At 43.9% G+C, this 57,671-nt stretch carries 42 protein-coding genes (1 of these 42 running past the window's edge); 17 read left to right on the top strand and 25 right to left on the bottom strand.

Going from position 1 to position 57,671, the window contains the following annotated elements; genetic code table 11:
* The 11 genes from W7W_RS0118275 to W7W_RS0118220 form a co-directional block, all read left to right on the top strand.
* Positions 1-2,539 carry the 3' portion of a T9SS type B sorting domain-containing protein gene (locus W7W_RS0118275; RefSeq protein WP_010665104.1) on the top strand. It extends 2,252 nt beyond the left edge of the window, so 2,539 of the gene's 4,791 nt are visible here — the last part of the coding sequence; the start codon falls outside the window, past its left edge; it ends in the stop codon at positions 2,537-2,539.
* Positions 2,540-2,719: 180 nt separating this feature from the next.
* A complete protein-coding gene (locus W7W_RS0118265) occupies positions 2,720-3,760 on the top strand; it encodes a PorP/SprF family type IX secretion system membrane protein (protein WP_010665103.1) in 1,041 nt (346 codons plus the stop codon).
* Positions 3,761-3,881: 121 nt separating this feature from the next.
* The gene (locus W7W_RS0118260; protein ID WP_010665102.1) at positions 3,882-4,838 is read left to right on the top strand and encodes a T9SS C-terminal target domain-containing protein; all 957 of its coding nucleotides are present in this window, start codon (positions 3,882-3,884) and stop codon (positions 4,836-4,838) included.
* A gap of 21 nt (positions 4,839-4,859) precedes the next feature.
* On the top strand, positions 4,860-5,852 hold the full coding sequence (locus W7W_RS0118255) for a PorP/SprF family type IX secretion system membrane protein (RefSeq protein WP_234408595.1): 993 nt from the start codon (positions 4,860-4,862) through the stop codon (positions 5,850-5,852).
* Between the two features lie 71 nt (positions 5,853-5,923).
* Positions 5,924-8,053, top strand: coding sequence for a glycogen debranching protein GlgX (gene glgX / locus W7W_RS0118250; protein ID WP_010665100.1), 2,130 nt, complete (start codon positions 5,924-5,926; stop codon positions 8,051-8,053).
* Positions 8,054-8,070: 17 nt separating this feature from the next.
* On the top strand, positions 8,071-9,888 hold the full coding sequence (treZ, locus tag W7W_RS0118245; RefSeq protein ID WP_010665099.1) for a malto-oligosyltrehalose trehalohydrolase: 1,818 nt from the start codon (positions 8,071-8,073) through the stop codon (positions 9,886-9,888).
* A 21-nt stretch (positions 9,889-9,909) separates the two neighbouring features.
* A complete protein-coding gene (treY, locus tag W7W_RS0118240; RefSeq protein ID WP_010665098.1) occupies positions 9,910-14,139 on the top strand; it encodes a malto-oligosyltrehalose synthase in 4,230 nt (1,409 codons plus the stop codon).
* A 71-nt stretch (positions 14,140-14,210) separates the two neighbouring features.
* Entirely contained in the window at positions 14,211-15,728 is a 1,518-nt protein-coding gene (locus W7W_RS0118235) for a sensor histidine kinase (RefSeq protein WP_010665097.1), read from the top strand.
* Between the two features lie 80 nt (positions 15,729-15,808).
* On the top strand, positions 15,809-16,825 hold the full coding sequence (locus W7W_RS0118230; protein ID WP_010665096.1) for a DUF2157 domain-containing protein: 1,017 nt from the start codon (positions 15,809-15,811) through the stop codon (positions 16,823-16,825).
* Positions 16,826-17,187: 362 nt separating this feature from the next.
* Complete coding sequence (locus tag W7W_RS0118225) at positions 17,188-18,588, top strand: aminopeptidase P family protein (protein WP_010665095.1); 1,401 nt, start codon at positions 17,188-17,190, stop codon at positions 18,586-18,588.
* A 123-nt stretch (positions 18,589-18,711) separates the two neighbouring features.
* The gene (locus W7W_RS0118220) at positions 18,712-18,999 is read left to right on the top strand and encodes a GNAT family N-acetyltransferase (RefSeq protein WP_010665094.1); all 288 of its coding nucleotides are present in this window, start codon (positions 18,712-18,714) and stop codon (positions 18,997-18,999) included.
* Between the two features lie 30 nt (positions 19,000-19,029).
* Here W7W_RS0118220 and W7W_RS0118215 read toward each other — a convergent pair whose 3' ends face one another.
* The 15 genes from W7W_RS0118215 to W7W_RS0118145 form a co-directional block, all read right to left on the bottom strand.
* Entirely contained in the window at positions 19,030-20,391 is a 1,362-nt protein-coding gene (locus W7W_RS0118215) for an MATE family efflux transporter (RefSeq protein ID WP_025006864.1), read from the bottom strand.
* 426 nt (positions 20,392-20,817) lie between these two features.
* Positions 20,818-22,029, bottom strand: a complete 1,212-nt coding sequence (locus tag W7W_RS0118210; protein ID WP_010665092.1) for a glycosyltransferase family 4 protein — start codon at positions 22,027-22,029, stop codon at positions 20,818-20,820.
* Positions 22,030-22,031: 2 nt separating this feature from the next.
* Positions 22,032-23,291 (bottom strand): glycosyltransferase, encoded by a 1,260-nt coding sequence (locus W7W_RS0118205; RefSeq protein ID WP_044085034.1) that lies wholly within the window; start codon positions 23,289-23,291, stop codon positions 22,032-22,034.
* A gap of 19 nt (positions 23,292-23,310) precedes the next feature.
* Positions 23,311-24,600 (bottom strand): nucleotide sugar dehydrogenase, encoded by a 1,290-nt coding sequence (locus W7W_RS0118200; RefSeq protein ID WP_010665090.1) that lies wholly within the window; start codon positions 24,598-24,600, stop codon positions 23,311-23,313.
* Positions 24,581-25,636 (bottom strand): Gfo/Idh/MocA family protein, encoded by a 1,056-nt coding sequence (locus W7W_RS0118195; RefSeq protein ID WP_010665089.1) that lies wholly within the window; start codon positions 25,634-25,636, stop codon positions 24,581-24,583. The genes W7W_RS0118200 and W7W_RS0118195 overlap by 20 nt, the downstream gene beginning before the upstream one ends.
* A 4-nt stretch (positions 25,637-25,640) precedes the next feature.
* Entirely contained in the window at positions 25,641-26,222 is a 582-nt protein-coding gene (locus W7W_RS0118190; protein WP_010665088.1) for an acyltransferase, read from the bottom strand.
* 368 nt (positions 26,223-26,590) lie between these two features.
* A complete protein-coding gene (locus W7W_RS0118185) occupies positions 26,591-27,703 on the bottom strand; it encodes a DegT/DnrJ/EryC1/StrS family aminotransferase (protein ID WP_157202507.1) in 1,113 nt (370 codons plus the stop codon).
* A 45-nt stretch (positions 27,704-27,748) separates the two neighbouring features.
* Complete coding sequence (locus W7W_RS0118180) at positions 27,749-29,401, bottom strand: hypothetical protein (RefSeq protein WP_010665086.1); 1,653 nt, start codon at positions 29,399-29,401, stop codon at positions 27,749-27,751.
* Entirely contained in the window at positions 29,395-30,513 is a 1,119-nt protein-coding gene (locus W7W_RS0118175; protein WP_010665085.1) for a glycosyltransferase, read from the bottom strand. Before W7W_RS0118175 ends, W7W_RS0118180 begins: the two co-directional genes overlap by 7 nt.
* Positions 30,479-31,192, bottom strand: coding sequence for a polysaccharide deacetylase WbmS family protein (locus tag W7W_RS0118170; RefSeq protein ID WP_010665084.1), 714 nt, complete (start codon positions 31,190-31,192; stop codon positions 30,479-30,481). Before W7W_RS0118170 ends, W7W_RS0118175 begins: the two co-directional genes overlap by 35 nt.
* A 67-nt stretch (positions 31,193-31,259) precedes the next feature.
* Positions 31,260-33,128, bottom strand: a complete 1,869-nt coding sequence (gene asnB / locus W7W_RS0118165) for an asparagine synthase (glutamine-hydrolyzing) (protein WP_010665083.1) — start codon at positions 33,126-33,128, stop codon at positions 31,260-31,262.
* Positions 33,116-34,222: a DegT/DnrJ/EryC1/StrS family aminotransferase gene (locus tag W7W_RS0118160; protein WP_010665082.1), complete on the bottom strand. Its 1,107-nt coding sequence runs from the start codon at positions 34,220-34,222 to the stop codon at positions 33,116-33,118. The genes asnB and W7W_RS0118160 overlap by 13 nt, the downstream gene beginning before the upstream one ends.
* Positions 34,223-34,236: 14 nt before the next feature.
* On the bottom strand, positions 34,237-35,286 hold the full coding sequence (locus W7W_RS0118155; protein WP_010665081.1) for a DUF354 domain-containing protein: 1,050 nt from the start codon (positions 35,284-35,286) through the stop codon (positions 34,237-34,239).
* Positions 35,283-36,323, bottom strand: coding sequence for a hypothetical protein (locus tag W7W_RS0118150; protein WP_010665080.1), 1,041 nt, complete (start codon positions 36,321-36,323; stop codon positions 35,283-35,285). Before W7W_RS0118150 ends, W7W_RS0118155 begins: the two co-directional genes overlap by 4 nt.
* An 18-nt stretch (positions 36,324-36,341) precedes the next feature.
* Positions 36,342-37,310 (bottom strand): glycosyltransferase family 4 protein, encoded by a 969-nt coding sequence (locus tag W7W_RS0118145; RefSeq protein ID WP_010665079.1) that lies wholly within the window; start codon positions 37,308-37,310, stop codon positions 36,342-36,344.
* 512 nt (positions 37,311-37,822) lie between these two features.
* On the opposite strand from W7W_RS0118145, the gene W7W_RS0118140 reads away from it, so the two are divergent.
* A complete protein-coding gene (locus tag W7W_RS0118140; RefSeq protein WP_010665078.1) occupies positions 37,823-39,367 on the top strand; it encodes an AbgT family transporter in 1,545 nt (514 codons plus the stop codon).
* Between the two features lie 183 nt (positions 39,368-39,550).
* Here W7W_RS0118140 and W7W_RS0118135 read toward each other — a convergent pair whose 3' ends face one another.
* The gene (locus W7W_RS0118135; RefSeq protein ID WP_010665077.1) at positions 39,551-40,099 is read right to left on the bottom strand and encodes a C40 family peptidase; all 549 of its coding nucleotides are present in this window, start codon (positions 40,097-40,099) and stop codon (positions 39,551-39,553) included.
* A gap of 276 nt (positions 40,100-40,375) precedes the next feature.
* Here W7W_RS0118135 and W7W_RS0118130 point away from each other — a divergent pair, with 276 nt between their 5' ends.
* Together W7W_RS0118130 and W7W_RS0118125 are read left to right on the top strand one after the other, a co-directional pair.
* The gene (locus tag W7W_RS0118130) at positions 40,376-41,461 is read left to right on the top strand and encodes a 5-aminoimidazole-4-carboxamide ribonucleotide transformylase (RefSeq protein WP_010665076.1); all 1,086 of its coding nucleotides are present in this window, start codon (positions 40,376-40,378) and stop codon (positions 41,459-41,461) included.
* 115 nt (positions 41,462-41,576) lie between these two features.
* On the top strand, positions 41,577-41,816 hold the full coding sequence (locus W7W_RS0118125) for a hypothetical protein (protein WP_010665075.1): 240 nt from the start codon (positions 41,577-41,579) through the stop codon (positions 41,814-41,816).
* A 5-nt stretch (positions 41,817-41,821) separates the two neighbouring features.
* Here W7W_RS0118125 and W7W_RS0118120 read toward each other — a convergent pair whose 3' ends face one another.
* Positions 41,822-43,039, bottom strand: coding sequence for a BaiN/RdsA family NAD(P)/FAD-dependent oxidoreductase (locus tag W7W_RS0118120; RefSeq protein ID WP_010665074.1), 1,218 nt, complete (start codon positions 43,037-43,039; stop codon positions 41,822-41,824).
* 372 nt (positions 43,040-43,411) lie between these two features.
* On the opposite strand from W7W_RS0118120, the gene W7W_RS0118115 reads away from it, so the two are divergent.
* A complete protein-coding gene (locus W7W_RS0118115) occupies positions 43,412-43,777 on the top strand; it encodes a hypothetical protein (RefSeq protein ID WP_010665073.1) in 366 nt (121 codons plus the stop codon).
* Here the strand turns inward: W7W_RS0118115 and W7W_RS0118110 are convergent.
* The 7 genes from W7W_RS0118110 to metK all read right to left on the bottom strand — a co-directional run bounded on the left by W7W_RS0118110 (position 43,774) and on the right by metK (position 53,087).
* Positions 43,774-44,697 carry a glycosyltransferase gene (locus tag W7W_RS0118110; RefSeq protein ID WP_010665072.1) on the bottom strand — a complete coding sequence of 308 codons (924 nt, stop codon included), beginning with the start codon at positions 44,695-44,697 and terminating at the stop codon, positions 43,774-43,776. The two genes, W7W_RS0118115 and W7W_RS0118110, sit on opposite strands and share 4 nt — an antisense overlap.
* Before the next feature lie 20 nt (positions 44,698-44,717).
* The gene (locus W7W_RS0118105) at positions 44,718-46,079 is read right to left on the bottom strand and encodes an O-antigen ligase family protein (RefSeq protein WP_010665071.1); all 1,362 of its coding nucleotides are present in this window, start codon (positions 46,077-46,079) and stop codon (positions 44,718-44,720) included.
* A complete protein-coding gene (locus tag W7W_RS0118100) occupies positions 46,076-47,530 on the bottom strand; it encodes an oligosaccharide flippase family protein (RefSeq protein ID WP_010665070.1) in 1,455 nt (484 codons plus the stop codon). The genes W7W_RS0118105 and W7W_RS0118100 overlap by 4 nt, the downstream gene beginning before the upstream one ends.
* Before the next feature lie 373 nt (positions 47,531-47,903).
* Positions 47,904-49,013 (bottom strand): sugar transferase, encoded by a 1,110-nt coding sequence (locus W7W_RS0118095; protein WP_010665069.1) that lies wholly within the window; start codon positions 49,011-49,013, stop codon positions 47,904-47,906.
* 10 nt (positions 49,014-49,023) lie between these two features.
* Positions 49,024-50,019: an NAD-dependent epimerase/dehydratase family protein gene (locus W7W_RS0118090; RefSeq protein ID WP_010665068.1), complete on the bottom strand. Its 996-nt coding sequence runs from the start codon at positions 50,017-50,019 to the stop codon at positions 49,024-49,026.
* Between the two features lie 163 nt (positions 50,020-50,182).
* On the bottom strand, positions 50,183-51,460 hold the full coding sequence (locus W7W_RS0118085) for an ATP-binding protein (RefSeq protein WP_010665067.1): 1,278 nt from the start codon (positions 51,458-51,460) through the stop codon (positions 50,183-50,185).
* 376 nt (positions 51,461-51,836) lie between these two features.
* On the bottom strand, positions 51,837-53,087 hold the full coding sequence (gene metK / locus W7W_RS0118080; protein WP_010665066.1) for a methionine adenosyltransferase: 1,251 nt from the start codon (positions 53,085-53,087) through the stop codon (positions 51,837-51,839).
* A 484-nt stretch (positions 53,088-53,571) separates the two neighbouring features.
* On the opposite strand from metK, the gene W7W_RS0118075 reads away from it, so the two are divergent.
* Together W7W_RS0118075 and W7W_RS0118070 are read left to right on the top strand one after the other, a co-directional pair.
* Complete coding sequence (locus tag W7W_RS0118075) at positions 53,572-55,875, top strand: GH92 family glycosyl hydrolase (RefSeq protein WP_010665065.1); 2,304 nt, start codon at positions 53,572-53,574, stop codon at positions 55,873-55,875.
* Between the two features lie 14 nt (positions 55,876-55,889).
* Positions 55,890-56,990, top strand: a complete 1,101-nt coding sequence (locus tag W7W_RS0118070; protein ID WP_010665064.1) for a glycoside hydrolase family 10 protein — start codon at positions 55,890-55,892, stop codon at positions 56,988-56,990.
* A 493-nt stretch (positions 56,991-57,483) separates the two neighbouring features.
* Here the strand turns inward: W7W_RS0118070 and W7W_RS23945 are convergent.
* Positions 57,484-57,671: hypothetical protein (locus W7W_RS23945; protein ID WP_010665063.1), on the bottom strand; the 188-nt coding region annotated here is incomplete at its 5' end.

Here is a 57,671-nt window from a genome sequence, read left to right as displayed (position 1 = left end):
TACCGACTACATCTGGCAGGGAGCTGGTCGCGAAAACACCCTTTCTCAAACCCATGAACTCATAATGAATCAGACCGACTCAGTCTATATTCGGGTTGAAGATGCCAATGGATGTGTCAATAGAGACAGTGCCTTTTTTGAAGTTTACAACGAACAGGTATTCTCTTTTGGCGCAGACACCAGTGTTTGTATCGGCAACTCCATAGACATTGAGATTCATGACAATTTCACCAATTATCAGTGGGAATTTGAAGGAACTCCCCTGACAACGAGCCCGGATCACATATATTCTATAGGCACTGCTGATAACTCTCATGATGGGACTTACACCATCACTGCCATCGACGAAAACGGATGTAACGTGTCGGGATCCTTTAATCTGGATGTGCAGGATGTTCCCCCCATCGGTATCGATACAGAAGCCAACCTTTGTGAAGGAGAAGGAAACATGATAAAAATCGGGGTTGAAAATCCGCTTTATACTTCTTTCGAATGGGTGGAAGTCGGTGATCCCTCAGGAACAGTACTGAGCTCCGAAAACTACCTGCTTGTCTCCGATGCCGGAACATATCAGCTAACTGCCACACAGGACAATGGGTGCTCCAATTCCGCCACAACAGTAGTAAGTACATGGACAAAACCCACCTTTGACATCCCTGATGAAACCTTCTGTCCAAATGAAGATGTTCACTTGGCATTGGATGAATCAGCACATGGCTGGTTTTCGCCACAAACCGATCCGGCAGATCAAGCCCCACGAGATTACAAATGGTACACGCGTAACGAAAATGACGAGTTGGTTGAATATTCCACCGAAACAGATTTGGGAGATGCCCAACCGGGAAATCCTGAGGCAGGAGTCTATTTCCTGGAAGTACATGATGCCGTTTGTAAATTCATCGACGAAGTGGAAATCTCCTACCATGAACTGACAGACGTAGAGCTGAAGAATGACGAATTCTGCGACAATGAATCCTTTACGTTGCAAAAGCCTGCATCATTAAGTGTTGACACTTATTTTTGGAGTCAGAATGGGACCACCAATGAAGGAGATCCAGATTCAGACTGGGCTGTAACAGATGAAGGAGATTACACCCTTAATATTACGGACCACAATGGCTGCACCAACAAGGGAACAATGACCCTCAGCCACCTGCCGGCGCCTAAATTCGTGCTGGGAGCCGACGACGACAAATGTTTGTATGACACCCTGATGGTAATGACCGAACCCTCTTTCACCCGCTACGAGTGGAATGGAAATTCAGACGATGGTCAAACCAATGTCTTTAAAACCGAGGCAGCAGGTCTTAATCTAACATTCTCACTTCAGATATGGGATGAAAACGGATGTACTGCTACCGAAACTGCCAATATTGATGTATTTGAATTGCCGATTGTTGATCTGGGCCCAAACAGGCAAGAATGTCCCGGCCATGAGATTACTCTTTCGGTTGCTCCATTTAAAGAAATCTACTGGAACTCTTACCAACAGAATGTTACTTCCATCACTGTTGGCAATGGGAAACACAAAGTTAAAGTAGTGGACGACAACGGTTGTATTTCGGAAGATTCCATGACCTTTACCTGGCGAAAGTTGCCCAATGTGAACCTGGGCCCAGATGAGTTTATCTGCCCGGTGGATTACCCTGTGCAGATAGAAGCAGAGGAAGGATTTAATGACTATACCTGGCACAACGGCGAAAAAGGGCGGTTTATTACGGCTGACCTGGTAGATACCCTTAATACAGTGTATGTGATTGATGAATTCGGATGTATTGGCTGGGATACAAAAGTAGTGGATTTATTAGGCTATCCGGGATATACCCTGGGTAATGACACCACTGCCTGCGATTCTGATGAACTGATAATAGACGCAGGTGCCGAACGTATTTCTGAATACTCCGGAGAACAGACCATCACGCCATTCATTGATTACAACTGGAACACCGGCAATCAGGAGCAGACACAGGAAATTACCGAACCCGGCGATTACTGGGTAGAAATATTTGACGGTTGCTTCTATTTGCGTGACACCATTCATGTGGATTATTACCCGTCTCCCGAAATCACCAGACTCGATACATTGTATTATGCCCAGGTGAGTGTATTTGCTGACAACGGCACAAGTCCTTATCAGTTTGCCATTGACAACGAAAACCGCCTGCAGGATGAAAACACCTTTAAAAACATTCAGAATGGTGAGCATACCGTATATGTGGAGGACAAAAACGGATGTACCGCGTTGAAGGTATTCAGTCTCAACTCCACTTACGACATCGATGTCCCCAACTTTTTCACACCCAACAACGATGGATTCAATGACAACTGGATTATTGATGGTATTGAACGGTTGCCGGATTCGGAAATTTTCATCTACGACAGATATGGAAAACTATTACGGAAATTTAAAGCTTCCGAATCCATTTCCTGGGACGGTGAATACCAAAATAAACCATTGCCATCTGATGATTACTGGTATGTAATACACCTGCAACCGGTTGACAAACTAATCAAAGGAAACGTAACCATCAAAAGATAAAAACAGACAAAAGGGCTGTCCAAAAAGTATAAAACACAAAAATAGGGTCATGTTGAGCGTAGTCGAAACATCTGTTTATCAAACGAAAAGATTCTTCGACAAGCTCAGAATGACATTAAATTTGGACTTTTGGGACAGCCTCTCAGTAAAAAACCCTCACTACCCCAAAAAACCATATTAATGAGAAAACTAGTTTTATCCCTCTGCCTCCTGATCATAAGCCTTAACGCCCTGGGACAGAATTATTTTATAACCAATCAGTACGCATACGATTTATTTCTGGTAAATCCTGCAGATGCCGGAAACAACAGTGAGTGTATTACCTTTAACGGATTTTACCAGAAGCAGTGGTTTGGGGTTGACCTGGCGCCCACCACTCAGTTATTTGCTTTTCAGGCACCTCTGATGAACAATCTTGGCTCCGGAACCTATGTCTTCAACGACAGAAACGGGAATTATAATCGGATGGGGCTTCAGCAATCTTTTTCTGTGGAAATCAAGCTTCGTGAAAACAGAAATGGTTTCACCTCACTTCACTTTGGTCTCTCTGCCATCATCAACCACACCTCGCTGGACTATGGTAATTTCACCGACGGGGCAGCACTGGACCCTGTAATTTCGGGAACCGGAGAAAGCGGAACCGGTTTTAACGCCAACACCGGAATGATGCTTGAAGTAAACAACTATCATATTGGCGTTGCCATCTCGGAACTTTTCGCTCAAAACAACCCCATGTATCAATCGGAATGGGAACCTCAGACAGGCCCCGTCATACACGCACATGCAGGGACCTCATGGAAAGTCCCGGATCGTGACGTTTACATCGAACCCCTTTTGTATTACAGAAGAGACGCAAACGCCCATACCCGTTTTGACGCAAACCTCAAGCTTTATATGCCCACCCCCGATCCAAATTTCGCCCTTTGGGGAATTTTGGCTTACCGCAGGTCAATGGATGGACAGTTAGGACGGGATTTAGGATTTGGAACCACCATAGGTATCGATTACCGGAGCTTTTCTTTTGGTGTGGAACATCAATTGGGACTTACCTCTGCTCAAAAACAATTCGGAAGTGCCTTGCTGCTGGTGGCAGGATACCGGATTTGTTCGGATAAGAGTAAGCGGGCAATGCCTTGTACTCAAAAAGACGCCATCATAAAAGCAGCACAAAGAGATAAAAACAGGGGACTGAAAGGCATCAAAGATGCTACTGCCAAATAAGGTGTTCGAAACAACATATTCAACCGAACCTGAGACAAACTTACATTTTTCAAGGAAAAAATGTAAGTTTGTTGGCTTTTATGCGTTATACACTATTACAAGCGTTGCGAAAAATTAGCTCATGAAACGTTCAGCTAAATACACCATATTAATTCTCCTTTTCACTCTTGGCCATAGTGCCCTTGCCCGTTTTAGTGAGTCTTCATCAGAAGACCAAAACCGGGAAAGCCAGGGTGTTTCCGTCGTTGCCAACAACGATGTCATCTCCATGAATGAAAACTCTACATCGGTTGCCAATGTTACAAACAATGATTACGGTCTGCAAAACGGAATCAGTCAGCTTACCATTTCTTCTCAACCCAGAAACGGAGTTGCCAGGGTCTTAGATGATAACACCATCTCCTATACTCCCAATGAAAGTTTTCATGGAACCGACCGGCTGATTTACCGTGTCTGCAATACGGAGGGAAGTTGTGATGAAGCAGAAGTAAATATTGTAGTAGCTGATGTGGATTACACGCCAAAACTATTTAACGACACAGTCATTTACTACACCGACAGCAGTTCGGTATTTAAAGTATTGATTAATGACCAGGATCTTTACGACAAGCCTCTGAATATGACAATCGTTCAGGATCTGAACAAAGGTTTTTCTGAAATTACCGATCAAATGAGTATAAAACTAACATTCACCAGCTATTTTTATACAACAGACTCTTTAATTTACCAGATTTGTGACAATGACGGGGATTGTGATCAGGCCACACTTTTTGTGAAGCCTCCCCGCGAAACCAATCAGCCTTATGTAATCCCAGAAGCCTTTTCTCCAAATGGAGACGGTTTCAATGATACATTCTGGATTCCGCAATACGATTATTACCAAAATCTCTCTTTCATTGTCTTCACTCGCAACGGGATTAAAGTATTTGAAGATTCCAATTACCAAAACAACTGGAACGGATTTGCCAATATTGGAGAATTAAAAGGGAAACTGGTCCCCAAAGGAATCTATTTTTATGTACTGACGGTAACAGGAAGTTCAGAGACAACAAAAGGAAGTGTTTATATCAGCTATTAAATTTAAGCAAAAGCATAGTGAATGATGAGAAAAGTGCGCAGTTTTGTTATACTCTTATTTTTTATCTGGCAAGGCCTCTCTACAGGACTCTTGTCACAGCAGAGTGCACTCTTAACTCAATACATGGACAACCCTCTCCTGCTCAATCCCGCATTTGCCGGCAACCGCAATTCTCTGGCTGTAGATGTATTGTCGCGTCAGCAATGGATTGGCATTGAAGGAGCGCCTGCAACCTATTATGCCGGCATCCACCTCCCATTCAACCATTCTTCTGCCAGTGCCGGAGCAACCATTCTCAGTGAACATACCGGCCCCCTGATGTACAATAAACTTACGCTTGATTACAGTTACCTTTTAAGAACCTCACGCCGCTCATTCCTCTCTTTGGGGCTACGTGCAGGAGTTGATCATTTCAACCTCAACTACAGCCAACTACCCGTGATTGATTTCAATGACCCTGAATTTTCAGCGAATATAGAAAACCAGATTCGCCCATCTTTCGGAGCCGGACTGGTATATATCAGACCCTCCTTTTACCTGTCCGCCTCGCTGCCGCATTTTTCCTTCGCCTCCGTTCCGTGGGCTTCCGAAGAAGCTTCCGAATTTGAAACCCATTACAATCTGCTTTTTAGCGGAGGTTACCACATCGCGGTAACGCGGGATCTCAGTCTTAAACTTGCCGGAATGCATTATATGGTTCCCGATGAAATATCTTCCACTGATGTCAGTTTAATAATCAGTCATGAAGAGGGTCTTCGCGGAGGAATCACCCACCGGCTGCAACAATCATTCGGAATAATACTGGGTATGCAGATCACCGACGAGATAGGGGTAGCCTATTCCTACGAACTCCCGGTCTCAATGGATCCCATCGTGAAAAGAGGTGTACATGAGTTGTCACTCTCTTTCGACTTCACCAAACACATAATCCCAAACAGAAACAGACGCTTCCTTCACCGCAAGAAAAAAGAGAAAGAACAGGACGAGGAGATGAACTCCATCCGTTACTTCTGATTTTAACCTGATTTGCTATTGATAAAACCCGTTTTTTAATGTAATATGCCAGATAAAACATCAGGTATATTATGTCAGAAAAACAAACAGCATGGCCGGGTAAACCATATCCTTTAGGAGCCATATATGACGGAAAAGGTGTAAACTTTGCTCTCTTCTCCGACAACGCACACGGAGTAGAATTGTGCCTGTTTGATAAGCATGGAAAAGAGACCCGCATAAAAGTCAATGAACGCACCCACAACCACTGGCACATTTATCTGCCCGATATAAAACCGGGTCAACGATACGGCTACCGCGTTCACGGCCCCTACGAACCTGAAAAAGGAGTCCGCTTTAACGCATCCAAACTACTTTTAGATCCTTATGCCAAAGCCATTGACGGCACCATAGACTGGAACGAAGCGCTTTACGGATATCAATTCGGGGCTGAAGACGAGGACCTCTCCTTCAATGATGCCGACAGCGCCCCGTTCGTCCCAAAATGTGTGGTAATTGAAGACACCTTCGACTGGAACGGAGACCAACGACTGGACATTCCCCAGCATGAGACCATTATTTATGAGATGCACGTCAAAGGCTTCTCCAAAATGGCCCCTGACATCCCGGATACCTTTAAAGGGACCTATGCCGGCCTGGCCCATCCCAAGAGCATCGAATACCTTAAAAAACTGGGGGTCAATACCGTTGAACTCATGCCGGTTCATCAGTTTGTTTCCGATCACAGGTTACAGAAGATGGGCCTGAACAATTACTGGGGATACAACACCATCGGTTTTTTTGCTCCCGATGTCCGGTACGCTTCTTCCGGAACTGACGGAGGTCAGGTGACAGAGTTCAAACAAATGGTCAAAAACCTCCACAAGGCAGGCATTGAAGTAATCCTCGATGTAGTTTACAACCATACCGCCGAGGGCAATCACATGGGTCCTACCCTCTGCTTTCGCGGAATAGACAACCTGGCCTACTACCGTCTTTCGGAAGAAGATCCCCGTTTTTGTGTGGATTACACCGGAACAGGAAACACTCTGAATACCGTTCATCCCACCATCCTGCGACTCATCATGGACAGTCTGCGTTATTGGGTTAACGAGATGCATGTGGACGGCTTCCGCTTTGATCTCGCTCCGGTATTGGCACGTGAATTCGACGATGTCGATAAATGGGGCTCTTTCTTTGATGTGCTGCATCAGGATCCGGTGCTGTCGCAAGTGAAGCTGATTGCCGAACCATGGGATCTGGGCGAAGACGGATTTCAGGTAGGCAATTTCCCCGCCGGATGGATGGAGTGGAATGCCAAATACCGCGACTGTATGCGCGAATTTTGGAAAGGAGATGATGAAATGCTGCCCGAGTTTGCCAACCGCATTACCGGCAGCTCTGATCTCTATTTCGACAACTGGCGTACCCCCACGGCAAGCATTAACTTCATTACAGCTCATGACGGATTCACGCTGCTCGACCTGGTCTCTTACAATCAGAAACACAATGAAGCCAACGGAGAAGACAATAACGACGGAGAGGACCACAACAGGTCTTGGAATCACGGAGTGGAAGGGCCTACCAATGATGAAGGAATAAACCAACTAAGAAAGCAGCAGGTACGCAATTTCCTGGCCACACTTTTCCTTTCGCAGGGAGTTCCGATGCTTGTTTCCGGTGATGAACTGGGGCGTACGCAACAGGGAAACAACAACGCCTATTGTCAGGACAATGAATTGTCATGGATTAACTGGCCCCAAAAGGATGCTCAACTGATTGAATTCACCGCAAAACTCATTCATTTCCGAAAAAAACACCCGGCATTCTGCCGTCGAAAATGGTTTAAGTATCAACCCATCAAAGGTAAAGACGTCACCGATATCGAATGGTTTACCATCGAAGGTGAAGAGATGAGTGAAGAACATTGGGACTCTTCCTTTGCCAAATCACTGGGGGTCTTTCTCTCCGGGCACGGCATCAGGTCCGTATCCCCAAAAGGAGAACCTGAAGTAGATGACAGCTTTTACATCATGTTCAACTCTTACCATGAATCTCTGCCATTCAGGCTTCCTGATGAAAAATGGGGAAAAAAGTGGAAAAGAATCATGGACACCTTCGATTCTTCATTGGATGAAAACGGAATTGGGGATTCTGTTCCGGCAGCACAGGAAATTGAAATTCAGGGAAGATCAATTGTTTTATTAAAAGCAGAAAAATAATTCAAACCGATTCGTCTATGACGATTAATCAGTTCAGCCAACGTCCGGGCATCAGCCTAAACCGGGACGGAAAAACAGCTTCAGCCCTGGTGTGGGCTCCCTTTGCAGAGACAGTTCTCATCGAAAAAAACTCAACCACAAAGATTGCGCTGTCTCAAAGCACGGGAGGGTATTGGGAAGGACATGAACTCGCGCTGGCTGCTGGTGATCGTTACCAAATCATTTTAGAAAACGAAACCTTCCCAGATCCTGCCTCCCTATCACAACCCGACGGGGTTCATTCCCCGTCAGAAGTCATTGACCTTTACCGATACCAATGGACCGACCAAAACTGGTCAGGCATAATGCCGGAACAACTCATTATCTATGAGTTACATGTCGGAACGTTCAGCAAAAAAGGTACTTTCGAAGGAATTCTCCCACACCTTGACCGGCTCAAAACCCTGGGAGTAAACGCTATTGAACTGATGCCTGTTGCACAATTTTCGGGCACCCGAAACTGGGGATATGATGGAGTTTTCCCCTTTGCGGTACAAAACTCTTACGGTGGAGCCGGAACGCTGCAACACCTGGTAGATGAATGTCACAAACGGGGGATTGCCGTAATTCTGGATGTGGTTTACAACCATTTGGGACCGGAAGGAAACCATCTGCAAAAATTCGGACCTTACTTCACCACAAAGTATAAAACACCCTGGGGCGAAGCACTCAACTTCGATGATGCATACAGTGATGGGGTTCGTCACTTTTTCCTGGAAAATGCACAGATGTGGCTGCGCGATTTTCACATCGACGGACTCCGGATGGATGCGGTGCATGCCATCAAAGATTTAGGCGCACACCATTTTTTGGCCGAGTTAAAACAAAACTTACAAAACCTGAATATTGCAGACGACCGGAATCATTTTCTCATTGCCGAATGCGATCTCAACGATGTGCGCTACATCAATCCTTTCAAAAAAGGCGGATACAATCTTGATGCCCAGTGGTGCGATGAGTTCCACCATGCGCTGCACGCCCTCACAACCGGTGAAGAAAACGGATACTACAGCGACTTTGGCGGCACAGGAACTTTGGAAAAGAGTTACAACCATGCCTTTGTTTATGATGGCATTTACTCTCCGCACCGGAAAAAAATTTTTGGCAGCAGTACCAAAGGACAGCCGGGGTACAGATTTGTAGTCTTTGCCCAAAACCATGATCAGACCGGAAACCGTATGATGGGAGAAAGACTCACTCAACTGGTAAGTTTTGAAATGCAGAAACTTATTGCAGCAGCTTACATGCTGTCTCCCTTTACCCCCATGTTATTTATGGGTGAGGAATACGGCGAGCACCACCCGTTTCTGTATTTTGTGAGTCATTCCGACCCGGAACTGATTCTAAATGTTCAGAAGGGGCGGAAAAAAGAATTTAAAGATTTCATGACAGAAAAAGAGCCTCCTGATCCACAATCAGAAGAGACTTTCAAAAAATCAATACTCACACCTCCGGAAAAATGGAACGTCGCACAACAAAAACTTTATGATTGGTACCGCTTTTTAATTCATTTCCGAAAAGAGCAGCCCGTTTGGCAGGGTGATGCCCGAAAACATTTCAAAGCCGAAACCATCAGCAGCAAACTCATAAAGCTAACTTATCGAAATGCGGCAACCACCATGGTCTGTTTCGGGAACTTTAGCAAGGAGGCGGCATCAGTCCGACAGTCCGGAAAAATCATTGAAAGTTCGGCATCGGAAAAATATGGCGGATTTGCCAAATCCTCAGCATTGCAAGCTGACTCCGGTCGTGTAAATCTGCCACCCGAATCATTCACCATCTTTGAAATCTCCTGACAATTAATCAAGTTAACAGCTATGTACAATCCCATTTCCACATACAGACTTCAGTTCAACAAAAACTTCACCTTTGAAGATGCGCGGTTACAGACAGAATATTTTCATCTGCTGGGAGTCGGAACCATTTATGCAAGTCCTGTATTTGAAGCTACTCCGGGAAGCTCACATGGATATGACGTTACCAATCCTCATAAAATAAATCCGGAAATCGGCACGGAAGAACAACTCAGGAAGCTATCCGGAAACCTGGAGAACAAAAGAATCGGGTGGCTTCAAGACATTGTCCCCAATCACATGGCCTTTAACCGACACAACCACTGGTTGGCAGATGTTTTGGAAAAAGGGAAAGACTCTGAATTCGCCTCTGTATTTGACATTGACAGGCAACATGCCGACTACCGGGGTAAGCTGATGGTGCCATTCCTTGGAGATAACACCGATCAGGTTATTAAGAACAAAGAACTTAAACTGATATTTATCAAGGGTAATTTCGCACTGGATTATCACGGAAACTCATGGCCACTAAGATTTGAGTCATTCCTTTGGATCATGGAGCAAGCGCCGGAAACACCTCCGACGAAACTTTCGTTACTTTTAAATCAATACCAGGCCGAAGAGAAATCCCCCGATTACCTTTTCCTTAACGGAGAATGGGAACGAATCAAAGAACAACTTGCCGACCTGAACCGTCAAAGCCAGGAAGTCTCCGGTTTTTTTGATAAACTGACCTCCTATATTTCGGAGACCCCCGATTTAATCAGCATTTTACACAACAATCAGCATTACCGGCTGGTATGCTGGAAGGAAACTGAGCATACCATCAATTACCGCCGCTTTTTTACAGTCAATGACCTCATTTGCCTCCGCATGGAAGAAGAAGAGGTTTTCAAACGCTATCACAGGGATATCTACAGACTCGTGTCCAACCACACCTTCAAGGGACTAAGGATTGATCACATTGACGGCATCCGACATCCCTCCGATTACCTTTCGCATATTCGTAAACTGACAGGTTCGGGAAGCTTCATCACGGTGGAGAAGATCCTGGAATCTCAGGAAGGGTTACCCTCTCACTGGCCGGTGCAGGGCACAACCGGTTACGATTTTCTGGGGCTGGTCAATCAACTTTTCACCCGTCGAAAAGGCATGGAAACATTGCGGGATCTTTATTATAAAATTTCGAAGAATGAAAAGCCGCTGCGGAACATGATTTATGAATCCAAACAATTGATTCTGACGAAACGAATGAAGGGAGAACTGGACAATCTTATTTCACTGTTTTACAGACTGCGTATATCTGAAGGGGACTTCTCACAAGAGAGTCTAAAAAATGCCATCGCCGGACTCCTTCTGTTCTTTCCGGTTTACCGATTGTATCCCGAAAAACTTCCATTAACCGGACAAGACCGAAAAATCATAAAAAAAGCGCAGACGGACGCTTTGGCAAACGACGACAGCATTGAACCACTAATGCCGCTTTTCGAAGACCTGTTTTTTAGTGACCAACGCACAAAAGGTGACCGGGATGATCGAATCCTTGATTTTTTAAGCCGTATGATGCAACTGGCCGGTCCATTGATGGCCAAGGGAGTTGAAGACACGGCGATGTACCGCTATTCATGCTTCATAACACACAACGAAGTTGGCGATACCCCTCAGAACGAAGGTTTAACTTTTGAGGAGTTCCATAGTGCCATGACCATTCGACAGAAAAAATGGCCCCTGACAATGAACACAACCTCCACTCACGACACAAAGCGCGGGGAAGATGTAAGAGCCCGATTAAACATCATCAGTGAATTCCCCGAGGAGTGGGAAGAAAACATTCTGCATTGGAGAAAGATTAACCAGAGTTTCAAAAAAGAAGTTAATAACCGAACAGCCCCTTCTGCGGAAGAGGAGTACTTTATTTATCAGACCCTGACAGGGATTTTCCCCTTTGACGAACACATTGATAAAACATTTCTGCAACGCCTAACCCAATATATTCAGAAAGCCCTTCGTGAAGCCAAAGTCAATTCGGCATGGAACGCCCCAAATCAAGAATGGGAAGAAGCAGTCGCACTTTTTATACAACGCATCCTCAGTCCTGAACATGATTTTCTTTCATCGTTTCTGCCTTTTTTCAGAAAAACAGCTCATTACGGGATATTCAACAGTTTGTCGCAGCTCACACTGAAATGTACCTGTCCTGGGATTCCGGACATATACCGTGGTACCGAAATGTGGGATCTGACACTGGTGGATCCGGACAACCGAAAGCCTGTCAACTTCAATGACCTTCACCGGACACTCAAAAACCTGAAAGAGCATTATTCCCTGAGTCCGGCAAAGCTCTTCCCATCCTTGCTTCACAACCGCCAAAACGGAAACATAAAACTCTGGCTCACACACAGGCTGCTGCGTTACCGAAAAGAAAACCAGAGTCTTTTCGCCTCAGGAGAATACATCCCCCTGAAAGTCAAGGGGATTCACAAAAATAAAATTCTTGCATTTGCCCGCCATCACAAAGAAAAATGGCACCTGACCATACTTCCATTTTACTTCTCCTCTTTAAGCGAAAGTACCAGAGACATCTGTCCTGATGAAATAGACTGGAAAAACACACGGGTTTTAATGCCTGAAAAATCCCCAACCGACTGGGTGAATGTATTCACCGGACGCCCCTATACAACAAGTTCGGAAGTCTCTGTGTCGGAAATCTTTGAAATGGCCCCGGTAGGAATTCTTCATGCCGATGCAGGTCGAAAGTCCCGTTCTGCAGGGGTATTGATGCACATAACCTCATTGCCAGGCAAATTTGCTTCCGGAGATTTTGGCCCGGAAGCATTCCGTTTTGTAGATTTCCTGAAAGAATCCGGACACTCCTGCTGGCAGGTTTTGCCCTTCACCCAGATTACTGAAGCAAATGAATGGTCTCCTTACGCTTCTCCATCGGCTTTTGCAGGAAATATATTGATGATAAGTCCGCAAAAACTTGCCGAAGAATCGCTCATCAGCAAAAAAGAATTAAAAGAAACGGAGTGTTCTCTTTCAGACAAAGCAAACTTTAAAAAAGCACTTTCCATCCGCGAGGAACTGACCCGATCAGCCTACGAAAACTTCATAACTCACTGCAGCGGACCTCAGCGCAAGGAATTTGAAACCTTTTGTAACAGAGAAAACAGCTGGCTTGAAGACCATGTTCTCTTCACAGTACTGAAGAAACAGTTTGACAACACACCCTGGAACGCCTGGCCCAGGGAGTTCAGAGACAGAGACAAATCAACCCTGGAGAAATTTCACAATCAAAATGACAGAAAGCTGGAGTTGGAAAAATTTCGTCAGTATCTTTTTAGTATGCAGTGGCAGGAACTCAGAAAGTACGCCAACCATCACGGTATTCGCATCATCGGAGATGTACCCATATATGTTAGTTTCGACAATGCTGATGTGTGGTCGAATCCCCATCTTTTTAAGTTGAGAGCCGACAAAACAATGAGCGCAATAGCAGGAGTGCCGCCTGATTACTTCAGCGAGACGGGACAACTTTGGAATATGCCCGTTTACAACTGGAAAACCCATGAAAAAGAACAGTTTGATTGGTGGATGCAGCGCATCAGAAAAAACCTGGAACTTTTTGACCTGGTGAGACTGGATCATTTCAGAGGGTTTGTTTCCTATTGGGAAGTCCCTGCCGGAGAAGAAACTGCCGAAAACGGTTCCTGGATAAAAGGGCCCGGAAAAAATTTCTTTAAAGAGGTACAAAAACACTTCCCATCCATGCCTTTTATTGCTGAGGATCTGGGGGAAATTGATGAAGAGGTTTACCGCCTGCGTGATGACTTCAAACTTCCCGGAATGCAGGTCCTACAATTCTCATTTGGTGAGGATACTGCCGATTCGGTACACACCCCTCACAACCACCAGGTAAATAGCCTTACTTATACCGGGACACACGACAACAACACTGCCAGAGGCTGGTTTCGGGAGGATGTAAGCAAGCCCGTAAAAAAACGCCTGAAACTTTACACAGGAAATAAAGTAAAATCATCCAATGTCCACAAAGTCCTTACGCGCCTGGCCTGGGCCTCACAATCCCGCCTGGCAATCATCCCGGCTCAGGATCTCCTTGGCAAAGGAACTGATGCACAAATGAACCGTCCGTCGGTACCCAAAGGAAACTGGACCTGGCGCCTGAAATCCATAGATGAATTGAAAGAAATTGCCGGAGAGATCAGGGAGTTGCTTACGCTATTTGCCAGATAAAGTGAAGCTTTTTGAAGCATCATCCTGTCACTAAAGTGGGAAATTATTTTTTTATTTAGCAACTTCATTGCATGAATAATCCTAAAAAAACAAACCTAATACAGCAACACAAACTTGACCGGTTTTGCATTGACCATGCAGGAATCGGCATTTATCAGATATCCGATACTGATGGACATATAATATCGGTAAATCAACAAGCATGCAATGACTTGGGCTATTCCAAAGAAGAGCTGGAAAGCATGACTATTTTCGAGCTTGATCCGAATTTCTCAGAACCTTACAACGGAAAATGGCATTCACACAGAGATAATATCCGTAAAGCAGGAACCGGAACAATTGAAACTCTCCATAAAAGGAAAGACGGAAGTCTGATGCCGGTAGAAGTAACCATTACTTATATGCAATTTGACGGCAGAACAATCTCGTTTTCTTTTGCCCGGGATATTACCAAAAGAAAAGAAGCAGAACAAACACTACGTGAGAAAGAAGAAGCCCACAGAAAGGAACTTCAGGAAAGTCGGAATTACTTCTCCAACTTACTAAACAACCTCCCGGGAATGGCTTTTCGTTGCCGAAACTTCAACACCTGGCCAATGGAATTTGTCAGTGACGGAACTAAAAAAATTACCGGATATGACAAATCAGATTTTATTGATGGAAATATTCGGTATGGTGATCTTATTTACCCCGGAGATCGGGAAAAAGTTTGGAATACAATTCAGGAAGCTATAAAAAAAAGAAAGCCTTACCTCCTGGAATACAGAATGATCACTAAAAACAGAACTGAGAAGTGGGTCTGGGAGCAGGGAAGTATTGCCGATAACAGCCCCTTCTCAGAGGCAATTTTGGAAGGCTTCATTACCGATATCACAGAACAAAAAAAACTGGAACAAAAACTGAAGGAAAACGACCGCCTGAAAACCGCATTTCTGCAAAACATATCACATGAGATTCGCACCCCATTGAACGCCATCCTGGGTTTTTCCGAATTAATAAAACATCCGGGACTGAAAGACACAGAAAGAGCAGAATACATTGGTATTATCCAGTCAGGCGGAGAAAAATTACTCTCAATTCTTAACAATGTATTAGAGTTGTCCCGCATAGAAACCGGATCGGTAACAATAGATTCATCAGCTGTGCCTGTTAATACATTATTAAAAAACCTTCACGCACTATTCTCGAAACAAGCCAAAGAAAAGCAACTTGAACTTTTATTAAAAATCCCGGAAAAAGAAACAACCATTACCTCAGACTACACAAAACTCGATCAGATACTTACCAATCTCATCAACAATGCAATTAAATACACCGAGAAGGGAATTATTAAATTTGGTTTTGAAAAAAGGGAAAAAGACCTTCTGTTTTTTGTAAAAGATACCGGACCCGGGATTTCCAAAGAGCAACAGGACAGAGTATTTGAACGCTTTTATCGTTCCGACGACCCCAAGCTTTTCAAACATGAAGGAGCAGGCCTGGGCCTCTCCATTTGTATGGGATTCATCAAAATACTTAAAGGTAAAATCTGGCTGGAATCCGATCCGGGAGAAGGCACAAGTTTCTACTTTACACTGCCTCATTTATGATTATTTGATTACATTTAAGGTTCAACTTTGAGCACACTCCCGGAATTCCAAATCCGGAGCATTCTCATATAAAGAATACCATGAAGCTGAACCGCAAACAGAAAGAGACCACGCTAAAGCTGATTGACTGGTGGGAAGAGGAGCATCTCCTCACTGAAGAAAAAAGCAATCAGCTGAAAGAAAGTTTGGAAATAAAAACCATCAACTGGAAAAAGGTTGCCGAGTACCTGATGATTCTGGCCATCATTAGTGTGGTAACCGCTTTTCTTACCTTGGTAGCTGATGAGTGGATTCTGGAATTGTTTGAGCGCCTGTTCAGTCTGTCAGACCTGGCCATTCTTATTTTACTACTAATTTTATCGGCAGGATTTGTATTTGGTGCCCGAAAAATGCCGTCGCACCGCAAGAAACAACACATTTCTATGCAGGCACTGCTGGTGTTGGGAAGCATTGCCTTTGGCGGAGCACTCAACTATTTCGGAAAAATATCCGGACTGTCCGGTTTTGGAGAGACATTTCTGATTGTCATCTTTGCCGTTCATGCCTTTCTCCTGTCATGGTTTTTCAAAGTCATACTGTTTTCCGGGATAGGCTGGGCAGCCTTGATGCTTTGGCTGGGCATTGAAAGCTCGCCCGATAAAAACAGCGAAACCGGATGGCTGGGAATGAACCTTGCGTTACGATATCTGTTTTTCTCATTGATACCCCTGTTTACCGGAATGTGGCTAAAAAGAACCCGAAAACAGGTTGAATTTGCCAGGCTTACCGAGCGTACAGGATGGCTCTTTCTTTGGCTGGCCTTATGGGGAGTTGCCTTGTTTGGAAACCACAACACCCTCGACTCATGGGAAGAAGCATCATCTCTGTCGTTACTTCCCTGGGGACTACTGATGGGAGCACTTGGAGTGACCGTTTGGTTTGCCGGGAAAAAGCTCAGCAACAAAGAGTGGATGTGGATGGGAGGTTTAGCCTTAATAGCAGATGCTTACACCCAGGTCTTCCTGTTCTTATGGGAACCTCTGCATCCGGCTCTCTTTTTTGCCTTGCTGGGAGGCTCATTCTGGTTGTTGGGCCGAAGAGCAGAAATAATTAAGTAGTGTCTGTCCATAAAGTACCATTTACTGCGTTACGCTTGTCCGAAAATTACTCATTTACGAAAAGTAAACTCCGTATTTTCGGACTTCGCAAGCCTTGTAACTGGCACTTTCTGAACAGACACAACTCAAGCCAGAAAATTTCCTGACTTTATAGACGGGCACTAAGCAGTCATTGCCTTAGCTACCTTAAACACAAAACCATTAACACCCTTGCACTCGATTAATTGTTTTAATGCACACCATGATTAAAAATAACATTTTTGCAATTCACACCCAACTATAACGTTAAACCTAATAAATTCCTTTAAAAGGAAAAACCCTGTTATGGGAGAACTAATTTATTCACAAAAAAATATTACACCATGTTTTCAAAAGAAACGTACATCAACCGACGTGACCAATTAAAAAACAAAATCAACAACGGCATTGTACTCATCACCGGCAACAACGATGCCCCGATGAATTACAAATCGAATACTTATCACTTCAGACAGGACAGCACCTTTCTTTACTTTTTTGGCATTGATTTGCAAGGATTGGCAGGAGTTATCGACATCGACAACAACGAAGAGATTCTGTTTGGAGATGATTATACCATTGATGATATTATCTGGATGGGGCCACAAACATTTCTAAAAGAAAAAGCCGAAAAAGCAGGAATTGGTAAAACACGATCTTTTTCTGACCTTTATGGCTATATCAAAGAGGCTACTGCAAAAAACCGGCCCATTCATTTCACGCCTCCCTATCGTGGAGAAAACATCATGCTTTTGGCCGATCTTCTGAGCATTCACCACCGGGAAGTGGAGAAAAACGCATCGTTGGAACTGACAAAAGCCTGTATCGATCTGCGAAGCATCAAAGAGCCCTGCGAGATTGAAGAAATGGAACGTCACATGTCCACCGCCCGGGAAATGCATACCACCGCGATGCGTATGGTTCACCCCGGAATCACCGAACAGGAAATAACCGGTGCCATTGAAGGGGTATCCATGTCAGGAGGAGGAATGGTATCTTTTCCGGTAATATGCTCCGTCAGGGGAGAAACATTGCACAACCATTACCACGGCAACACCTTAAAAGAAGGAGACCTCCTTCTGACAGATGCCGGAAGTGAATCGCCTCTTCATTATGCCACCGATCATACCCGCACGACTCCCGTATCAGGAAAATTCAGTGAAACTCAGCGCAAAGTTTACCAAATTGTGCTGGATGCCAATAATAAAGCGCGCGAAGCCACCCGCCCGGGTGTTCCATACCGCGATGTTCATCTCCTGGCCTGCAAGGTCATCACCGCAGGGCTTAAAGAACTTGGACTGATGAAAGGAGACATCGACGAAGCAGTAAATGCCGGAGCTCATGCCTTATTTATGCCCCACGGTCTGGGACACATGATCGGTCTGGATGTTCATGACATGGAAGATTACGACGACACACTGGTTGGATACGATGATGATATCGAACGATCCACACAGTTTGGGTTGGCCGCTCTAAGACTGGGACGTCGCCTGCAACCAGGCTTCACCATTACCAACGAGCCGGGGATCTATTTCATTCCGGCACTGATTGACAGCTGGAAAGCCGAAAATAAATTTTCCCAGTTTCTTAATTACGATAAGATTGAAGAATTTAAAGGGTTTGGCGGAATCCGCCTCGAAGATGATATATTGGTCACCGAAGATGGATGCAGGATACTTGGAAAACGCATTCCCATCACCATTGAAGAGGTAGAGGAGATTGCAGGAAAAGGACTGGTAAAATAGTTAGTAGTTTTTAGTCAATAACCAGTAGAGAAGACATCCCAATAATATAATAATCAACGAAAAAAGATAGTTCTTATCACCACTATCAGGAGAAACAATTCTTCTGAATAAGATTACGGAGTTATGGAACAGAAAGTACATCTCAACAAAGAGAAAAAGCGCTTTGAACTTAAAGCCGACGGACACCTGGCAACCCTTTATTTCGATCCCTACGAACCATCGGTATGGTCACTCACCCATACTTTAGTGCCGGATCCGTTGAAAGGGAAAGGTGTTGGATCCGGTCTGGTAAAACAGGTATTGACCTACTGTCAGGAAAATCAGATTCGCATCATACCTGAATGTTCTTTTGTTGTTTCCTACATCCAAAAACACCCTGAGTGGAAAGAAATATTGTTTGAACAGGATTAGGAATAATTGCCAAATACTAAGTGCAAGGAATCAGTGGATGACCCCCTCCTGACGCTTCAACCGCCGCCATTCATAAATCAAAAAGAGGGCACTAAATACCCCGGAGACCGTATCTGCAATAGGGGCAGCAATCCAGACTCCCAAAAGGCCAAATGAACGGGGCAACACAATTAACAGGGGTATCAACACCAAAACCTGGCGAAGCAGGGTTACAAAAATGGCCTTGCCCGCCTTTCCCACTGATTGAAAATAATTTCCAACCACAATCTGATATCCAATGATGGGCAGAGCAATCAGAAAATAACGAAGTCCTCCAACTCCATAACGCATTATCTCAGGACTATCGGCCACAAACAGTGAAATAATGGCCCGCGGGAACGATTGAATAAAAACCCAGGATACCACCGAGATGGCTGTAGCAAAAACAATACTTGTTTTCAATGTCTGGCGTACCCTGCTGAAATTACGAGCGCCGTAATTGTAACCAATGATGGGCTGACCTGCCATATTTAAAGCCACTATACTCATCGTTATCAGCACCACAACACTCATTATAATCCCCATCGCTCCCACCGCCAGATCACTTCCGTACTTTATGAGACTGAGATTAAGCAAAGCCTGGACTACACTATTGGCAATTTGCATGGCAAAAGGAGCTAACCCAACGGTAATAATAGACCCCAAAATGGCAGGATCAATGCCAATGTATTTTTTCTTCAGCTGAACAACGCAACGCTTGCTTTTGAAATGAACCAAAACCCAAAGGGATAAGCAGGCCATTGAAATTATGGTAGCCAGCGCGGCTCCCTGAACCCCCATGTCCAGATATATAATAAAGAAGGCATCCAGCGGTATGTTGATCCCGGCACTGATTAGCATACTGATCATGGCAATGCGCGCATTTCCCTCTGCCCGGATCAGCGAATTCATTGAGAAACCAAACTCATGCAGCACCACCCCCCACAAAATATAGTTGAGATAATCGTTGGCATATTCAACGGTAGCATCCGTCGCCCCAAACAATCGCAACATGGGATCCTTGATTGCAAAGCCGATAACCGTCACCAAAAGAGAAACTATAATTATCAGCAAAACCGTATTTCCAACAACCTTACGGGCACGTTCAAGATTTTTCCGCCCAAGGTTCAGGGACAATCGGACGCTTGCTCCCACCCCAATCAGCATACCAAAGGCCATCATAATTACCATCACGGGAAAAACAGCAGTAACTCCACTTAGCGCCTCCGGCCCCACAAATTGGCCAATAAATATGCGGTCGATGATATTGTACAACGAATTGGCCATCACACCAATGAATGCGGGCCAAAAGTAGCGCCACATCAATGATCCGACAGGGTTATTCTCCAGTTCAAAAAGATTCTTATCGTTCATTCTCTTACCTTGTAATCCCAAAAACAATCTGCAAAGATGCGACTAATTTTTTATGCATTCGTTTAAAACTTTGTAAAATGCCTTAAATTGAAAAAGCCTTGCTTTTGAAATTACTACCTTATACATAAGACAGATAAGGTTTAAACAGGCTGAAAGCCTGAGAGCAATAGCCCAGGGCAACGCCCTGGTTTTAGAGGTATCCCCCTCCCCCTTCTCATTATTGTCACAACGCGATCAATAATGAGAAGGGGGTATGTATTTATTACAATTTCCCTGCGGCGTTGCCCCAGGCTATTGCTTAAAGACCTTCGAACTTTTAAAAATCCAACATTACTTTATCAAAACAACATTATGTAATTTCTTTTATTTGAAAATCTCTTACTGAGAACAAATGCATACGAAGTTCAACAATACCAAATAATTCGATTAAAACCTCATCACCTGATTAAACCAGGCAACAAAACGCTCCAGTGTATGCATCGAAGTGACTTTCTCTCTGGCAGCCCGTCCCAACGTTTTGCAAAATTCCGCATTCTCCATTAACAAACGAATTGCATCGGCAACCTCACCAGAATCAACAGCAACCAGCATCCCTTCTTTCTCCGTGACAAGCATTCGCGTATCACCAACATCGGTAACAACCACTCCGTTTTCACAGGCCATTGCTTCCAAGAGAGACTGGCTGGGATAATTTTCACTATTCTGAAGAGAAACAAATACCGAGGATTGTTGCAAAATTTCCCAGGGATGCGGATGAAGTCCTGAAAACACAACATTCTGTAATCCCCGGTCAACTACAAACTGCTGCAAATTCTGTTGTTCGCTTCCTGTTCCCATCACAAAAAAAGTAACCTCCTGAAAGGTTGACTCAACAGCCAAAATAGCAACCGCCTCAAGGAAAAGTTCAGGATTTTTGAGAGGCTCTAACCTCCCAAGAAATACTACCCAGGGCTTTTTAGGCTCTACAGGATAATAGTTGGAATAATCTACAAAGCTACAAGGCGTAACCAGCTTTTCACCTTTTAATTTTACACCCATAGCTCTCTGGTATTCAGGAACCAAAGACGGGGATAAAAAATCCAGATGAGTAGCATGTTGCAAAATCCAATACTGACTGTCAAAGAATTTCAGGACACTATTGTAAAGCATCAATTTATCCGATGCATTAACGCTGTAAACAAGGTCAATCCCAAACCCCCTGCACCACATCCACGTCCAGATTCCTCCCTGCCATACAGCATATATTTTCTTGATATTCAACCCATTTACTTTTCGTATAAAAAAGAACGAGAAGCGCAACCAAAGAAGAAAAGTCTTCAGAAAGTACTTACAGGAACCTCCAAAACGAATCATTTTACCCGCAATTGACGCTCTTCCACCCCCCGTAAAATCTCTTTTGCTCTTTGCCGGGCCTGCAACACCATCGCCCCCGTCATTAAACAAAACAATACGCTCATGCGGAAGAAGGACAGAACTACTGACCAATAGTCTGTATAAACGGGTATTCATGACCATATAATAGTCCGCTCCATCGGTCATCAGCCGGTTGAAAAGAGTGGCATAGCGCTTTTCGGCGCCTCCGAATCTTCCGGAAAAATTCAGAACACAAAGTGCCTTATTTGCGGTGCGGTTCTTCATTTTCAAAGTGAATCAAGAATTCCGGTCACCCAGGAAGCTCTGTTTTGCCACGATAAGTGTTCTCGGGCAAACCTGGCACAGTGCTTTTTTTTCTCCCGGTTGTTTCGATACAAAAGTATCCGGCCATACAGTTTCTCCACCGGTTCCTCATCTTCCCAAACCTCACCCAAACCATTTTCGTGAACCATCTTTGCCAGAGTATGCACATGCGGCGTTACCAACACAGGAACCCCACCTGCCAGATACTCCGGAAACTTGGTCGGAAAAGCCTCATGATTCAGGGGCAAATCCTCACGCATCAGCAAGGCAATGTCAGCAACCGTCTGATAACGATTCAGATCAGACTGATCCAGATGAAAAATACGAAACGAGTCTTCAGGCAAATGCCACCTTTGAAGTTCCGCCTCAAACAATTCGGACCTGACTGGAAGATTTATCATAAAAAAAGCATCGGGACAGACTTTTCGAAACCCTGCAAAAAATTCGACCATTTGTGGCACCATCTGATAATATTTATCGGTACCACTATACACCAAAACAAATCGGTTCTCCAGTCCTAATTTGTCTTTGGTCCGACGGGACTCCTCTTCATCGAAAGAAAAAAGAGCGGCATCGTAGAAATTATATTTCGCTAAATGCTTTTGGCCGGCAGGCAGATCCCGGCACTCATCGGAAACCGTAAACACCAGATCGCTCTTTTGGAGGCAGAGCCTTCGGATAAGGCGATAAAGCCGAACCCGCCAACTGGAAGCCCCCTGAACAGCCATCTCATTTACGCGATCTCCCCGCATATCGTAAACCAGATGAAAACGAAAAAGCAGTTTGAGCAACACACCATACAACGTTCCCACATCGTTATAACCATAAACCACATCAGGCCGAACTCCCTTCATAACCCGCAACAACCATCTGAGGTTAAGCAACAACTGCAAGAATTGAGGAAACAGACGTCCCCTTCCGGCTTTTCGTTCAAAGAAAAAAGTGCGGCAAATCCAGGACAATCCGGTGCTTTTTATGAAATCGCGGGCATAGACAATCTGTCTGGCATTATTGTTCAAAGAAACCAGTGTTACCTCCATATCCCTTTTGTGCAACTCCGGCACCACAAAACCAAAGGCAGTCCGGAAATTCAGTGTCTGCACCTGAAACCCGGGCTCATCAGACCGTTGAAAAAACGCTACGGGCAACAAATACAATACGCACCGGCGACTGCCGGTGCGATGTTCACTTTTTGATATTGGGATATTGGTTTCTGAAAGCATCTCCGGCTCCATTCATGATTTACAAACTCCAGTAATCCAAGCCCTTGATTTTTTCTTTAAATACACCTTTCACATCAACAAACAGAGCATCGTCAAGAGTGATAGACTTGAAATAGGACTCATCCAGTTTCATATACTCATCATGATTGACTGCCAGAATAACCGCATGATAATTCTCCCTGATTTCATCCACCAGTCCATACCCATACTCTTCCATCAACTCTTCCGATGATGCATGAGGATCGGCCACATCTACATCCACGCTAAAGGAACGGAGTTCATTATAGACATCAGCCACCTTGGAATTACGGATGTCGCTGACATTCTCTTTAAAGGTAGCCCCCATAATCAACACTTTGGAACCATTAATTTTATGACCTTTGGAGATGAGCTTTTTGACAACCTGCTTGGCCACATACGGCCCCATGGCATCATTAATCACACGTCCACCGGTAATAATCTTGGAGTGATACCCCAGTTCGTTAGCTTTGTAGGTCAGGTAGTAGGGGTCAACTCCGATACAGTGCCCGCCAACCAATCCGGGGAAAAACCTCAGGAAATTCCATTTGGTTCCGGCAGCTTCCAGCACCTCATAGGTATTAATATTCAATCTGTTAAAAATCAAAGAGAGCTCATTCATCAAGGCAATATTCACATCACGCTGGGTGTTTTCGATAATTTTTGCCGCCTCTGCAACTTTAATGGAACTGGCCTTATGGATTCCAGCCTTTATTATTGAACCATAAACATCAGAAATTACCTCCAAAGCTTCATGGTCGCTACCCGAAACAATTTTCAGAATTTTTGTCAATGTATGCTCTTTATCACCGGGGTTAATTCTTTCGGGAGAATAGCCCACTTTAAAATCCTGATTGAACTTCAATCCTGATTCTTCTTCCAGGATAGGCACACAATCCTCTTCGGTACAGCCGGGATAAACTGTGGACTCAAAAACCACGAAATCACCCTTTTTCAATGCCTTACCAACAGTGCGGGATGCACTTAACAAAGGATTAAGGTCGGGCAGATTATGTTTATTTATTGGCGTAGGAACGGCCACAACATGAAAGGTAGCCTCGCGTAAATCGGCCGGATTACTGGTAAACTCAATATCGCACCCATTGAAATCGGAAACTTCCAATTCATTACTGGGATCAATACCCTTTTTCATCAATTCCACGCGGGATGGTTTAATATCAAAACCGATAACCTTCATTTTACGGGCAAATTCCAGTGCAATCGGAAGCCCTACGTATCCCAGACCAACCACTGACAGTTTGGTCTCCTTGTTAATTAGTTGCTGAAACATAAGCTTTGAATGATTTGTTTTTTCTATGATGATAAATTCTCTCAATAATATCCACGACTTTCAATCCCTCCAGGGCATTCGTGGTAACAAATGTTTTTTCTCTGAGCGTTTGAATGACATTGTCTATAATAAAATGATGATTGGCAGCTGACCCCTTGTAACCGCCATAATCATTAGCTGGAGCCGAGGGTTGCAATGCCGGCATCTGATAATCCCGCACATTACACTCCACCACTTCATTCATGTACTGTCCGGCCACCTTGATTGTCCCCTTTTCCCCGATAATGGTGATGGTACTTTCAAGGTTCCGATCCCACACAGCCGTGGAAAAATTAATATTCCCCATGCCTCCATTGACAAAGTTAAACATTACCGAACCACTGTCCTCAAAATCGGTGGAGTGCTGATGCGCAAAATCATTAAAATCTGCATGGATATCCGTAACATCCCCAAACAACCAGTAGAGAATGTCAATAAAATGTGAAAACTGAGTGAATAGCGTTCCCCCGTCCAACTCTGCCGTGCCATGCCAACCATTGTTCTTATAGTAGCGATCGTCACGATTCCAGAAACAATTGAGTTGCACAAAGTAAATCTGCCCAAGCAGTTTTTTCTCCATTACCTCCTTCAGCCAGACTGAAGGTGGAGAGTACCGATTCTGCATCACGGTAAACACCTGCCGGGAGACCTGTAATGCTTTATGAATAATGCTCTCGGCTTCCAGACGGGTCAATGCCATTGGCTTTTCCACAACCACATGCTTCCGTTGCTCCAGTGCCTTCACCGCCTGGCTTGCATGCAATCCATTAGGGGTACAAATATTCACCACATGACAATCCTCAAGGGCGTCCAGCATTCGGCTGTAATCATTAAAATAGGGAATATCCCCATCCTCCCAACCGGTCTCATCAGCAGACCGCACATCACATACCGCACAAAGTTCTGCCTCCGGATTTTCCTGAATCATCGCCGCATGCCTCTTGCCAATTCGTCCGAGTCCGACAATTGCAAACCTGATTTTATCTGATGTAACCATAAAATTATATTTTAACCACGTTCCCGTCGCGCAACACATATTGATCACCACTTTCGGGACAAACAGCAATGCGATCTTCGCCAAACTCCAGTGGATGTCCGAATTCACTCATCCAACCCGTATGCCGGGCCGGATTTCCAACCATCAGAGCATAATCAGGAACATCATGAGTCACCACTGCACCAGCCCCAATAAAGGCATAGCGCCCGATGGTATGTCCACAAACAATGGTGGCATTGGCACCAATGGTAGCACCCTTTTTTACCAGCGTTTGTTCGTATTGATTCCGCCTGGGAACGCCACTCCTCGGGTTGGAAACATTGGTGAAGACACACGATGGTCCAAGAAAAACGTCATCTTCGCAAACGACTCCCGTATAAACGGAGACATTATTCTGAACCTTTACGTTGTCACCCAACACAACTCCTGGTGAAACAACCACATTCTGGCCAAGATTACAATTCTGCCCGATCCGGCAATCACTCATAACATGACAAAAATGCCAGATGGTGGTTCCCGGTCCTATTTCGCACCGGTCGTCAATCACTGCTGACGGATGAATCTTTGGTAATGATAATTCCTGCATAAATAACTATTTAGTGTTTGTCTATAAAGTCCAACTTCTGCGTTGTTGCTCAAAATATAAATCCTCAAATACACTAGTATTCTGCGGTTTAGATTTTTCACACGCCTTGAATTTGAACTTTCTATCTCAAACACGTGAAAAACGCTTAGTTTATGGACATATACTATTTAGTGTCTGTCCATAAAGTGCCATTTGCGTCGTTACGCTTGCCACCAAAATACTCATTTACCTGAGTAAACTCCGTTTTTGGCGGCTTCGCAAGCCCCCATAAAAAATCGGGGCAGGCTTTGAAACTGGCATTTTCTGATCCGACAATAGATGCGATAATTTATTCATTTTTTAATTCATCACACATTTTTGGGAAAATCCTATTTCCCAAAAAACATTTTAATTCTTTGAATAATATATTCCTGTTGTGCTTCTGTCATTTCGGTATGCATCGGCAAAGACAAGACCTCGATGCAAGCCAATTCGCTTTCCGGAAGATGCAAATCACCTTTGCTCAGGACTTCAAAAGCCGGTTGCCGGTGCAAAGGAAAAGGATAATAGACCATGGAGGGAATCCCTTCATGGGCAAGAAATTGCTTCAACTCATCTCGCTTCCCATCCAGCACCCTCACGGTAAACTGATTAAATGTATGTGTACTTTGCTCAGTCTGATGAGGAAGATTCAATTCTGAAACATCTTTCAAGCCTTCAAGATAAATCCTGGAAGCACTCCGACGCCTGTCAATAAAATCATCGAGATGCGTCAGTTTCTCTGACAAAACAGCCGCCTGCAAAGTGTCCAGCCGGGAATTCATTCCAATTATTTCATTAAAGTACTTTTTTCGGGCACCATGATTCATTATCATCTTAAGTCGCCCGGCCAATTGTTCATCATTTGTGAAACATGCGCCTCCATCGCCAAAACACCCAAGGTTTTTGGTCGGGAAAAAGGATGTGCACCCTATATGGCCAACCGTACCGGCTTTATATTGATTCCCGCGAACCATACAAGAAGCACCCATACTTTGCGCCCCATCTTCAACCACATAAAGGTTGTGCGAAAGGGCAATTTCCATAATCTCGTCCATTTGAGCCGGCTGCCCAAACAGATGTACAGGAACGACAACACGTGTACGTTCCGTTAATGCATTTCTGATTGCATCAGTATCTATATTATACGTATCCGGATCAATATCAACGAACACAGGCTTTAGGCCCAAGAGAACAATCACTTCCACTGTGGAAACAAACGAAAATGCTGACGTAATAACCTCATCCCCACGGGTAAGATTCAGTGCCATCAATGCGGCCTGAAGAGCGTCCGTGCCGTTGGCACACGGAACAACGTAATCTGTTTCAAGGTATCCGGCCAGTGCATTGCTAAAATTTTTTACTGCAGCACCGTTAATATAATCGCCACGATTCAATACCTGTTGCATAGCCTCATCAATTTCAGGCTTCAGACGTAAGTACTGCCCTGTGAGATCAACCATTGATATGTCTGTTCGCTCTTTCCCCATTTTATGTTTACAAAAATCTTAAAACCCGTAATTTATCCCGAATTTACCGCTCAAACCATTCTCATTCAAAAACGCTGGCAAATATTTTTCCCTATCAACACCACTTATCTTCCGATGACTAACTGAGAAATATAAATAGCCATCATTGATAATCTGCCAGCTACCTGTCAATTCAGTTTTTCGGAATTTCCATCTCACCTCATCCATGAAAGGAAGCCCCCAGCGGGGTTCATCCATATTAATTTCTGGATAATCCGCCTCTGTGCCTGCTTTAAGTATTTCCTGATAATCTTTCCCCTTCCGGGCCAACAAGTGAGACAACTCCAACCGAACACCGCGAACAGGACGGTACTTTAAACTCAGAAAGATCTCGTCGCTGTTATCCTGAAGATAATGTCCCATATTGTAACGATTACTTTCCCAAGTTGTTGTAGGAATTTTATGCTGATAAACCATGGGATGATTGCGGGTATATTCAAATGTAAAAGCGGCACCATCAATAAGATTGGAAACACGGCCACCGGCTTTCAGACTTATATAATTGGATTGCTGTGATTTATCAAACATACGGTTAATGGAAATCTCATCAACAAAAAGTGTGGAATAAAGATGAACATTACGAATCTGACGACTGCTAACCCCAAAAAACATCTGAGCATTTTGCCCCACCTCATTAGATGCTCCGTTGTATGTGTGATCCACTGATTTATAAAACATCACTGGAATCAGGAAGGCAGGATTCACATTTGTATCGGCATATACAATGCTGTTTCCGGCAGAAACATACAATCCTTTCAAAGGACGGACCGTTATTAAATTGGCTGCGACGTACTTATTGGCAAGAATCTCCCTGGTACCATCATAATAACTGAAGGACGCTACACTGTCCACCACCTCCGAAACCAGCCAGCCATGCATATAATCGAGCCGGAACCAAGGCACAGGACTGACAGAAAGAGAAATAAATGCATGCGAAGGAGTGTTTCCGGAAAAAATATTAGTCCCGTTGTATCCATATCCCCATTGATAGGAGTTTTTATGCAAACCTACGACACCCCAGTCCCACGACCAGGTGATACCTCCTCTGGCCTCACTGTAATCGCCGCTGTCATCATCCTCTTTATAGACAGCCCCCCTTCGTGACATCAGATAATCCGGTCCTCCCAAAATTTCAGACTCGTGATTATCACGTAAAGAGGCATAAAACCCGAAATGCTCACCAATGGTTCCGTACAACTCTCCGCCATTGAAACGATGATAAGCCATTTCCCCTCCCGAAAACTGAACCTCTAGTCCCACAATGGGATTCACTGTCAACTGAAAGAGGGAATCGGTATAATAAAAAATATCAAATCGCTTATTTTCCGGAGTTTCCCGGGTTTGTTCCTTTTGGTAATCCCGCATGTAAAAGGCAATTTCATTTTTTATCCTTGAAGGCAATTCGTCATAAGCCGATGCCTCCACCAGCCGGTCAGATATAAACTTTCGTCCGTAAGGCCTGGCAATTGTATTGATGTCAATAACTCCCATATCGGCCAATTCGTCCAGCAGCTCATAAACCCCAAAGTTATCAACAGACACCGGCACCCCCTGCGCAGTGAGGGAACCAGGGAGAAATACTCCCCAGAGAAAAAGAACAGGAATAAAAATTAATTTTTTCTTTGTCAGCATGAAATCTTATTTTCAAAAACATTCAACATCCTGTTGCCCACCACGTCCAACATGGCATTTTCCCGAAACCAACGGATGCCATCTTCCGCTATCTGCTGCATTCTCTCAGGGTTGGCAAGTAATTCCGCAATAGTTTTTTCCAGATTTTCCGGATTGCAACTAACCAGTGGGATATCCGGGTAACACTTGCGGGCCCACTCTTCCATCCGGCAAATAACCACGCAGCCCCTGGATAACCCTTCGATAGCCAGCAACCCGAAAGTGTGCGTAAACTGGTCGACCAGAATGTGTGCCTTCTCCAGGTTCTCCAAAACCTCCCTGTTAGACATTCTCTCCGAAAGATACTCAATCTTATATTTTCCATTCAGTGATGCAATGGCTGCTTCCACATAGCGAGTCCCTTTAAGTTCCTGATGAGACGGAAAGTGCATGATGCGCCAGAAATTTCCATCCTGATAACGCTGCAGATCTACCGTTTGCATCGGAGCATCCGTCATTAACCACATCGGCAATGCCTTTTGTGGATACTTAAGATATCCGGAGGTATTGGGTCGGGAAAAAATAAAATCAGCTTTCCCCTCAAAATATTCTATTTTATTTCTTTTCTGATCCGGCTTGTGACACAGACAATACCGTTGCTTCCTCACATCGGTACAATACCAGCAATCGCTGTACTTCATCGAGTTCAGGGCATCATGGGGATTTTTCTCGGCACAACCGGGGAAAAAAAAGGCAATTTTTTTTCCAAAAAATTTTAGAATGGCCAGATCCCTGTGATTCTCAAAAAAGGTGATGGGAGAAATAAAATAAAACAGGTCGTACCTGAACAATACCGACAGGAAAAACCAGAACCTTATTACTGCATTGACCGGCCTCAATACAAAACGGTTGTTTACCAACTTTACAATTCCTTTTCGTTTCAACGATCTGAACTGAGGAATTACCCTGTCTGCTGCGTAACCGAATTCATGAACATGGTAGCAATAACCGGTAGCTCTTACACCAACGCTCCTAAGCGAACGTGCAATGTAATGGGCATTTCCGGCGGTATTTCCCGGCCCTACAAAAACCCTGAGTTTACTCGTACTTATTTTTCCCTTTTCTGTACTCATCCACTAAATCTTCCATTTTCACAAATTCCAGATCCATCTCCAGAATTTTTTTAAAAAGAGTTTCCGTTCCTTTACCCGGATTTTTATATCCTGCCAGATGATCTGGCTCCTGATAAAAAGGTTTGGCCCCCTCATATCTGTCCCGGGTTTCTGTATTCAAAAAAACATGCACCGGATGAAAAGTCATAATGTTTAATCGGGCATTAAAATCAAGGCATGCATCGGAAAAATCATTCCCGTATGAAAAATGCAGGTAATCTTCCCAGTTAAAGGGAATTCGCAATATATCATTCCATAAGGGAAGTGTCTCCAAATTACGACTGTAAGGTAAACAAACATTACTTTCATAATCAAATCCAAGGTCAGAGAACAGTTCAACCAGTACATTACTCACCAGCGATGAGTGAGAACGAATACCTCTGGCCTGAGGAAATGACTTCTTTAATCGTTCCACTACCTCCCGGGGATTTCCATTGGCACTCTTATCCCTGTTCAACAAAGGATTAAAATTGGGATGAACACCAATTTCAAACTGTTTTCTGTCGAGACCATTCAACAGCTTGGTTACATGGGTAGCAAAAAGAGTACACGGCACCCCCGCTTTCGACAAAATTTCCAGTGTATAATGCAGCACCTTATCCGGCACCCAGTCTATGTCAATGGTAATTGCTGTTCTCATTTCAACCCCGTTTTACCCACATTATTATCAATTCTTTAATCTGAATTACATTCCCCTTTGTTTGCATTTATCCGAACGACCTCAACCACCACTCAAAACTAAGCAAAGACCAGATAAGCAGCCGTCGGTTCTCCTTTCCGTCAAGATGATCAGTCATCAGCTTTTGAGCCACATCCGCATCAATATATTCGTAGAGTCGGGCATCTCTGTCAAACAACAAGCGCCGTATATAATCTACGCTTTCGCCCTTAAACCAACTGGCATCGGGGGCTGAAAACCCCTGTTTACGCCCGTTACAATAATCTTCCGGCACATACCGCTGCAGCATCTGACGCAACAGAATTTTACCGTCGGTAGTGGACGACTTGAACTGAAAAGCTTTCCCGGAGAGGTCATTTTCATTGATTCTGGATCCTTTCTCCCAGTCCCGGAGCTTCAATTCCACCGGAACCTTCATTGCAAAATCAACAAGATCATTGTCAAGAAAAGGAAGGCGGGTTTCAAGCCCGTGTGCCATGCTCAGTTTATCTTCCACAAGTAATAAACCGTGTAGAAAAGTTTTACTTTCAAAATAAAGAGAGCTGTTGATGTAAGCTTTTGGATCAGCAACATCAGAATGACCTTCGTCCAGCAGATTTTTAAAGACTCTTGCCGGCCGGTCATAATCAACCTTAGAACGAAGTCCGCTACTAAAAAACGTTTCGCGATAATCATCGGGCACCAGTCGTTGCCAATATTTAAAATAGCGATCAGCAAAGCCGTTGCTGTATCCGTTGGCCGTATTGTGGTAGTAGCGCCAGGGATAACCGGCAAACAACTCATCGCCACCAGCTCCCGAAAGACAAACTTTTACAAAGCGGCCTGCCAGACGTGAGACATAATAATTGGGATAAGACTGCCCAACCCTTAGGTCTTCCAAATGGGTGATAAGTCCTGGCATCACACGTTCCATATCACCAGCTTTCAGAACCACTTCATAGTGCTCGGTCTTGTATAAATTAGAAAGAAATTCTGAGCGCTCCCGCTCATCAAAATTGAGTTCCAGCCCCGATGCAGAAGATAAATCGAAGCCTGCCGTAAAAGATTTGAGGTTTTTAAACTTTCGTGAAGCCACACAGGTAATTCCTCCACTATCCATTCCCCCACTCAGATAAGCACCCACTTCCACATCGGATGCCAGCTGACGCTCCACGGCCTGTTCAAAAAGCCTGTGTAATTCAGTCTCCGCTTCCTTTTGCGACATGGATAATGAACTGAAATTAAAATCCCAGTATTTATGCGTTTCAGGATCTGTCTGACCCTGTTTTACCTCCATGAAATGACCTGCAGGGAGAAGCCTCACCCCTTCAAAAAGGGTTAAATCACTAAAGATGTTCTGAAATGAAAAATATTCGGTTAAAGCATCTGCAGACACCTTAAAGTTATAGGCAGGATGTTGCTGAATGGCTTTTATCTCTGAACCAAAAAGAAAAACATCCGGCTGATTTAAGTAATACAAAGGTTTAATTCCATAGCGATCGCGGGCCAGCAACAATCTCTGTTCATAAACAAACCATGCCGCAAAGGCAAACATCCCGTTAAATCTTAAAATGGCCTCACTGCCCCAGCAGTGAAGTGCATTCAGCACGACCTCCGTATCTGAACTTCCATGAAACTGATAACCCTTAATTTTCAGTTCTTCCCTAAGCTCCCGGTAATTATAGATTTCTCCGTTGTAGGAAAGCACCAACTTCCCGTCTCGACTAACCATTGGCTGATTCCCGGTCTCAGATAAATCAAGCACTGCCAGTCGCCGATGCCCCATTCCTACCGCTCCTGAAGTCCACACACCTTCTCCGTCGGGGCCTCTGTGTTCAAGCACCTTAGCCATTTTTTGGCAAAGTACCTCTGAAGCCGGCTCATTATTATGGTTCAATATGCCTGTTATTCCACACATGCTGTCAATTTTTCAACCACTTCAGCCTGCCCGGCATTGGTCATCGAATGATACATCGGCAACACAAGCGTTTCCTCCCATGCCCTGATGCTTCCGGGATATTGTCCACGCAAACGAACTCCCCGCTGCTGAAAAGCAGGATGCTGATGCAGAGCATAGGTTCCAATCTGCACCTCAATACCCTCTTCTCTCATTTTCTTCATTACCCTGTCACGTTCAGGTACTAAAACAGCAAAACTTTGATATGAATGAATGCCATTTTTAGTAGTTTCAGGAATTTTTATGTTTTTGCATCCTTTGAGAAGCTGATGATAATTTGCCGCAAGTTTTATACGTTCGTCCAGCAAATCATCAACCATCTCCATCTGTGCAAGTCCCACTGCTGCAAGGATATTACTCATTTTATAATTGGAACCTGTATCCTGAAAGACCATTTCTTCCCTGCCTGCCACCTTCCCCATTCCGAAATGCTTGTACTGATGCATTGCTTTGGCCCACTGAGCATTTTGAGTAGTAACCATTCCACCCTCACCGGTAGTGATAAATTTACGGGGATGAAAACTAAAAACTGTCATATCGCTCCACCCCCCGGTTTTTCTGCCTTTGAAAGAGCTTCCCAAAGCACAGGCAGCATCTTCAATAATCAAAACGCCATAATGCTCTTTCATTTTTATCAACCGGTCAAAATCAAGCGGGTTACCAAATAAAGAAACCGGAATCACTGCTTTCGTGTTTGCCGAAACAGCCTCTTCCATCTTGTCATAATCAATAAGCAGTGTATCCGGATTTACATCCACGATCACCGGAATGGCACCGGCAATTTTAACTGCATTGGCGGTGGCCGGATAGGTATAATCGGGAACAATCACCTCATCACCCGGACCAATACGGGCAACCCGCAGAGCCGTTTCAAGTCCGGTAGTGCAGGAAGTAAATGCAATGGCATGGGGCACCCCGGTATAGGAAGCCACAGCCTCCTCAAAGCGGCGTGTCACAGGTCCTTCGGTGAGAAACCCTGAATCAAGAACTTCTGAAACCAGTTCTTTTACACGGTCATTTATATAAGGTTTTATTAGGGGTATTCTGTAACTCATTGAGTTATTCTTATTTATTTTGATACTTTTTCATAATTCCGGAGCACTTCATTTACCATAAATATAGTCACATCCTCATGATCTTCCAGCAGTTTTTCGGCTTGTCGTCCGCTGTTGGATTTAGTTCCGGGACGACTCAAGAGCATTGATGCACTCTTTAATGCCATACCCTGTTCTTTTTGGGAAGTTCCAAAATTCAAAACCAATCCGTATTTCTCTTCCAGATAAGAAAGATTTCCCAATTTAAAATCAGCGAGATAAACAGCAGGAGTACCTAACACCGCAGCCTCTGTAGCCATTGTTGCTCCTTCGCCCACCAACACCGTTGCATAAAAAAGCAAATCGTGAATCCGGTGAGAAGCCAGCTTAAGTCTTAGTGGCTCCAATGTCTCAGGCAAGGGACCTTCGGAACTAATAAAAACCCGACCGTGCCTCTGAAGACTTTTCACCAACTGAATCTTCCGTTTGTCTGAAAAACCCTGCTTGCCATGGTCATGGACGGCCGCCCATCCCACAAAACGAACAATGGCAAAAGGTTCATTCTCTTTCAGATTCAGGAATTCCAACACCGATGGGTCAGGCTCAAAATATCGGGGATGCAGGTAACTCAGCTCCATCAGACCGTTAAAACGTTTATGTTCGGCGCCCAGATGACGTGAAAAACAAACAGGTGTATAGACCTTTTTGGTGAAAGGACGAATAAAAAACCGATATAACCCTGTAGTTTCCGTATCTGTAAAAGTGATGTAAGGCTTCTTCAACAACCGGGATGCAAATCCGGAATATATGGTGCTGAAATCGAGAAACAAATCAGGCTTAAACCTTCGTGCCCGCAAATATTGTAGCCAGGAGGTAACCAGCAAATATCGGATTTTACCCAACAAGGTTCGAGCTCCTGCACCACGGTCCACAAATGGAATCTGATAATAATTGAGCAAATCTGTCACATGTTCCCGGTTTCGGGCAGTAACCATAAACCGGTGGCCTCTTTGTTCCATAATCCGGATAAAGTTCCTGAAATAATGTACATGAGCCGGATGCCCTATATCGAGAAATATCCTCATACACTGCAATATTTTTTGTAAAAACAAATCCGTGCCTGCTTATACCAACGGTAAAAGAAGCGCCTGAAATTCCAGAGCCCCCATTTGTGCACATAAATATACCGCCCTGTTTCCCTGATGGTTCCTCCATAGGATTTCTTGTATTGACGACTATGAAAATCATTTCCGGGGCGCCCGGCATCACCCATATTCAAAAACTGAATACCTTCGCTCTCCAGTTCCTGAATCACCTGCCAGACAAAACCGTCATACATCCATTCCGAGCCATTATCAAGACAATGTCCCTCCATCCAGAAATATGCTTTCTGCTGAAACTTCATTACAATCAAAACAGCTTTTAAATCCTCATTCATTTCAAAACCTTTTATGGCGACATAAGGTTTTAACATCTCAAGTTCATCCATAAACCTAAATAAAGACCGATGAGGCACGTGAAGTCCTTTTTCCCCAATGGCGTAACGAAGAACCCTCCAGACATTTTCCATATCCCGAGTCCCGTGCATATCACGAATCAGGCCGCTAACATTACTCATTCTCCTAATATTTTCTCTTCTATCGGGTGAGAGAGAATCCCATAATGTTCCGGATTTCTTGTTCATCTCAACAATCACTGAAAGCAACGATTCGTAATAAAAACCGGCATCTTCAAAAACAGGTTTTAATGAAAGCCGCAGTTTCAAATTTTTTATTTCGGTAAAGATGGCTTTATGTCCAAATTCTTTCACCAGGCACTCCAGTATGGTCTCAAGCACATCTCTGTTATTGTTGTCCACCAAAGGTCCGCCAATTACCATTTGACGTCTGGTAAGCCAGGAGAATGGGAAAGCCACACTTCTAAAATTAGTGCCAATCATAAGCCCGACCAATAAAGGACCATCAAAAGCAAAAATGGCAATTGGATGTTGCAGGCTGGTCATTTGATGCAACTCATACATCCAGGGCAATTGAAAAATATTACCATTCGGATGATTGTTGACAAAATCAGCCCAAACCCTGCGGTCAATTTTTGCAATATCAGTTATCACTTTCAGTGCCATTCCGGTACCTTTATCCTGTTATCGTCCTCTTCTTCCTAGTGTCGATAATGAAACCGCCAGATATTCATTCATTAATCTGGCAGAAATACGATCAATATCCAATTCACCGATTACCTCACGACCATTAACTCTTTTCCCCCTGCGAATTACTTTCTTTAAAGCCTCAGCCACTTTGTCCGGCCTGGGAGGAACTACTTCACAGCCCTCCGTCTGCTGCAACCAATCTTTCACATCTCCCACCGGTGTTGACACAACAGGAACGTTACATGCCAAAGCCTCTTTTACCACATTTGGAGAGCCCTCCCACCGGGAAGTTACCAAAACCACCTCTGCCGAATTGTAAAACCAGGGCATTTGGCTGGTCGGCACATCATAAATAATTTTAAGTTCCACCTGCTCAGCGGCCAGCAACTTCATGGCATCAAGAGCAAGTTTCACATTTTTCACTTCACGCTCCGGATTTGCCGGCCATAAAACTACTTTTCGGCAGGAGCACCCCATCTTTATTCTTGCCTCTGCCCCGGAAATCTCACGAAACAAAGTCAAATCCACTCCATTGGGAATAACCTTCACACTCCTGACGCCCAGATGGTCCCCCATTTGTTGACTTTTAACAATCACGCAGGGCCAGAAAAAAGCTGAAAAAAACCTGACCAGCCACAACAACCATCGGGGACCAAAGACATCACTCCCCATAAGCGAAACAACCAAAGACCGGGCGCCTGCCAGACTGGCGACTACAGCAGTCAGTCCATAGTGCGCATGAATTACCTCAAAATGATTTTGCTTCAAAAATTTTCTCAGCCGATAAATCCCTTTTAGATAACCGGTAAAGCCTCCCTGTTCAAGTTGAAAAAAAGAGACTTTCACTCCTCTTTTCTTCAAACCTCTGGATTGTTCTGCCACAGCTTCAGTACATCTGCCTTTTTGTACAGCACTACAAACAAAAAGCACCCTTCCTGAAAAAAGATTTGTGGCTATATCCATTTACCTGATTGTTGGTATTCAAACATTCCTTGACGAAAATCTAAAAACAGACCACTTTCCTCAAAAAGCGAAGTCTTCTTCTTTTATGAAAACACCTAATGATATTCCGACAAAGTGAGGTTAAGGTTTTCGGAATGGTGAAAATCCGTTTATAACAGCAATTAAATTTAAGGAATTCAAAGTCCTCCTGCAGAGAAGACTGGTCAGTGACTATAAGTATTTGACCAATTGAAGATTTTTGTATATAAGGGCCCCGCATAAAAAAGGATTTGGATATTTTTTGCATATTTGAACCTGAGGATACCTTTAACCTGGTCTATTCATAAGTTTTCGTCATGAGATGTTCAAATACCAATAAATACGAGCAACCGCAAAGAAAACTGATGAAGGGAATAAAAATTTATTTTCAAGTCAATTTTATTGAGGACGCCTGTATTTTGCCGGTAGTTGAACATTGTAATAGATAATTTATGAATAGTTCAGGTTTAATAACTTTTAGTAAAAAAAAGAACATGGGAACCAACGGAAAAATCACTACTTCAAAAGAAAAGAGCAGCAGTTTTCTTGACTGGATAGAACGCATGGGTAACAAATTGCCACATCCCTTCTGGATGTTTGTGTGGATTACTGTGTTTATTGTCTTCATCAGTTTCATCACCTCCTTTTTTGGAGTACAGGCCACCGATCCTGCAACCGGAGAAATCATAAAAGCCCAGAACCTGATTTCGGGAGACGGCTTGCGAAGATTCCTTCAGGAGATGGTTACCAACTTTGCCCATTTTGCACCGTTGGGCCTGGTTTTGGTAATGCTGATGGGCGTTTCGGTTGCTGAGAAAAGCGGTCTTCTCTCAGTGGTAATGCGCAATCTGGCTTTCTCAGTTCCTCGTAAGGTAGTGCTTCCCGTGATCTTTATTATCGGGGCCTGCGGTAACATCGGGTCTGATGCAGGAGTGGTCATTGTTCCACCAATAGCTGCACTGATATTCAGCCAGATGGGACTCCACCCCATTGCCGGCCTGGTGGCAGGATATGCAGGAGCAACGGCAGGATTCACGGCAAATTTTTTCATTGCCGGCACGGATGTACTGCTGGCAGGTATCAGCTCCGAAGTAACATCAAAAATCCCAGGCGTTGGAGAAGTTAGCGCAACCGCCAACTGGTATTTCATGATTGTATCCACCATTTTACTTGGATTGGGAGGAGCATTCGTAGTGACCCGCTATACAATTCCGAGAACAAAGCGATTTTCCATGGGATCGCAGGATGAAATTGAAGTTCCCGACACCCACGCTCTCACCACGGAAGAACGAAAAGGGTTGAGACATGCCGGAATTGCGGCCATTCTCATCATTGCGATCATTTCATTACTCACCATTCCCGCCTGGGGCCCCCTTCGAAATCAGGAAACAGGAGGAATCGTCCCATCGCCGTTTTTGCGGGGACTGGTACCCATTCTGTTTTTCCTTTTTGCCATTCCGGGCTACTTTTATGGCAAAGCCACAGGCAGCATTAAGCACCCCGATGATGTCATCAATTTCATGGGAGAAGGGATGAAAAACCTTTCGGGATATATAGTCCTGATGCTGGTGGTTGCACAGTTCATCAATCTCTTTAACTGGTCGCGACTCGACACCATTCTGGCCATTCACGGAGCAGATTTTTTACAGGCGAGCGGACTTACAGGTCCCTTTATGTTTACTCTTTTTATGACGCTGGTAGCCATTATCAATATATTTATCGGAAGTGGTTCTGCCAAATGGGCCATCTTCGCCCCGATTTTTATCCCCATGCTTGCTCAATTGGGATTCTCACCCGCCTTTGTACAACTAATGTATCGGGTTGGCGACAGCATCACCAATTCCATCAGCCCGCTCTATGTCTATTTTCCGCTATTAATTGGCTGGATCCGGCAATACGATAAAAAAGTTGGCATTGGCACAGTGATCTCATTGTTATTGCCCTACGCCATCGTATTGTTCCTGATGTGGCTGGTACTATTGTTTGTATGGTTCTGGCTTGATCTTCCCATTGGAGTGGGAGAAGGTATTTATCTCTAACCTGGTTTATTCATGAATTATTGTAATGAGATGTTCAAATATCAAGAAATACAATCAACCGCAAACAAAATGGGTACAGAAAATAATAAATTATTTTCAAATCCATTTTGTTGAGGACGGTTGTATTTCTCAGATAGTTGAGCATCGGAATAAATTATTTATGAATAAACCAGGCTACCCCCATCAAAAAATCCGGGTTCCGAAAATAAACTTATCCTTCCACCAGGAGTTATCAAGCGATGTAATGGTAACTCCCTGGCTGGAGGAGGTGTGCAAAAATTGATTGTTCCCCAGATAAATACCCGAATGAGTAATGTAATTGGAGGTCCGGTAAGTACGGATAAAAAATACCAGATCTCCTTTTCTCAGATTCTCTTTATTTGCTAAAATCTTCCCATATCTGGCCTGTGCTTCTGAATTGTGGGGAAGTTTTATCCCGTGAATTTCAAAAGCACGAACCAAAAGTCCGGAACAATCCATGCATTTGGAAGTGGTTCCACCCATACAATGCGGAACCCCGATGTATTTTCTTGCGGTACGTATGATATCCGAAGCACTAACATTCCCGGTATTCAATTTCTTCTCCACTCCCCCGGCTACAAATTGCTTAAAAGCCCTGCTATTCCCGGGCATCTCACTCCGTTCGGATGGTAAAACCGGGTAAGACCGTTCGGCGCAGGAAGAAAAAAGTGACAATACAGCTATGAGTAAAACAACAATTCGTTTTTTCATCCAAATAATTTCTTAAGGTGTGATGGAACTCAAAATATTTTTTTACATACACCTTCCCCTATAGACCGGGAAGATTTTAACAAATTTAAATTATCAAAGTTCCATGCTTGTTCCAAATTCTTTGTATCAGATATAACATCTATTTTGCCATAAAGTTACGAACAACCTCAAGGCATGCAACAAAAGGCATCGTCACCTCCGGCAATATTTTTTTACCTTTGCATTATCGAATGGTAATTCGTCTGTTCAATATATGTACCATAAAACCTTCTTACGATGAAACTCAAGTATGGAATGAATCCCTATCAGGATTTTGCTGAAATCATTGACAATTCAGGTGCTTTCAAGATCCTGAACGGAAACCCCAGCGTCATCAATGTGCTGGATGCACTCAACTCCTGGCAACTGGTAAAAGAAACATCTAAAACGCTGGAAAAACCTGCGGCTACCTCCTTTAAACATGTTACCCCTTCCGGAATGGCTGTTTCAGGCACTCTTTCGGAAACAGAGCAACAAGCTTACCTCACAAAATCAGAACCATCGGAACTGGGAGCTGCTTACGCCAAAGCACGAGGTGCTGACCGGCTGGCATCATTCGGGGATTTTATCGCATTGAGCGAACCTGTGGATGCAACAACCGCAAAGATGATAAAATCAGAAGTTTCTGATGGTGTGATAGCACCCGAATTTTCGGCCGAAGCACTGGAAATTCTCAAAACCAAGAAAAAAGGGGGATATGTAATTTTCAGCATAGATCGTAATTATGAACCCGAAGAGATTGAATCAAGAGAAGTTTTCGGCATTACCATTCGCCAAAAACGCAATCAGCTGCAGGTTACCGATGAGTTACTACAGGATATTCGCACAGAATCGAACCCCGTGACAAAACAAATAGCCGATGACATCAAACTGGGAATTCTCACATTGAAATACACCCAGTCCAACTCCATCTGTGTGGTCAATAAGGGGCAGGTAATTGGCATCGGATCCGGCCAGCAGTCACGAATCCTTTGTAGCGGTCTGGCGCTCAATAAAGCCAATGTATGGTATCAGAAAATGAAGCTCGACTATTCCTTCCTCAATCAACACGAGGGGCTGAAGCGCACAGAACTGGATCAGCTCATAGAGCAAAAACGAGAAGAAGTATTTGCCGACAAAGTTGTTCTTAACGAATTAGAGGGATCCTGTCTTATTTCCGACGGCTTTTTCCCGCAAAAAGACAACATTGAACTGGCGGCAAAATACGGAATACAATACATCGCTTCACCTGTGGGCTCCATCCGTGATCAGGAGATCATGGATACCGCCAGGAAACATGGCATTACGTTTATCAATATAGGAGTCCGTTTGTTTCATCATTAAATTTAATGAACATCCGGTTATTTTGGTTCACCACTCAAGGCCGTCCTAAACATCAGGTCTGTTTTAAAATTTGACTTAAATACCGGTACTCATTATAAACTAAAACATCTTAATTATGTGGGTCAGAACACAGTGTAAAAAACAACTGGTGAAAATCATCCGAATTACCATTGAGAGAAACATCGGAAGTAAAAACAAGGCGGCTCTGGTAGGTCAGTTTGCTGATTCATCACTGTTCCAAAGCAATCAGGTTGTTCTGGGCGAATACAAAACCAAAGAAGATGCCCTTGCAGAACTTACATCAATTCAGGATGCTATTGCAAAGGGAGAAAATCATGTTTACCAGATTCAATAAACAGGCTATTGTCTGAGATGACCGGCGATATAACCGGTCGTCCAGGCAGCCTGAAGGTTGTACCCCCCGGTAATGGCATCGATGTCCAGAACCTCCCCTGCAAAATAGAGATTGGGAACCACTTTGCTTTGCATGGTTTTCATATCCACAGCTTTAAGCGACACCCCGCCACAGGTTACAAACTCATCACGAAAAGTGGACTTCCCTTTTACCGGATAAATATCGTGAGTAATCGTTTCAACCAGTTTGTTGGTGTCTTTTTTCCCCAGCTGTCCCCACTTTTTATCAGCAGAGATGCCACTTCTTTTAATCAGGAAACCCCACAAGCGCTCGGGAAGGGCAAAGGGCCGAAAATTGGTCACCTGCTTACCGGAATGTTGGGAGATGATCTCATTCAGACTTTTTGAAACCAGTTCCGGATTCCCTATGCCCACCCAGTTGATATGGATATTAAAATCATAATTCCGCTCATTCAGGAAGCGGGCTGCAACAGAAGAAAGCTTCAGCACGGCCGGTCCACTCATCCCCCAATGGGTAATCAACAGTGGGCCTTCAGCATTCAGCCGGCTGCCCTCCACCCCCACTTTAACATCCTCAACAACCAATCCCATGAGGCGGGTAACCGGAGCTTGTGGCATATTAAAGGTAAAAAGTGAAGGCACCGGCAATTCGATCTTGTGTCCCAGTTCCCTGATCCATTGAAGTCCTTCCACATGCGGACTTCCTCCTGTCGTAACAATCACCTTATCAAATATTTCAGAGCTACGCTCATCCGATTGAAATCTCAAAGACCATTTACCCTCCACGGGTGAGAGTTTTGAAACACACGAAAAAGTATGGATTACCACTCCCAGACGCTGAGCCTCCCTAAAGAAACAATCAATAATCACTTGGGAATCCTGTGCTTTCGGAAAAACACATCCGTCCTCTTGCGCTACCAACGGGACACCCCGGGACTGGAACCATTGCATGGCATCCAGATTACTAAACTGGTGAAAAAGTTTCTTCAGGCTGTTTCCTCCGCGGGGATAAGCTTTAATCAAACCTGAAATTTCCGTAACGGCATTGGTTACATTGCAACGGCCTCCGCCGGATATTTTTACTTTAGACAACACCTTTGCTGATTTCTCAAATATGGAAACCTCAGATTCAGGATGATTTTCTTTGGCTGTCAGTGCTGCAAAAAAACCTGCTGCTCCACCTCCTATAACCGCAATTCGCATGAACTCTTCTTTTTGCGTCAACAATGCTAATAAAAAAGGTGACGCTCAAAGAGTCGTCACCCAAAACACTTCACTTATTATTTCCCGTAACAGCGATGTGTTTTTCTGATAGTAAAGTTAACATTCTAATTTTAAATCGCTATTCAACCATTTTTTATAAATTGTAATCCATTGAACACAGCAGAGGAAAATACGTTTTAAATACGGATCCAAAAGACAATAATCCGTTAAAAAAAACATAAACGCAATGACGCAAGAGCCTCATTACAAGAGAGTTATATGCTGCATCGCAGATTGCATAAATCTCTGATTATCAAATATTTCTAAAAAAATCAACGGAGTATTAAAAAAGAAACAACTAAAAACAATATCATGAAACTACACACCATCAGCCTGATACATGGCATTATCCTTATGATTCTCGGAATTTGGTCTCATCTTTGGCCCGAATCACCATCACCAACAGCGCTAATTCCTGTTATTTTCGGAGCCTTTATTCTCGTTTTGAACAAAGGAGTGAAGAACTATCGGAAAGGAATATCCAACGCCGTTATGGTACTCACTTTTCTCATACTTGCAGGGCTCATTTTTCCACTTACCGGTTCCATCGAAAGAGGAGATACACCAGCTCTTGTGAGAGTTTTAATAATGATGACAGCCTCGCTCATCTCCCTGATTTTCTTCGTGAAAAGATTTATCAACGACAGAATCAGAGATGATAAAAAACCGGAGTTTTAAAACTCCCGCATTTGTCCGTTTTTATTTTTTAAACCATGCAGAATTCCCAGCCAATAACAATAAAAAAGGCCGGGAATTTTTTTTCGCATTGCCCAAAAAAACGTAACCGGGATATTTAAAACTTCTCTAACCAGAAACTTTAACAATCCTGGTGTGAGCCGATATTCTTTAAAATACAGCACTTTATTTCTACGTAAATAATAGTATTCCCGACAAAGACTTTTCCGATCTCTGCTGTCCCAGTCGTGAAAATGCCAGCAAACTGCTTTACGGGTTACCATAGCAAGCCTTTTTTGCTGAAAAAAACGATAAAAGAAGTCACGCTCTTCACCATAAAGAAACAGGTGCTCATTAAACAAATGCATCTCATCGAAAATCTCAGTTCTGAACATCATGGCCACTCCAGAAAGGTAATCCACATCTGAAGACGCTGAAAGCTCTTTTCCTGACCTGGTCTCCTTTTCAGAATCGGGGGCACTTTTTTTAGCGGTGGAAAAATTCATGAACAACCTGTAGTTCTGAACAATATGGGATCGTTTTTTTTCTTTTCCATAATAAATCAACGGACCACAAGCATCCACTCCGGGAAAACGAGACATGTGCAAATACATATTTTTCAGGAAATCCTTATGCAATTCCACATCCGTATTCAGAATTAACACATAAGGTGCACCGGATTGGAGCGTTCGTTGCAACAGGAGATTGTGAGCACGCCCAAATCCGATATTCCCCCGGCCCGGTATCTGTTCTGCATCCGGAAACAACTCACTGAATATTTTTGCAGACTCCTGTTTGGAATCATTGTCAATTGTCAAAACATGAAAGTCAGTAAAAGTCTGTTTCTTAAGGGATTTTGCAAGTCCCGGCAAAAATCTGGCATCGTTATAAAATACCAGCTGTATAATGATTTTTTTTTGCATCAGAATTAGCACCAAATTATCTATACTTCCCGAAGCCGGTAAATCAATGCAGCAAGAATTCCTGCATAAAGATTGATCAGCAAAGTTCCGGTAGTAAGTTCATTAAACAAATAGTTGGGTTTGAAAAAAAAGGTTTTGACCATCCAGCTGAATACCACAAAAAAGAGTGCTACATCAATATCATTCTGTTTAGAAACTTTTGCCTTGACAATCCGGTAAGTACGTAACGTAAATCGCCACATCTGAAAATACAATAAACTGTATATTCCAAGCCCCACTGCTCCATACATAGCCAGGTGTCCTGTCACCGGAAGGTCTGTCACCTCATAATCGGACGGATGAAACCGCAACGAAAAGAAATCAGAAAAACCGGCGCCGGTCCCAAACCAAGGCCGTTGACTGATGATGGCCATATGGGCAGGCCACTGGTTGACCAGCCGCCCTTCCACAACCCCACTGGTGTAGGCATCTCCTGATAAAAGCAACCACAAATCCGTAATCTGGCGCCAGACAAGCAACGGATATTGAGGAAAAACTGCCCACATCAGTAGCAGAAGACCAAGTGCCGGCCCTAGAAGTATTGCCATCACCCCCTGAAAAGAAGCTCTGTAAAACCGGTGATACAAAAAGAGAGAAGCCACTGCCAGCCCGGCCACATTAATATAGCTACTCTTGGTCAGTGAAAGCATCACCGCCAACAACATCAGCAACGTGGCCAAAAAAAGAAAGTTTCTGTAACGGTAAGAGACTTTGCGTACCAAAACAAAAAAGGAAAGTGGCACCAACATATCAGAAAGCCCCGAACTAAACATCAGATACCGAAGAATACCTGTTCCTCTGTACCGCTCGGCCTGCCACAAGGGCAACAACTCAACGCCGGATACCACCGAAACAAAATAGATCAAATATACAGCCAGCGAGGAAATTACCAGCACATCCACCAATACTGACAGCTTTCGCCTGGCCATCATAAATACCGGAATAATCAACAAAAACCCGAATACAGTCATCCGCTCACGAATAAGCACATAGCGCACCACATACCCCCAGCCTCTACCGGGCTGCCAATAGCCAAAGATAAAAATCTGATAAAGGAAAAAAAGCAACTGCACACCCAATAAAATCAGCAATGGCTTAAATGCAAGAAGTCCTCTTTTATCAACATCCGGTGCCAGAAAAGGCATGAATGCCAATACAAAAAGAAAGTCACGATAATAAAATCCACCAAGAGCCTCTTTGCCAAAATAAACGGTCAGATGTCCTGTGGGATCAAAAAGAAGTACCATCACTGTCCAAAAAAAATAATCCGGCCAGCGTCGGGCAACAATCAGCCCTATACTCCCAATAACAAGCATCATCAATAGCAATAAAAAAAGACTCATTTATGCGGTGGTTTAAACTTTTCAAAAACAACTAAAAAATCCTGCCAGTTGAGCAATTTAAATAAAAAAGCCATAGTTGTCACTACACAAAGTGCTGTAATTCTTCCCCAAAAACCGAAAAGCTCAGGCCTAAACACTACAAAAACAGAAAGAATAAGTCCGGCAAAAAACAACAACATTATTCGAACAAACTGGTATGAAACAGGGAAATAACGGGCAGCTACCCACACTTTTATTTGCCAGTAAGTCACAAAAGATATTAACGTGGCCACCCCGGCACCGAGAAATCCCCAACGGGGAACCAACAAAAAGTTCAGAACGATATTCAGCACAGCAGTCACACCCGTAATCCAGGCGAAATGCCAGGTTTTTTCAGCCAGAGAAATCCCCGGTCCCATAGTCTGATAGGATTGAGCAGCAATGTAAGAAAACACCAGGAACGGAACTACCCGGGCCCCATCGACATAATCAGGCGTAGCCACAAACGGTATCAACAAATCGGAAAAGACAGACAAAAACGTGGCAAGAATAACACTTCCAGACAGATACAACACATAAATATCAACAGCCATTTTTCGGGTGCGGGGTTTGTCCTCATTCTTTTCGGCATAATAAGATTGATAAAAAAGCACTCCAAAACTCATTTGCACCGCCATATTGATGAGCAACACAGGCTGTGAAAAGATGGCTCCGATAGAGTAGAGTCCCACCTCATTTAAGTCATGATAATAAAGTAAAAAGAAGCGATCGCTGCTATTGTAAATCCAGGCTGCCAGTCCGGCCCAAATGAGCGGAAATCCAAACTTCAGCAATTGTCCGGCCCAACTTAAAGAAAAACGAAAGGTATATTTCCGGTAATTAAACACCCCGAAAGCCAAAACCACAACCAGTAAGCTGCTAGCCAAGCGGGCCCACATGGCTCCTTCCACACCGTATTTGAGTATGATAACCAGAGTAATTCCCATTCCGATATTGACCAGCGACTTGGCCAAAGTCATCAAATTGTAACGCCAGGGTTGCCGAAAATAACGAAACAGATGTGCCTGCTCACTCATCATCAGATTCACCGGAACCAGGAGGCAAAGAAGCACAATCAGAAACCCATGTTCGGGAGTACCGAACAACAATTCGGACAATGAATCGCGGAAAAAGAGGATGGGTATAAGAGCCGGAAAAGAAAGTAACCGAAGAAAAAAAGAAGTGGATAACACATCCCCCTTTTGACGCTCATCAGCCTTAAAAAAATAAAATCCGTTGGCTGACTCCAACCCAACAGACAATAAACCTCCCAGAAGAGCTGCTGCAGTGCCCAAAGTCTCCAGCATTCCAAATTCTCCTACACTCAAAGCTCTGGTGTAAAAAGGCAATAAGAGCAGGCCTATAAATTTTTTAAGACCATTTCCCAGTCCATAAACAAATGAGTCTTTTATGAAAGCTTTTTTGCTGCCCATGAATGTTATTTAGATTCTGTCCATAAAGTACCACTTGCGTCGTTACGCTTGCCGCCAAAATACTCATTTACGATTAGTAAACTCCGTTTTTGGCGGCTTCGCAAGCCTAGCAATTGGCACTTTCTGACCAGAAACATGACTAAAAACAAATTTTGCTTAGTTTATAGACAGACTCTATTTAGAGTTTGTCTATAAAGTCCAACTTCTGCGTTGCTGCTCAAAATCTAAATCCTCAAATACATTAGTATTCTGCGGTTTAGATTTTTCACACGCCTTGAATTTGAACTTTCTAGTTCAAACACGTGAAAAACGCTTAGTTTATGGACAGAGACTATTTAGATTCTAGTTTTTAAATTCAGCCTGTTTACCCAAATCATTTACTCCGGGCACCTCTAAATAGGATGTTTCCCAGGGCTTTAAAAAAATAGATGCAATCGGTTCGAAACGGTGCCCGGTGCCATTGACGAACATATCGCACTTCCGAGGCCTGAATCTCCTCAAGCGATTCCGGCATATCGGCATAGAAGGGAGGAATCAGACCGGGCTTCACAGAAGTCCTGATATTAACCACCTCAGAATCATAAAGTGAAAGATATTGCGAACTGACGGGACGCACACCGACCAATTTCATATCACCTCTTAAAACATTATAAATCATTGGCAACTCATCAATCCAGTACCGGCGGGCAAACGCCCCCAAAAGTGTTACGCGCCTGTCGTCCTTAAATTTTCCGCCTTTACAGAGATGATTCCTCCTGTAAATATGCTCCTGTAAATATTCACTAAAAGCGACCATTGTCCGGAACTTAAAAACACGAATCGTTTTTCCGTCTTTTCCAACTCTGTAAAGCCTAAGAATGAAACCATAATCTTCGCGCACATCAGCAGGTGGTTCGGCCACTTTGCGGACTACCAGGTAATGACGTCCGTGGATTACCTCATCTACCTCCGTCTCAAAACCGCAATATGCCAACCGACCTAACATTTCGTAAAAAGAAACAGGTCTGTTTTTACGCAACGATGAAGAGTTAAGCAACCATCGTGTACCTTTGATCCCTGGCATTACTCTCTTTGTCAGATAATCAAAAAAATAATGAACCTGCCCAAGAATCGAAGGCGATGCTTTGAAAATCCGATGACGACGAAGCCGGGTTGTCTCCAGGCAACAAACAAAACGCCCATCCATTTCAAGCTTGCGATTCACTGCACATAAAAAGCCGCAAAGACCGTTGACACTATTAAGGTTCTGAAGATTTACAATAAACCTATAGTTTTGTCTTGGTTGTACAGCGATGTTAAAAGCCTGTGAAGTCGAAATCACCAATGAATCAAAAGAGGCAGGATTCCCAAACCGGGCAATAAAACGAGATACAGAACCACCAGAGTTTTCAGCCACAATGGTCTCAACATCCACCTCCTTTTCATGGACTTTAGTGGATTCAGTTGCTATTGAAATCACAGAGCTTTTGTAAACGTAGAACATACCTGCTTCATTATAATTTGTCAATTCCCTCTTCAATTCGCCATTCAATCAAGGCCTCCAGTCCGTCTTCCAAAGTATATTCGGCCATAAATCCGAGCAAATCAGCGGCTTTACGGGTATCCCCAATGCGATTTTTCACCAAACGACGGTTGTCATCTTCTGAGTAAGGTTTATATTGCACTTCCAGATCTGACTCTTTCAAGCGCAGGATAGCATCACACAACTCCCGAACGGAAGTCTGCACACCAGTTCCCACATTGAAAAACTCATCTGTCTCATCAGAAGCCAGGGCAAGAACATTGGCCCGAGCTACATCGCGCACATAAACAAAATCGTAAGCCTGGGAGCCATCACCATTAATGACCGGAAGCTCGTTTTGTGCAATTTTATTCAACATAATGGGAACCACCCCTGAATAGACCGCATGTTGGTCCTGGTTGGGCCCATAAACATTCATATACCGTAATCCCACATATTTGAGCCCATAGCGATCAAAAAAAGCACGACACATAGCTTCTCCCGAAATCTTGGTGGCACCATAAAAGTTCTTGTTATTAAAAGGATGATCTTCTTCCATAGGAACATGCACCGCGTCGCCATACACCGATGCTGACGAGGAATAAACCAACCGCTTCACTCCGTGACGGGCACATGCCTCAAGTACATTAAATGTACCGGCAATATTCACATCAAATGCGGTACGCGGAAAATCGCGACAGTGCAAAAGCCACATTGCCGCCAGATGAACCACATAATCCATACCCTCCATTGCTTTGTCCAGGATATCCGTATCCCTAATATCCCCCCCGAATTCAAAAATTCGGCAACGCCTATCACGCATGCTTTTTTCGATATTCTCCTGCTTTCCCCGAACAAAGTTATCGTAGATCACCACCTCTCCCACAGGGTATTTCAGCAACTCCTCAACCACGAAGCTGCCAATAAAGCCGGCTCCTCCAATAACCAGAATTTTTTTGTCGGTTAGTTTCTGATTGATGTGTATCATAGATTGATATTGGTTAAACAATAGTTATTCAACAGACTATTAGATTTTGGGAGGTTAGAAGTTAGATAGTCCAACACATTTGGCCACCTGAACAAAAACACAAAGCCCCTGACAAACTAACCATTAACTTCTAATCCCAAAAATTCATCCGTTTTATTTAGGTTTAAAATTTCCCATTAAAAATATTTACAAATCCCGGCAGGGGATCATCCAGTTCATCCATCCCGTTCACAAAATCAAAAGAGAGCGGTTCTATAAACTCCTGAAAGCTCAACTTTCCGGTTTGCATTTTACGGATGCCATCAGCAATATCGCCCCAGGCGAGCCACCAACGGGGACCATATATTTGCTGAGGTTGTTCAGGAAGATTCTTCCCCATAGCGGTTAATAGTGCAAAATGATTAAAGTTGATGCCACAATGGGTCGCCAGCGATTGTGTTTTATACAGTCGTGGATTGAGTTCGAGCAACAGAAGTTTTTTCTGACGACTGTCGTAAATAAACTCCAATTCACAACTGCCATGATAATCAATGTAATCAAGATATTTCCTGGCCGCTCTTACTCCTTCAGGACAGGGCTCACTCACCGACAGGGCAGTACTCCCAAAAACTCTGGTAGCTCTGATACGGCGTGAAGAAAACAAAATAGAATGTCCCGTATGCCTATTCCGAAAAGCACCGATGCTGAACATATTTTCACTGCCATCATCGCTCACCTTTTGTTGCACAATCACCGGAACATTCCCAATCACCTCTTTCTTTGCAGCGATCAATTCTTCCCGGGAAAATAACTCTATTGCCTGCCTGCCGGTTTCGGTGAATAATCTTTTTCCACGTTGCTCTTTCACAAGCACGGGAAATGGCAATGAAGCTTTTTCCTTCCAGAAATCAGCATCTCCAGGCCATGTTAAAGGCATGTCCACCCCTGCTTCACCGGCCAGCTGATACTGCCAAAACTTATCCATCAGCTTTTGCTGAAGAAGATAGTCCTGGTTGAAAACAAAAACCTCATTCAACCTTTCAAGGCCAAATTCAATCATTGAATCCAGCAACCATTCGGCATCTCCTATGGTAAGGACCGGGATTTTGCCACATGCTCTGATCTTCGTTCCCAGATCGAGAACAAAAGCCCAGAAATTCCGTGGTTCTGTCTTGTAATCAGGAGAAAGAACCGGCACCGAGAACCGCGAATAAAAAGCAAGTGCCCGTTCATGAGGATCCAACACCACCGTCATCAGGTCCACCTTCCCATTCCCGCGAACAATGGCAAGCTGATTGGCAAATGCACCATCGGTCAAAAGGGGAACATATTCCTGACGCAACCCGCTTACCACGTTTTTCATTTGTCCCGGAGTTAAAGGAACAAAATTCCGATAGTCGGATTGCAACTGCCCAATCTCTCTGGAAAGAGACTGAAAAAAAGGATATGGTGATGCCAGCATAAGTGTTTAATAAATTCGTTCTCGTTGTTGAAATTACGTAGCTGCAATGGCTTTTTCAACAACATTTTGGCAAACACCACCTAAGCAAGTATAAAAAGAAGGGAATGAGCGATAAAGAAATTTAAAACCCTCTAACCTGAACTATTCATAAATTATCTATTACAATGTTCAACTACCGGCTAAATACAGGCATCCTCAATAAAATTGACTTGAAAATAAATTATTATTCCCTTCATCAATTTTCTTTGCGGTTGCCCGTATTTATTGGTATTTAAACATCTCATAACGAAAACTCATGAATAGACCAGGCTAAAAATGAGCAAAAAAAAAGCCCCATCCGCACAAACGAATGGAGCATTTCAAAAAAGATTCTTCTTTACAAACCGAAGGCTTCTTTTATTTTATCTACATAATCCAGTTTCTCCCAGGTAAAGAACTCTACTTCTCGTTCTACCTCCTGGCCATTTTCCAGAAAAGTCACTTTGTCGGTGTAGGGATCGCGTCCCATATGCCCGTATGCTGCGGTAGGTGTAAAAATCGGATTCTTAAGTCCCAGACGTTTGATAATTTTACCCGGACGAAGGTCAAATAATTCATTGATCTTTTTAGCAATCTCACCATCCGTCATCTTCACATTTGCTGACCCATAGGTATTGACATACAAACCAACAGGTTGGGCCACCCCAATAGCATAAGCCACCTGGACCAGCACCTCATCGGCCAGTCCGGCTGCCACCATATTTTTGGCTATATGACGGGTTGCATAAGCGGCAGAACGGTCAACTTTTGAACAATCCTTGCCGGAGAACGCACCACCTCCGTGAGCTCCTTTGCCACCATAGGTATCCACAATAATCTTCCGTCCGGTCAATCCGGTGTCACCATGGGGGCCGCCAATCACAAAACGTCCTGTCGGATTCACATGAAGTTTATAATCCTTAAAAAGTTGCTGAATATCTTCTCTCAGCTTTGCTTTCACTCTCGGAATAAGAATATTCCTTACATCAGCTTCAATTTTCTTCTGCATCACATCATCGTCCTCATCAAAAGGATCGTGCTGAGTGGAAACAACAATGGTATCCAGATTTACAGGGGTATTATCATCATTGTATCCGATGGTTACCTGCGATTTAGAGTCGGGACGCAAATAGGTCATTTCTTTACCTTCCCGACGAATATCAGCCAGCTCCTGCAACAACACATGCGACAGATACAACGGCAAAGGCATATAGTTTTCCGTATCCTTACAGGCGTAACCAAACATCATTCCCTGGTCACCGGCGCCCTGGTTATCTTCGCCGTCACGATCCACACCGCGGTTTATGTCATCACTCTGTTCGTGCAGCGCAGAAATAACACCACATGAACCCGAATCGAACATATAATCTGCTTCGGTATAACCAATTCGTTTGATGGTATCGCGGGCCACTTTTTGAACCGGCACATACCCCGATGTTCTGATTTCTCCACTCACGACCACCAAACCGGTAGTCACCAGAGTTTCACAGGCAACTTTTGAATTGAAATCCTGACGCAGCAATTCATCCAGCACTGCATCAGAAATCTGATCGGCCACTTTGTCGGGATGTCCTTCCGACACAGATTCCGAGGTAAATAAATATCCCATAACATTACAATTACAATAATTCCAAACACAAAACAGTCCGGAATTACGATTCAACAATTAAAATATGAAGGGATGGAAAAACTAAAAGGCAAGCTAAAATCGCATTTTAGCATTGTTTTATAGTGGTTGCAAGCAGGCAAATCCATCCACTTTGATGTTGCAAATATAGGGGTTATTTAGAATTATTCAAAAAAGAGGGGGATTTTTCTTTGAATCTCCCAAATAATTCATTTATGACGGGAAATTTTAATTCTGAACAGCTAAACATTAAGCCCATTACTTTCAAAAAAACACACCCTCCAACTTATTTAATTTTTTCACACAAGTATATGATCTTTTTACAACTTTTGCTAAATTTGAGCATTAATAGAAAATCTCAACCTTAAAAAAAAGGCCTGTAAAAGCCAAATAAGCCAGACTTCCCACCAGCTCAATAAACCAGCAATTATTTAAAGAAAAAAATAATCATTAAATCACTTGTGCTATGAAAAAATCCGGAATGATACTTATTCTGACCATCTTGCTTTTCTGGAGCGGACCCAAACCAGCTGAATGTCAGGTTACCGCCCCAACGTCAAAAGACCCGGTTGACTATGTTAACCCGCTGATAGGAACGGATTCCAAATTCAGTTTGTCCAATGGGAATACCTATCCGGCCATTGCCTTACCCTGGGGAATGAATTTCTGGACTCCTCAAACAGCTCCCATGGGTGATGGATGGCAATATGCCTACGATGCCGACAAAATCAGAGGGTTCAAACAGACCCACCAACCAAGTCCATGGATGAACGACTACGGAAACTTCTCATTGATGCCGGTTACCGGTGAATTAAAAATCAATGAAGAAGAAAGAGCCAGCTGGTTTTCTCATAAAGCAGAGGCCGCCAATCCCCATTATTACAGCGTTTACCTTGCGGAATACGATGTGACCACAGAACTGACGGTCACAGAACGCGCTGCCCGCTTCCGGTTTACATTCCCGGAAAATGATCAATCCTATGTAATTATAGACGCCTTTGACCAGGGCTCGTATGTGAAAGTGATTCCTGAGGAAAACAAAATTATCGGTTACTCCACCCGTAACAGCGGAGGAGTTCCGGAGAACTTCAGGAATTATTTCGCAGTGGAGTTCGATAAGCCATTTTCTTCCTACAGTGTATGGGAGAAGGATGAACTAAAAGAAAACCAAGTCGAACTTACGAGTGAACACTCAGGTGTTGCCGTCAGGTTTAAAACCAATAAAGGAGAAGTAGTAAATGCACGGGTGGCCTCCTCTTTTATCAGCCATGAACAGGCCAATCTCAATTTGAAAGAAATTGGCTCCGACGATTTTGAAACGGTAAAAACAAAAGGAAGAGAGATCTGGAACCGCGAATTGGGTCGAATGATTCCGGAAGGGGGAACGCTGGCTGAAACAGAGATTTTCTATTCAGCCCTTTACCGCACACTGTTGTTTCCACGTAAGTTTTATGAATTCGATTCAGAGAGAAACATTGTACATTACAGTCCCTACAACGGAAAAGTTTTGCCAGGCTACATGTTCACAGATAACGGATTCTGGGACACTTTCCGCGCAGTATTTCCCTTCTTCAACCTGATGTATCCTTCTCTCAATGAAAAAATCCAGGCAGGACTTGTAAATACTTACAAAGAGAGTGGTTTTCTTCCTGAATGGGCCAGTCCCGGGCATCGCTCCGTAATGATTGGCAACAACTCTGCCACGCTGGTAGCAGATGCTTACCTGAAAGGACTCCGGGGCTATGACATCGAAACACTTTATGAAGCTGTTTTGCATGGCACGAAGAATGTTCATCCGGAAGTTGAAGCCACCGGGCGGCTTGGCCATGAATATTACAACGAACTGGGGTATGTCCCTTACGATGTGGGCATCAATGAAAATGCTGCCCGCACTTTAGAGTATGCATTCGCGGACTGGACCATCTGGAAATTAGCAAAAGAGCTGGACCGCCCCAAAAAGGAGATCAAATTGTTTGAGAAAAGAAGTCAGAATTACCGGAAGCTGTTTGATCCGGAGACCAACCTTATGCGTGGCAAAAATGAAGACGGCTCTTTTCAGACACCTTTCAACCCGCTGAAATGGGGCGATGCCTTTACCGAAGGCAACAGCTGGCATTATACCTGGTCGGTTTTTCACGACACTCAGGGACTCATCAATTTGATGGGGGGAGAAGAGACCTTTATTACCATGCTCGACTCAGTATTCGCCATGCCCCCCGACTTTGACGACACTTATTATGGCTTTCCCATCCACGAAATCCGTGAAATGCAAATTGTGAATATGGGCCAGTATGCACATGGGAATCAGCCCATACAACACATGATTTATCTTTACAATTATGCCGGACAACCCTGGAAAGCACAATACTGGCTTCGCGAAGTAATGGACAGATTATATACCCCCGACCCGGACGGTTATTGTGGCGATGAGGACAACGGACAAACATCAGCCTGGTATGTTTTCAGCTCCATGGGATTTTATCCTGTCACGCCCGGAAGCAACCAATATGTACTGGGAACTCCTCTGTTCCCAAAAATGACAGTTCACCTGGAAAACGGCAATAAAGTCATCCTGTCTGCCCCGGAAAGCAGCAGCCAAAACCGCTACATTGATGAAATGCATATCAACGGTCAGGCATGGGACAAGAATTATGTCCGCTATTCCGATCTGATGGAAGGCGCTTTCATTGAATTCCAAATGACTGATGCACCCAATAAGTCACGTGGTACGACTAAAGATGCCTATCCATATTCTTTCACTAAACCATAACAATCTGAAAAACTATGCAAAAATTATTTCTTGTATTCCTAATCATTCTGGCGACAGCCTGCAATACATCCAAAGAAAAAATCCTTGTCCATGCATGGATGGGAGGCCCCGGAGAAGCCACTGATCAGGAACTGGCACAAAACTTCTCCGATCTGAAAAATAAAGGCATTGATGCTTTGATGTACAATGGAGGTCACGATCCGGCCACTTATCAACGGGTAGGCAAAATAGCCAAAGAAGCCGGACTGGAATTTCATGCCTGGATACCCACCATGGTACAGGGATATTCCGAAAAGCTGGATTCGTCCTGGTATGCCGTTAATGGCAAGGGAGAATCCGCTTTGACCGCCCCTGCTTACGTATCCTACTACACTTTTTTATGCCCGGAGCGCGAAGAGGTCTATCAATTTCTGGAAAACCTCTATGTCAGCATCGCAAAAGTAGAAGAGATTGATGGGGTTCACCTCGATTACATCCGTTTCCCGGATGTAATTCTTGCCCGCGGTTTATGGGACAAATATGACCTGGTAATGGATCGGGAATACCCGCAATTTGATTATTGTTACTGCGATTCATGCACAAGCAGGTTTAAAGCTGAAACAGGCATTGACATCAAAAAAGTGGAAGATCCATCAGCAGTACCCGAATGGAAGCAATTTCGGTACGATCTGATTACAAAGATTGTCAACCGACTGGCTGATGCCGTCCATCAGGAAGGGAAAGAAATCTCAGCGGCAGTTTTCCCCGGACCTCATTCGGTAGCAAGAAAAATAGTCCGACAGGAATGGAACAAGTGGAACCTTGACGCCTTTTATCCGATGAATTACAACGACTTTTACCTGGAAGGTGTTAACTGGATTGGTGAGGTCACCAAAGAAGGTGTTTCGGCCACAAAAGGCCGGGGGGAACTCTTCAGCGGTCTGTTTATTCGTCCCGAACTGCCGGAGAATAACCAACCATCTGACCCGGAACTCCATGGACTCACCCCGGAACAACTAAAAGGAGCCATCCGCGTGTCGCTGGAAAACGGAGCAACAGGAGTTTGCCTCTTCACACCCGGCCGCATGACTGATGAACACTGGAAAGCTCTTGCTTCAGAAGTTTTCTCAAAATAAGTCAAACAGAAGGTCGTACCTGCAAAAAGCAAAAAGAGGCTGCCACAACGTAGATGCTGGCAGCCTCTTTTGTATTAAAAAATCTGATTCTTCTGTTTAACCTAAAGGTTGCTGAAAAATTCAGCAGACCAATTTTAATTTCTTTATTGATTTTCTTTTTGGCATTGCTCCAAAAAGAAACAAAAAAATCTAGTCCGTTTTAACCTATCCGCCCGCGAAAGCCAAAATTTCCAGCCATTGCGCAAGGCCTTAAAAGTCGCCCATTTTGGCTTCCCGCTAACCGCCGGTCCGGAAAACGGACAGGCCACCGCGCCTTTTAATCAGAAAAAGTCGTTTAACATAGAAAAAATCTTTTGAACAGTAAAACTTTTGACTATTAACCATCACTCGTGCAAACCTCTTGAAAGATTTACTTGAAATGCCTTGCACTTTGAATGAAATCACTGGCTATAATCGTTTTATTATTAGACTTTTAATTATTTTTCAGCAACCCCTAACCTACCTTATTTATAAAACAGGTAAGGCGAAAAAAGGCTGAAAGCCTGAGAGCAATAGCCCAGAGCCACCCATTGGGAGTGGAGTTGTTCCTACGCCCCCCTTCTATATCAGCAAGAAATCTCCTGTTTTTGGGTGTGCTTGATAAGAAAGCGTCAAGTGCAAGGCGGGCGATGACTGAAAAAC

Origin of the sequence: Marinilabilia salmonicolor JCM 21150 (assembly GCF_000259075.1) — a bacterium.
GTDB lineage: Bacteria > Bacteroidota > Bacteroidia > Bacteroidales > Marinilabiliaceae > Marinilabilia > Marinilabilia salmonicolor.
This window is presented reverse-complemented; position numbering and strand designations above follow the sequence as displayed.

What these genes read in the sequence shown, in the direction of transcription:
- W7W_RS0118135 (WP_010665077.1), bottom strand. Translation starts at nt 40,099, where the DNA reads ATGAAAAAACGAATTGTTGTTTTACTCATAGCTGTATTGTCACTTTTT.
- treZ (WP_010665099.1), top strand. Translation starts at nt 8,071, where the DNA reads ATGACGATTAATCAGTTCAGCCAACGTCCGGGCATCAGCCTAAACCGG.
- W7W_RS0118155 (WP_010665081.1), bottom strand. Translation starts at nt 35,286, where the DNA reads ATGAGGATATTTCTCGATATAGGGCATCCGGCTCATGTACATTATTTC.
- W7W_RS0118160 (WP_010665082.1), bottom strand. Translation starts at nt 34,222, where the DNA reads ATGAGTTACAGAATACCCCTAATAAAACCTTATATAAATGACCGTGTA.
- W7W_RS0118100 (WP_010665070.1), bottom strand. Translation starts at nt 47,530, where the DNA reads ATGGGCAGCAAAAAAGCTTTCATAAAAGACTCATTTGTTTATGGACTG.
- W7W_RS0118180 (WP_010665086.1), bottom strand. Translation starts at nt 29,401, where the DNA reads ATGCTGACAAAGAAAAAATTAATTTTTATTCCTGTTCTTTTTCTCTGG.
- W7W_RS0118075 (WP_010665065.1), top strand. Translation starts at nt 53,572, where the DNA reads ATGAAAAAATCCGGAATGATACTTATTCTGACCATCTTGCTTTTCTGG.
- W7W_RS0118185 (WP_157202507.1), bottom strand. Translation starts at nt 27,703, where the DNA reads ATGGTTGATCTCACAGGGCAGTACTTACGTCTGAAGCCTGAAATTGAT.
- W7W_RS0118230 (WP_010665096.1), top strand. Translation starts at nt 15,809, where the DNA reads ATGAAGCTGAACCGCAAACAGAAAGAGACCACGCTAAAGCTGATTGAC.
- metK (WP_010665066.1), bottom strand. Translation starts at nt 53,087, where the DNA reads ATGGGATATTTATTTACCTCGGAATCTGTGTCGGAAGGACATCCCGAC.
- W7W_RS0118265 (WP_010665103.1), top strand. Translation starts at nt 2,720, where the DNA reads ATGAGAAAACTAGTTTTATCCCTCTGCCTCCTGATCATAAGCCTTAAC.
- W7W_RS0118085 (WP_010665067.1), bottom strand. Translation starts at nt 51,460, where the DNA reads ATGCTGGCATCACCATATCCTTTTTTTCAGTCTCTTTCCAGAGAGATT.
- W7W_RS0118255 (WP_234408595.1), top strand. Translation starts at nt 4,860, where the DNA reads ATGATGAGAAAAGTGCGCAGTTTTGTTATACTCTTATTTTTTATCTGG.
- W7W_RS0118145 (WP_010665079.1), bottom strand. Translation starts at nt 37,310, where the DNA reads ATGGATATAGCCACAAATCTTTTTTCAGGAAGGGTGCTTTTTGTTTGT.
- W7W_RS0118130 (WP_010665076.1), top strand. Translation starts at nt 40,376, where the DNA reads ATGAAACTCAAGTATGGAATGAATCCCTATCAGGATTTTGCTGAAATC.
- W7W_RS0118120 (WP_010665074.1), bottom strand. Translation starts at nt 43,039, where the DNA reads ATGCGAATTGCGGTTATAGGAGGTGGAGCAGCAGGTTTTTTTGCAGCA.
- treY (WP_010665098.1), top strand. Translation starts at nt 9,910, where the DNA reads ATGTACAATCCCATTTCCACATACAGACTTCAGTTCAACAAAAACTTC.
- W7W_RS0118115 (WP_010665073.1), top strand. Translation starts at nt 43,412, where the DNA reads ATGAAACTACACACCATCAGCCTGATACATGGCATTATCCTTATGATT.
- W7W_RS0118095 (WP_010665069.1), bottom strand. Translation starts at nt 49,013, where the DNA reads ATGTTCTACGTTTACAAAAGCTCTGTGATTTCAATAGCAACTGAATCC.
- W7W_RS0118110 (WP_010665072.1), bottom strand. Translation starts at nt 44,697, where the DNA reads ATGCAAAAAAAAATCATTATACAGCTGGTATTTTATAACGATGCCAGA.
- W7W_RS0118150 (WP_010665080.1), bottom strand. Translation starts at nt 36,323, where the DNA reads ATGGCACTGAAAGTGATAACTGATATTGCAAAAATTGACCGCAGGGTT.
- W7W_RS0118170 (WP_010665084.1), bottom strand. Translation starts at nt 31,192, where the DNA reads ATGAGAACAGCAATTACCATTGACATAGACTGGGTGCCGGATAAGGTG.
- W7W_RS0118140 (WP_010665078.1), top strand. Translation starts at nt 37,823, where the DNA reads ATGGGAACCAACGGAAAAATCACTACTTCAAAAGAAAAGAGCAGCAGT.
- W7W_RS0118260 (WP_010665102.1), top strand. Translation starts at nt 3,882, where the DNA reads ATGAAACGTTCAGCTAAATACACCATATTAATTCTCCTTTTCACTCTT.
- W7W_RS0118175 (WP_010665085.1), bottom strand. Translation starts at nt 30,513, where the DNA reads ATGAGTACAGAAAAGGGAAAAATAAGTACGAGTAAACTCAGGGTTTTT.
- W7W_RS0118235 (WP_010665097.1), top strand. Translation starts at nt 14,211, where the DNA reads ATGAATAATCCTAAAAAAACAAACCTAATACAGCAACACAAACTTGAC.
- W7W_RS0118090 (WP_010665068.1), bottom strand. Translation starts at nt 50,019, where the DNA reads ATGATACACATCAATCAGAAACTAACCGACAAAAAAATTCTGGTTATT.
- W7W_RS0118215 (WP_025006864.1), bottom strand. Translation starts at nt 20,391, where the DNA reads ATGAACGATAAGAATCTTTTTGAACTGGAGAATAACCCTGTCGGATCA.
- W7W_RS0118105 (WP_010665071.1), bottom strand. Translation starts at nt 46,079, where the DNA reads ATGAGTCTTTTTTTATTGCTATTGATGATGCTTGTTATTGGGAGTATA.
- asnB (WP_010665083.1), bottom strand. Translation starts at nt 33,128, where the DNA reads ATGTGTGGAATAACAGGCATATTGAACCATAATAATGAGCCGGCTTCA.
- W7W_RS0118195 (WP_010665089.1), bottom strand. Translation starts at nt 25,636, where the DNA reads ATGGTTACATCAGATAAAATCAGGTTTGCAATTGTCGGACTCGGACGA.
- W7W_RS0118200 (WP_010665090.1), bottom strand. Translation starts at nt 24,600, where the DNA reads ATGTTTCAGCAACTAATTAACAAGGAGACCAAACTGTCAGTGGTTGGT.
- W7W_RS0118125 (WP_010665075.1), top strand. Translation starts at nt 41,577, where the DNA reads ATGTGGGTCAGAACACAGTGTAAAAAACAACTGGTGAAAATCATCCGA.
- W7W_RS0118190 (WP_010665088.1), bottom strand. Translation starts at nt 26,222, where the DNA reads ATGCAGGAATTATCATTACCAAAGATTCATCCGTCAGCAGTGATTGAC.
- W7W_RS0118070 (WP_010665064.1), top strand. Translation starts at nt 55,890, where the DNA reads ATGCAAAAATTATTTCTTGTATTCCTAATCATTCTGGCGACAGCCTGC.
- W7W_RS0118220 (WP_010665094.1), top strand. Translation starts at nt 18,712, where the DNA reads ATGGAACAGAAAGTACATCTCAACAAAGAGAAAAAGCGCTTTGAACTT.
- W7W_RS0118210 (WP_010665092.1), bottom strand. Translation starts at nt 22,029, where the DNA reads ATGAAGAACCGCACCGCAAATAAGGCACTTTGTGTTCTGAATTTTTCC.
- W7W_RS0118205 (WP_044085034.1), bottom strand. Translation starts at nt 23,291, where the DNA reads ATGCTTTCAGAAACCAATATCCCAATATCAAAAAGTGAACATCGCACC.
- W7W_RS0118225 (WP_010665095.1), top strand. Translation starts at nt 17,188, where the DNA reads ATGTTTTCAAAAGAAACGTACATCAACCGACGTGACCAATTAAAAAAC.
- glgX (WP_010665100.1), top strand. Translation starts at nt 5,924, where the DNA reads ATGTCAGAAAAACAAACAGCATGGCCGGGTAAACCATATCCTTTAGGA.